General features: G+C 74.7%; 61 protein-coding genes (1 of these 61 running past the window's edge). 20 read left to right on the top strand and 41 right to left on the bottom strand.

All coding sequences use genetic code 11. The features are described from left to right. From BLW04_RS01980 to BLW04_RS02040, 13 genes are all read right to left on the bottom strand, one after another. Window positions 1–750, bottom strand: partial view of a cytochrome c biogenesis protein ResB gene (locus tag BLW04_RS01980; RefSeq protein ID WP_091536597.1) — the 5' end (the start) only. The gene continues 906 nt to the left of window position 1, outside the view; only the first 750 of its 1,656 coding nucleotides appear in the window; its start codon is at window positions 748–750; its stop codon lies off the left edge, out of view. Between the two features lie 13 nt (window positions 751–763). Further along, window positions 764–1,609 carry a cytochrome c biogenesis CcdA family protein gene (locus BLW04_RS01985; RefSeq protein WP_091536600.1) on the bottom strand — a complete coding sequence of 282 codons (846 nt, stop codon included), beginning with the start codon at window positions 1,607–1,609 and terminating at the stop codon, window positions 764–766. Between the two features lies 1 nt (window position 1,610). Continuing rightward, window positions 1,611–2,195 (bottom strand): TlpA family protein disulfide reductase, encoded by a 585-nt coding sequence (locus BLW04_RS01990; RefSeq protein ID WP_254780945.1) that lies wholly within the window; start codon window positions 2,193–2,195, stop codon window positions 1,611–1,613. Then, a complete protein-coding gene (locus BLW04_RS01995) occupies window positions 2,188–2,817 on the bottom strand; it encodes a histidine phosphatase family protein (protein WP_254780946.1) in 630 nt (209 codons plus the stop codon). Before BLW04_RS01995 ends, BLW04_RS01990 begins: the two co-directional genes overlap by 8 nt. Before the next feature lie 50 nt (window positions 2,818–2,867). After that, a complete protein-coding gene (hemL, locus tag BLW04_RS02000) occupies window positions 2,868–4,238 on the bottom strand; it encodes a glutamate-1-semialdehyde 2,1-aminomutase (RefSeq protein WP_091536605.1) in 1,371 nt (456 codons plus the stop codon). Between the two features lie 7 nt (window positions 4,239–4,245). After that, window positions 4,246–4,746 carry a hypothetical protein gene (locus BLW04_RS02005; protein WP_091536608.1) on the bottom strand — a complete coding sequence of 167 codons (501 nt, stop codon included), beginning with the start codon at window positions 4,744–4,746 and terminating at the stop codon, window positions 4,246–4,248. A 7-nt stretch (window positions 4,747–4,753) separates the two neighbouring features. Continuing rightward, window positions 4,754–5,746, bottom strand: coding sequence for a porphobilinogen synthase (hemB, locus tag BLW04_RS02010; protein WP_091536611.1), 993 nt, complete (start codon window positions 5,744–5,746; stop codon window positions 4,754–4,756). After that, the gene (locus BLW04_RS02015) at window positions 5,743–7,299 is read right to left on the bottom strand and encodes a uroporphyrinogen-III synthase (RefSeq protein ID WP_091536614.1); all 1,557 of its coding nucleotides are present in this window, start codon (window positions 7,297–7,299) and stop codon (window positions 5,743–5,745) included. Before BLW04_RS02015 ends, hemB begins: the two co-directional genes overlap by 4 nt. Next, window positions 7,296–8,357, bottom strand: coding sequence for a hydroxymethylbilane synthase (hemC, locus tag BLW04_RS02020; RefSeq protein WP_217630786.1), 1,062 nt, complete (start codon window positions 8,355–8,357; stop codon window positions 7,296–7,298). The genes BLW04_RS02015 and hemC overlap by 4 nt, the downstream gene beginning before the upstream one ends. After that, entirely contained in the window at window positions 8,354–9,754 is a 1,401-nt protein-coding gene (locus BLW04_RS02025; RefSeq protein ID WP_091536616.1) for a glutamyl-tRNA reductase, read from the bottom strand. Before BLW04_RS02025 ends, hemC begins: the two co-directional genes overlap by 4 nt. Window positions 9,755–9,785: 31 nt before the next feature. Then, complete coding sequence (locus BLW04_RS02030) at window positions 9,786–10,478, bottom strand: redox-sensing transcriptional repressor Rex (protein ID WP_091536867.1); 693 nt, start codon at window positions 10,476–10,478, stop codon at window positions 9,786–9,788. A 201-nt stretch (window positions 10,479–10,679) separates the two neighbouring features. Further along, the gene (locus BLW04_RS02035) at window positions 10,680–10,925 is read right to left on the bottom strand and encodes a glutaredoxin family protein (protein ID WP_091536619.1); all 246 of its coding nucleotides are present in this window, start codon (window positions 10,923–10,925) and stop codon (window positions 10,680–10,682) included. Next, window positions 10,918–12,534: an AMP-binding protein gene (locus BLW04_RS02040; protein ID WP_175483852.1), complete on the bottom strand. Its 1,617-nt coding sequence runs from the start codon at window positions 12,532–12,534 to the stop codon at window positions 10,918–10,920. Before BLW04_RS02040 ends, BLW04_RS02035 begins: the two co-directional genes overlap by 8 nt. A 148-nt stretch (window positions 12,535–12,682) precedes the next feature. Here BLW04_RS02040 and BLW04_RS02045 point away from each other — a divergent pair, with 148 nt between their 5' ends. From BLW04_RS02045 to BLW04_RS02055, 3 genes are all read left to right on the top strand, one after another. Continuing rightward, window positions 12,683–13,453 carry a sigma-70 family RNA polymerase sigma factor gene (locus BLW04_RS02045; RefSeq protein WP_091536624.1) on the top strand — a complete coding sequence of 257 codons (771 nt, stop codon included), beginning with the start codon at window positions 12,683–12,685 and terminating at the stop codon, window positions 13,451–13,453. 167 nt (window positions 13,454–13,620) lie between these two features. Continuing rightward, complete coding sequence (locus BLW04_RS02050) at window positions 13,621–14,868, top strand: hypothetical protein (protein ID WP_091536627.1); 1,248 nt, start codon at window positions 13,621–13,623, stop codon at window positions 14,866–14,868. Window positions 14,869–14,979: 111 nt separating this feature from the next. Then, window positions 14,980–15,858, top strand: a complete 879-nt coding sequence (locus tag BLW04_RS02055; protein ID WP_254780947.1) for an HAD family hydrolase — start codon at window positions 14,980–14,982, stop codon at window positions 15,856–15,858. A 64-nt stretch (window positions 15,859–15,922) separates the two neighbouring features. Here the strand turns inward: BLW04_RS02055 and BLW04_RS02060 are convergent, their stop codons facing one another. From BLW04_RS02060 to proC, 5 genes are all read right to left on the bottom strand, one after another. After that, window positions 15,923–16,828 (bottom strand): lysophospholipid acyltransferase family protein, encoded by a 906-nt coding sequence (locus BLW04_RS02060; RefSeq protein ID WP_091536632.1) that lies wholly within the window; start codon window positions 16,826–16,828, stop codon window positions 15,923–15,925. 42 nt (window positions 16,829–16,870) lie between these two features. Continuing rightward, window positions 16,871–17,986, bottom strand: a complete 1,116-nt coding sequence (locus BLW04_RS02065; protein ID WP_091536635.1) for an NAD-dependent epimerase/dehydratase family protein — start codon at window positions 17,984–17,986, stop codon at window positions 16,871–16,873. Window positions 17,987–17,996: 10 nt separating this feature from the next. Next, a complete protein-coding gene (locus BLW04_RS02070) occupies window positions 17,997–18,095 on the bottom strand; it encodes a 30S ribosomal protein bS22 (RefSeq protein WP_012854759.1) in 99 nt (32 codons plus the stop codon). Between the two features lie 269 nt (window positions 18,096–18,364). Beyond that, entirely contained in the window at window positions 18,365–18,607 is a 243-nt protein-coding gene (locus tag BLW04_RS02075) for a helix-turn-helix domain-containing protein (protein WP_371327763.1), read from the bottom strand. A 484-nt stretch (window positions 18,608–19,091) separates the two neighbouring features. After that, window positions 19,092–19,928 (bottom strand): pyrroline-5-carboxylate reductase, encoded by an 837-nt coding sequence (proC, locus tag BLW04_RS02080; RefSeq protein ID WP_091536638.1) that lies wholly within the window; start codon window positions 19,926–19,928, stop codon window positions 19,092–19,094. Window positions 19,929–19,985: 57 nt separating this feature from the next. On the opposite strand from proC, the gene BLW04_RS27980 reads away from it, so the two are divergent. Both BLW04_RS27980 and BLW04_RS27985 read left to right on the top strand, forming a co-directional pair. Continuing rightward, on the top strand, window positions 19,986–20,174 hold the full coding sequence (locus BLW04_RS27980; protein WP_254780949.1) for a type 1 glutamine amidotransferase family protein: 189 nt from the start codon (window positions 19,986–19,988) through the stop codon (window positions 20,172–20,174). 41 nt (window positions 20,175–20,215) lie between these two features. Beyond that, on the top strand, window positions 20,216–20,518 hold the full coding sequence (locus BLW04_RS27985) for a DJ-1/PfpI family protein (RefSeq protein WP_254780964.1): 303 nt from the start codon (window positions 20,216–20,218) through the stop codon (window positions 20,516–20,518). Between the two features lie 25 nt (window positions 20,519–20,543). On the opposite strand, the gene BLW04_RS02090 is transcribed toward BLW04_RS27985, so the two are convergent. Continuing rightward, window positions 20,544–21,620 (bottom strand): hypothetical protein, encoded by a 1,077-nt coding sequence (locus BLW04_RS02090; RefSeq protein ID WP_091536641.1) that lies wholly within the window; start codon window positions 21,618–21,620, stop codon window positions 20,544–20,546. Further along, the gene (locus BLW04_RS02095) at window positions 21,617–22,561 is read right to left on the bottom strand and encodes a Ppx/GppA phosphatase family protein (RefSeq protein ID WP_091536643.1); all 945 of its coding nucleotides are present in this window, start codon (window positions 22,559–22,561) and stop codon (window positions 21,617–21,619) included. The genes BLW04_RS02090 and BLW04_RS02095 overlap by 4 nt, the downstream gene beginning before the upstream one ends. A 39-nt stretch (window positions 22,562–22,600) precedes the next feature. Between BLW04_RS02095 and BLW04_RS02100 the strand changes: the two genes are divergently transcribed. Further along, the gene (locus BLW04_RS02100) at window positions 22,601–23,437 is read left to right on the top strand and encodes a DUF3109 family protein (RefSeq protein WP_091536645.1); all 837 of its coding nucleotides are present in this window, start codon (window positions 22,601–22,603) and stop codon (window positions 23,435–23,437) included. On the opposite strand, the gene BLW04_RS02105 is transcribed toward BLW04_RS02100, so the two are convergent. Then, the gene (locus BLW04_RS02105) at window positions 23,333–23,791 is read right to left on the bottom strand and encodes a helix-turn-helix domain-containing protein (RefSeq protein WP_254780950.1); all 459 of its coding nucleotides are present in this window, start codon (window positions 23,789–23,791) and stop codon (window positions 23,333–23,335) included. The genes BLW04_RS02100 and BLW04_RS02105 overlap by 105 nt on opposite strands. Before the next feature lie 147 nt (window positions 23,792–23,938). Here BLW04_RS02105 and BLW04_RS02110 point away from each other — a divergent pair, with 147 nt between their 5' ends. Continuing rightward, a complete protein-coding gene (locus tag BLW04_RS02110; RefSeq protein ID WP_091536647.1) occupies window positions 23,939–24,166 on the top strand; it encodes a DUF3072 domain-containing protein in 228 nt (75 codons plus the stop codon). A 136-nt stretch (window positions 24,167–24,302) separates the two neighbouring features. Here the strand turns inward: BLW04_RS02110 and BLW04_RS02115 are convergent, their stop codons facing one another. Together BLW04_RS02115 and BLW04_RS02120 are read right to left on the bottom strand one after the other, a co-directional pair. After that, window positions 24,303–24,983 (bottom strand): response regulator transcription factor, encoded by a 681-nt coding sequence (locus tag BLW04_RS02115; RefSeq protein ID WP_091536650.1) that lies wholly within the window; start codon window positions 24,981–24,983, stop codon window positions 24,303–24,305. Further along, window positions 24,980–26,314, bottom strand: coding sequence for a sensor histidine kinase (locus tag BLW04_RS02120; RefSeq protein WP_091536652.1), 1,335 nt, complete (start codon window positions 26,312–26,314; stop codon window positions 24,980–24,982). The genes BLW04_RS02115 and BLW04_RS02120 overlap by 4 nt, the downstream gene beginning before the upstream one ends. A gap of 222 nt (window positions 26,315–26,536) precedes the next feature. Between BLW04_RS02120 and phoU the strand changes: the two genes are divergently transcribed. Next, window positions 26,537–27,181: a phosphate signaling complex protein PhoU gene (gene phoU / locus BLW04_RS02125; protein WP_091536655.1), complete on the top strand. Its 645-nt coding sequence runs from the start codon at window positions 26,537–26,539 to the stop codon at window positions 27,179–27,181. A gap of 181 nt (window positions 27,182–27,362) precedes the next feature. Here phoU and BLW04_RS02130 read toward each other — a convergent pair whose 3' ends face one another. Both BLW04_RS02130 and BLW04_RS02135 read right to left on the bottom strand, forming a co-directional pair. After that, window positions 27,363–28,124 carry a phosphoglyceromutase gene (locus tag BLW04_RS02130; protein ID WP_091536658.1) on the bottom strand — a complete coding sequence of 254 codons (762 nt, stop codon included), beginning with the start codon at window positions 28,122–28,124 and terminating at the stop codon, window positions 27,363–27,365. Window positions 28,125–28,146: 22 nt separating this feature from the next. Further along, window positions 28,147–28,446 carry a hypothetical protein gene (locus BLW04_RS02135; RefSeq protein ID WP_091536661.1) on the bottom strand — a complete coding sequence of 100 codons (300 nt, stop codon included), beginning with the start codon at window positions 28,444–28,446 and terminating at the stop codon, window positions 28,147–28,149. 37 nt (window positions 28,447–28,483) lie between these two features. Here BLW04_RS02135 and BLW04_RS02140 point away from each other — a divergent pair, with 37 nt between their 5' ends. Further along, entirely contained in the window at window positions 28,484–29,233 is a 750-nt protein-coding gene (locus BLW04_RS02140) for a hypothetical protein (protein WP_091536663.1), read from the top strand. A 5-nt stretch (window positions 29,234–29,238) separates the two neighbouring features. Here the strand turns inward: BLW04_RS02140 and BLW04_RS02145 are convergent, their stop codons facing one another. The 3 genes from BLW04_RS02145 to mshA form a co-directional block, all read right to left on the bottom strand. Next, window positions 29,239–30,513 (bottom strand): aminotransferase class I/II-fold pyridoxal phosphate-dependent enzyme, encoded by a 1,275-nt coding sequence (locus tag BLW04_RS02145; RefSeq protein WP_175483853.1) that lies wholly within the window; start codon window positions 30,511–30,513, stop codon window positions 29,239–29,241. A 286-nt stretch (window positions 30,514–30,799) separates the two neighbouring features. Further along, entirely contained in the window at window positions 30,800–31,339 is a 540-nt protein-coding gene (locus tag BLW04_RS02150; protein WP_091536668.1) for a type III secretion system chaperone family protein, read from the bottom strand. Between the two features lie 52 nt (window positions 31,340–31,391). After that, complete coding sequence (gene mshA, locus BLW04_RS02155; protein WP_254780951.1) at window positions 31,392–32,765, bottom strand: D-inositol-3-phosphate glycosyltransferase; 1,374 nt, start codon at window positions 32,763–32,765, stop codon at window positions 31,392–31,394. 87 nt (window positions 32,766–32,852) lie between these two features. On the opposite strand from mshA, the gene BLW04_RS02160 reads away from it, so the two are divergent. From BLW04_RS02160 to BLW04_RS26480, 5 genes are all read left to right on the top strand, one after another. Continuing rightward, on the top strand, window positions 32,853–33,635 hold the full coding sequence (locus BLW04_RS02160; protein WP_091536670.1) for an SDR family oxidoreductase: 783 nt from the start codon (window positions 32,853–32,855) through the stop codon (window positions 33,633–33,635). Window positions 33,636–33,744: 109 nt separating this feature from the next. Further along, on the top strand, window positions 33,745–35,079 hold the full coding sequence (locus tag BLW04_RS02165; RefSeq protein ID WP_175483854.1) for an alpha/beta hydrolase: 1,335 nt from the start codon (window positions 33,745–33,747) through the stop codon (window positions 35,077–35,079). Further along, complete coding sequence (locus BLW04_RS02170) at window positions 35,076–37,721, top strand: bifunctional lysylphosphatidylglycerol flippase/synthetase MprF (protein ID WP_091536675.1); 2,646 nt, start codon at window positions 35,076–35,078, stop codon at window positions 37,719–37,721. Before BLW04_RS02165 ends, BLW04_RS02170 begins: the two co-directional genes overlap by 4 nt. Continuing rightward, window positions 37,718–38,401: an SGNH/GDSL hydrolase family protein gene (locus tag BLW04_RS02175; RefSeq protein WP_091536678.1), complete on the top strand. Its 684-nt coding sequence runs from the start codon at window positions 37,718–37,720 to the stop codon at window positions 38,399–38,401. Before BLW04_RS02170 ends, BLW04_RS02175 begins: the two co-directional genes overlap by 4 nt. Window positions 38,402–38,454: 53 nt before the next feature. After that, window positions 38,455–38,658, top strand: coding sequence for a hypothetical protein (locus BLW04_RS26480; protein ID WP_175483855.1), 204 nt, complete (start codon window positions 38,455–38,457; stop codon window positions 38,656–38,658). 299 nt (window positions 38,659–38,957) lie between these two features. Here BLW04_RS26480 and BLW04_RS02185 read toward each other — a convergent pair whose 3' ends face one another. Next, window positions 38,958–39,977 carry a UDP-N-acetylmuramate dehydrogenase gene (locus BLW04_RS02185; protein WP_091536681.1) on the bottom strand — a complete coding sequence of 340 codons (1,020 nt, stop codon included), beginning with the start codon at window positions 39,975–39,977 and terminating at the stop codon, window positions 38,958–38,960. 40 nt (window positions 39,978–40,017) lie between these two features. Here BLW04_RS02185 and BLW04_RS02190 point away from each other — a divergent pair, with 40 nt between their 5' ends. The 3 genes from BLW04_RS02190 to BLW04_RS02200 are packed head-to-tail and all read left to right on the top strand — an operon-like array spanning window position 40,018 to window position 42,064. Continuing rightward, the gene (locus BLW04_RS02190) at window positions 40,018–40,875 is read left to right on the top strand and encodes a class I SAM-dependent methyltransferase (protein ID WP_091536683.1); all 858 of its coding nucleotides are present in this window, start codon (window positions 40,018–40,020) and stop codon (window positions 40,873–40,875) included. A 57-nt stretch (window positions 40,876–40,932) separates the two neighbouring features. Continuing rightward, window positions 40,933–41,820 carry a spermidine synthase gene (locus BLW04_RS02195; protein ID WP_254780952.1) on the top strand — a complete coding sequence of 296 codons (888 nt, stop codon included), beginning with the start codon at window positions 40,933–40,935 and terminating at the stop codon, window positions 41,818–41,820. Between the two features lie 40 nt (window positions 41,821–41,860). Next, the gene (locus BLW04_RS02200) at window positions 41,861–42,064 is read left to right on the top strand and encodes a PspC domain-containing protein (protein WP_091536686.1); all 204 of its coding nucleotides are present in this window, start codon (window positions 41,861–41,863) and stop codon (window positions 42,062–42,064) included. A gap of 5 nt (window positions 42,065–42,069) precedes the next feature. Here BLW04_RS02200 and BLW04_RS02205 read toward each other — a convergent pair whose 3' ends face one another. The 9 genes from BLW04_RS02205 to BLW04_RS02245 form a co-directional block, all read right to left on the bottom strand. Next, a complete protein-coding gene (locus tag BLW04_RS02205; RefSeq protein WP_217630787.1) occupies window positions 42,070–42,555 on the bottom strand; it encodes a PaaI family thioesterase in 486 nt (161 codons plus the stop codon). Then, complete coding sequence (locus BLW04_RS02210; RefSeq protein ID WP_091536688.1) at window positions 42,552–42,839, bottom strand: DUF2516 family protein; 288 nt, start codon at window positions 42,837–42,839, stop codon at window positions 42,552–42,554. Before BLW04_RS02210 ends, BLW04_RS02205 begins: the two co-directional genes overlap by 4 nt. Before the next feature lie 101 nt (window positions 42,840–42,940). Then, the gene (locus BLW04_RS02215) at window positions 42,941–43,801 is read right to left on the bottom strand and encodes a hypothetical protein (RefSeq protein ID WP_091536691.1); all 861 of its coding nucleotides are present in this window, start codon (window positions 43,799–43,801) and stop codon (window positions 42,941–42,943) included. Beyond that, window positions 43,798–44,319, bottom strand: coding sequence for a helix-turn-helix domain-containing protein (locus tag BLW04_RS02220; RefSeq protein WP_091536692.1), 522 nt, complete (start codon window positions 44,317–44,319; stop codon window positions 43,798–43,800). Before BLW04_RS02220 ends, BLW04_RS02215 begins: the two co-directional genes overlap by 4 nt. Before the next feature lie 85 nt (window positions 44,320–44,404). After that, window positions 44,405–45,397 carry an asparaginase gene (locus tag BLW04_RS02225; RefSeq protein WP_217630788.1) on the bottom strand — a complete coding sequence of 331 codons (993 nt, stop codon included), beginning with the start codon at window positions 45,395–45,397 and terminating at the stop codon, window positions 44,405–44,407. 11 nt (window positions 45,398–45,408) lie between these two features. Further along, a complete protein-coding gene (locus BLW04_RS02230; protein WP_091536697.1) occupies window positions 45,409–45,972 on the bottom strand; it encodes an RsiG family protein in 564 nt (187 codons plus the stop codon). A 73-nt stretch (window positions 45,973–46,045) separates the two neighbouring features. Then, the gene (locus tag BLW04_RS02235) at window positions 46,046–46,891 is read right to left on the bottom strand and encodes a beta-keto acid cleavage family enzyme (RefSeq protein WP_091536700.1); all 846 of its coding nucleotides are present in this window, start codon (window positions 46,889–46,891) and stop codon (window positions 46,046–46,048) included. After that, on the bottom strand, window positions 46,888–48,117 hold the full coding sequence (locus tag BLW04_RS02240; protein ID WP_254780953.1) for a CAF17-like 4Fe-4S cluster assembly/insertion protein YgfZ: 1,230 nt from the start codon (window positions 48,115–48,117) through the stop codon (window positions 46,888–46,890). Before BLW04_RS02240 ends, BLW04_RS02235 begins: the two co-directional genes overlap by 4 nt. Next, on the bottom strand, window positions 48,114–48,572 hold the full coding sequence (locus BLW04_RS02245) for a Fur family transcriptional regulator (protein WP_091536702.1): 459 nt from the start codon (window positions 48,570–48,572) through the stop codon (window positions 48,114–48,116). The genes BLW04_RS02240 and BLW04_RS02245 overlap by 4 nt, the downstream gene beginning before the upstream one ends. 152 nt (window positions 48,573–48,724) lie before the next feature. Here BLW04_RS02245 and nhaA point away from each other — a divergent pair, with 152 nt between their 5' ends. Both nhaA and BLW04_RS02255 read left to right on the top strand, forming a co-directional pair. Further along, a complete protein-coding gene (gene nhaA, locus BLW04_RS02250; protein WP_091536705.1) occupies window positions 48,725–50,032 on the top strand; it encodes a Na+/H+ antiporter NhaA in 1,308 nt (435 codons plus the stop codon). Window positions 50,033–50,562: 530 nt separating this feature from the next. Next, window positions 50,563–51,114: a hypothetical protein gene (locus BLW04_RS02255; RefSeq protein ID WP_254780954.1), complete on the top strand. Its 552-nt coding sequence runs from the start codon at window positions 50,563–50,565 to the stop codon at window positions 51,112–51,114. A gap of 91 nt (window positions 51,115–51,205) precedes the next feature. Here the strand turns inward: BLW04_RS02255 and BLW04_RS02260 are convergent, their stop codons facing one another. Genes BLW04_RS02260 through BLW04_RS29105 form a run of 3 tightly spaced genes read right to left on the bottom strand, consistent with a single transcriptional unit; the run spans window position 51,206 to window position 53,662 of the window. After that, window positions 51,206–52,915 (bottom strand): DUF885 domain-containing protein, encoded by a 1,710-nt coding sequence (locus BLW04_RS02260; protein ID WP_254780955.1) that lies wholly within the window; start codon window positions 52,913–52,915, stop codon window positions 51,206–51,208. A gap of 5 nt (window positions 52,916–52,920) precedes the next feature. Continuing rightward, window positions 52,921–53,484 carry a heme-binding beta-barrel domain-containing protein gene (locus BLW04_RS02265; protein ID WP_091536710.1) on the bottom strand — a complete coding sequence of 188 codons (564 nt, stop codon included), beginning with the start codon at window positions 53,482–53,484 and terminating at the stop codon, window positions 52,921–52,923. A gap of 52 nt (window positions 53,485–53,536) precedes the next feature. Then, window positions 53,537–53,662: a hypothetical protein gene (locus BLW04_RS29105; protein ID WP_256375453.1), complete on the bottom strand. Its 126-nt coding sequence runs from the start codon at window positions 53,660–53,662 to the stop codon at window positions 53,537–53,539. A gap of 177 nt (window positions 53,663–53,839) precedes the next feature. On the opposite strand from BLW04_RS29105, the gene BLW04_RS02270 reads away from it, so the two are divergent. After that, window positions 53,840–54,125 (top strand): transposase (locus BLW04_RS02270; protein ID WP_139306700.1); only part of this gene is annotated, 286 nt, incomplete at its 3' end.

Raw genomic sequence — 54,125 nt, forward strand, 5'->3', positions numbered from 1 at the left:
CACGCACAGCGGGGTGAGGTCGGACTGGCTCACCAGCGGACCGGCGGAGTAGGTGTCGTACTGCTGGAAGGAGTTGCAGAAGCCGCCGCCCTCGGTGACCAGGATGCTGCCCTCGTAGCCCCAGAGCTTGCCGCCGGCCAGGCCGAGCAGCAGCGCCAGCAGCGACAGGTGGAACAGCAGGTTCCCGGTCTCGCGGAGGTAGCCCTTCTCCGCCGACAGCTCCGGTCCGGCCCGGCCCTCCCGACGGACCACCCGGAAGCGCTTGACCCGGAGCTCCTCCTCCACCACGTCCAGCGCGGCGACCGGCGGCAGGCTCGCTGTGAGCTCGGTGGACTCGGGCAGCTGCTGCAGGTGCCGCGGGGCCGCTGGCGGCGAGGACAGCAGGTTGCGGGCGTGCTCGGCGGCGCGGGGCAGCACGCAGCCGATCAGGGAGATGAACAGCAGCAGGTAGATGGCCGCGAACCACGGCGAGCTGAAGACGCCGAACAGGTAGAGCTTGTCGAGGACCGGCGCCAGCGTCGGGTGGTCGGCGAAGTACCGGGTGACGTTGGACTGCGACAGCGAGCGCTGCGGCAGCAGCGATCCCGGGATCGCGGCCACGGCCAGCAGGAACAGCAGGATCAGCGCGGTGCGCATCGCGGTCAGCTGGCGCCACCAGCGCAGCAGCCGGCCGCCGACCCGACGCACCAACGACGGCCGGGACGGCGGGATGGTCGGCGCGGCCGGCCTCGGCGGGGCCGTCGTGGTCACAGCTCTCGCCCCGTCACAGCGCGGACTCCCCGAACCCGGTGGCGGCCAGCCAGCTGCGCAGCCACTGCATCATCTCGGTCCACGCGCCGGTGAGCAGCAGCAGACCGACCAGCACGAGCACCACGCCGCCGAACCGGGTGACCGTGCGGGCGTGCCGGCGCAGGAAGGACGTCGCACCCATCGCCCAGCGGGCCCCCATGGCCACCAGCACGAACGGAACGCCGAGGCCCAGGCAGTAGGCGACCGACAGCAGCGCACCGCGCGCCGCCGTCCCCTCGTTGACCGCCAGGGAGAAGACGGCGGCGAGCGTCGGGCCCAGGCACGGGGTCCAGCCCAGCCCGAACACGATGCCGAGCAGGGGCGCGCCGGCCAGACCCGCGGCCGGCCGGGCGCTCATCCGCTTGGTGCGCTGCAGCAGCGGGAGCCAGCCGAGGAAACCCAGCCCGACGACCACGGTGACCGTGCCGAAGACCCGGGTCAGCACGTCGTCGTACTGCAGGAGCAGCCGGCCCAGCCCGCCGAAGGCCGTGCCGGCGGCCACGAACACCGCGGTGAAACCGAGCACGAACAGCACCGCGCCGAGCACCATCCGCCCACGCGGGGAGCGCTCGTCGGTGATCTCCCGGACGGCGGTGGCGGTCGCGCCGGCACCGCCGACGGTGCCGGTACCGGTGCCGACGGGAACGTTGGCCGTCGTCCCGGCGCCCGTGCCGACCAGGCCGGTGACGTAGGAGAGATAGCCGGGCACCAGCGGCAGGACGCACGGCGAGGCGAAGCTGATCAGCCCCACCAGCGCGGCCACGGCGGCGGCCACGAGCAGCGGCCCGTCGGCGACCAGCCCGGCGAAGGTCTCCCCCACCTCAGTCCTCCCCCAGCGCCAGGTCAAGCACCGCGCGCAGGTCGTCCTGCTGCACCTCACCGGTGTACACCGCGGCGACCCGGCCCTCGCGGTCGAGCACGATCGTCGAGGGGATGGCGGTGGCCGGGTAGTCGCGGAAGGCCAGCGCGACCTCGCCCTTCGGGTCGAACAGCGAGGGGAACGTGACGCCCTTGCTCTCCACGAAGGCGGTCGCGAGCTGCTGCACGTCCTTGACGTTGAGCCCCAGGAACTGCACCCCGTCGTCCTGCACGTCGGCGTAGACCTCCTGGAACTGCGGCGTCTCCACCCGGCAGGGCGCGCACCACGAACCCCAGAAGTTCAGGACGGCGACGTCCCCGGCCAGCGAGGAGGAGTCGAAGTCCCCGCCGTCCAGCAGCGTGCCGGAGAACGCGGGTGCGGCGGCCCGCTCGCCGGCCGGGATGACCTTCCCGGCCGGGGTACCCGCGACGAACCGGAACTCCCCGCCGTTGGCGACGTCGACCGCCCCGGCGCCCGTGGTGCATCCCGCGAGCGCGCCGAGGGCAGCCAACACGAGCAGCGCCCTGCGCACCCCGGGACTACGCACCGGGCACCGCGTCCGGGTCGGTGGCCCCGGCGGGCTCGGCGTAGTCGATCCGGGTGAGCCGGTCGCCGATGTAGGTCAGCGAGGTGACGCTGGCCAGCCCGCACTCCCGCTTGCGGGGGTCGTGCAGGTAGCTGCGGCCCTCCAGGTGCAGGCGGAGGGTCCAGGTCGGCAGCTGGTGGCTGACACACACCGCGGCGTGCCCGCGGGCAGCGTCCCGGGCACTGGCGACCGCGCCGACCATCCGCGCGGCGATCTCGCGGTACGGCTCGCCCCACGACGGCAGCCACGGGTTGCGCAACCGCCACCAGTTGGCCGGTCGCCGCAGCGCGCCGTCACCGACACCGAAGGTCTTGCCCTCGAAGTCGTTGCCGGCCTCGATCAGCCGCTCGTCGGTGGCGATCGGCAGGTCGAGTGCCGCGGAGATCGGGGCGGCGGTCTGCTGGGCGCGCTCCAGCGGGCTGGCCACCAGGTAGGTGACGTCGCGGCCGCGGAACCACCCGGCGGTCGTCCGGGCCATGTCCTCCCCGCCGGGGGACAGCCGGTAACCGGGCAGCCGGCCGTAGAGGACGCCGGTCGGGTTGTGCACCTCGCCGTGCCGCATCACGTGGACGACGGTGGTCACCTGCCGGGCACATTGGCCACTTCGGCCGTCGGTCGGCTGGTCGTTCGAGGTCACGGGGACAGCTCCTGCGCGTCGTTGGCCGCTGCATCGCGGGCAGGCGACAGGGTCGGGTCGGCGGCCGCGGCGGCCCGGGCGGCGGCCGGCAGCGCAGCGAGCACGTGCTCGACCGCGGCGTCGTCCAGCGCGGCGCTGACGAACCAGGCCTCGTAGGCCGAGGGGGGCAGGTACACGCCGGAGGCGAGCATGGAGTGGAAGAAGGCGGTGTGCCGGGCGATGTCCTGGCTGCGGGCGTCGTCGTAGTCGCGCACCTGGCGCTCGTCGGGCACGAAGAAGACCGAGAACATCGAGCCGGCCTGCTGCATCCGGTGCTTCACCCCGGCCGCGAACAGCGCCGCACTGGCCGCACCGCGTAGCACGGCGGCCACCTCGTCGCAACGGGCGTAGACCTCCTCGGTGCACAGCCGCAGCGTGGTCAGCCCGGCGGCGACCGCGACCGGGTTCCCGGACAGCGTGCCGGCCTGGTAGACCGGCCCGGCCGGCGCGAGCTGCTCCATGACGTCGGCGCGGCCACCGAACGCCGCGGCCGGCAGCCCGCCGCCCATCACCTTGCCGAAGGTGAACAGGTCGGCCTCGACCGGCTCGAGCCCGTACCAACCGGAGCGGGACACCCGGAAGCCGGTCATCACCTCGTCGACGACCAGCAGCGCGCCGTGCGCGGCGGTGATCCGGCGCAGGTGGGCGTTGAACCCGTCCAGCGGCGGGACGACGCCCATGTTGCCGGGCGCGGCCTCGGTGATCACGCAGGCGATCCGGTCGCCCTTCTCGGCGAACACCGCCTCGACCGCGGCCACGTCGTTGTAGGGCAGGACGACGGTGTCCGCGGCGGCGCCGGTGGTGACGCCCGGGGTGTCGGGCAGGGCCAGTGTGGCGACGCCGGAGCCGGCCGAAACCAGTAGCGCGTCGACGTGGCCGTGGTAACACCCGGCGAACTTGACGACCAGCGGCCGGCCGGTGGCGCCCCGGGCCAGCCGGATCGCCGACAACACCGCCTCGGTGCCGGAGTTGACCAGCCGCACCCGCTCGACCGGTGCGACCCGCGAAGCGATCTCCTCGGCGAGCTCGACCTCGCCGCGGGTCGGGGTGCCGAAGCTGAAGCCGCGCCGCGCCGCGGCGGTGACGGCAGCGACGACCTCGGGCTGCGCGTGGCCCAGGATCATCGGGCCCCAGGAGGCGACCAGGTCGACGTAGCGACGGCCGTCGACGTCGGTCAGCCAGGCGCCGCTGCCCTCGGCCATGAAGCGCGGGGTGCCGCCGACGGCGCGGAAGGCCCGCACCGGGGAGTTGACCCCACCGGGGGTGATCCGGCCGGCCCTGTCGAACAGCTGCGCGGAGGCCGGGGCCTGGTAGGGGTACGGCGTCATCACGGAGTCAGTCTCCCTGCTCCACCTGTGGGGTGGCGGGGTGGGCGGCCAGGATCGCCTCGGTCAGCGCCCGCGGAACCCGGGTGGGGACGAGCAGGGTCTGCCCGTCGGTGCGCTTGAGCGGCAGCCCGGTGCGGCCCTTGGGCACCGACCAGCCCCCGCCGAGCACCGCGGCCCCGGCGTCCACGCCGGCGGTGCCGGCAACGACCCCGCGCAGGTGGGCGGCGTCCACCTCGGCCAGCGGCACCCGGTCGCGGCCGACGGTCAGCGCGGCGTCCTCGCCGCGGCCGTCGACCCGCACGGTCCAGATCCGGCGGGCGGACAGGCAGCCCGCGCCGACCCCGCCCAGCACCAGCGCGCCGAACAGCATCCAGAGCAACGCGGGGACGTCGGGACCGGGCAGCACGGCGTCGAGCACGAGCAGCACCGCCAGCGCCGCGGCGACCAGCCAGATCGACCGCCACGAGCCGCCCGGCTCGAGGTACGTCCCGTCGCCGGCCGCCGTCATGGGCGGGTCAGCGCAGCCAGCGGGCGGCCTCGACCGCCCAATACGTCAGCACCGACCCGGCACCCGCGCGGCGGATGGCGGTGAGCGTCTCCAGGATGGCCCGCTCGCGGTCGATCCAGCCGTTCGCCGCAGCAGCCTCGACCATCGCGTACTCACCGCTGACCTGGTACGCGCTGACCGGGACGTCGACGGCCTCGGCCACCCGGCTGACGATGTCCAGGTAGGGCAGCGCCGGCTTGACCATAACGGCGTCCGCGCCCTCCGCGAGGTCCTGCGCGACCTCGCGCAGTGCCTCATCGGCGTTGGGCGGGTCCATCTGGTACGTCGACCGGTCGCCGAACTGGGGCGCACCCTCGGCGGCCTCCCGGAAGGGGCCGTAGAAGCCGGAAGCGTACTTGGCCGCGTAGGCCAGGATCGGCGTCTCGGTGAACGCGGCGCTGTCCAGACCGGCCCGGATCGCGGCCACCTGGCCGTCCATCATCCCGCTGGGGGCGATCACGTGCGCCCCGGCCCGGGCCTGGGCGATCGCCACCGCGGCGTAGCGGTCCAGTGTCGGGTCGTTGTCGATGACGCCGGCCGGGGTGACCACCCCGCAGTGCCCGTGGTCGGTGTACTCGCACAGGCACAGGTCGGCCATCAGGACCAGCTCGTCGCCGAGGTCGGCGCGTAGCTGCTGCAGGGCGACGTTGACGACCCCGTCAGCGGCGTCTGCCTGAGAGCCGGCGGCGTCCTTCTCCGCCGGGATCCCGAACAGCATCAGCCCGCTGATGCCGGCCTCGGCGGCCTCGTGCGCGGCCTTGCGCAGCGAGTCCAGCGAGTGCTGCACGACGCCGGGCATGGAGTTGATCGGCACCGGATCGGGAATGTCCTGCTTGACGAAGACCGGCAGCACGAGGTCGGCCGGGGTCAGCCGGGTCTGCGCGGTCCAGCGGCGCATCGCCGGCGTCGAGCGCAGCCGCCGTCCGCGGGCGAACCCGGGGTTGGCACCCCCGCTGGTCACTTCTCGCCCTCCCCCTCGGCCTCGGCCCGGCGGGCCTCGGCGAAGGCGGCGAGCGCATCGACCAGCGGCCCGACGGCGGCGGTCTCCGGCTGGACGTCGACCCGCAAGCCGAACTCGGTGGCGCTGGCGGCGGTGGCCGGGCCGATCACCGAGACCACCGTGCGGGCATGCGGCTTGCCGGCGATGCCGACCAGGTTGCGCACCGTGGAGGAGGAGGTGAAGCAGACCGCGTCGAAGCCACCGCCCTTGATCGCCTCGCGGACCGCGGCGGCCGGCGGCGCAGCGCGCACGGTTCGGTAGGCGGTGACGTCGTCGATCTCCCAGCCGCGGTCCTTCAGGCCCGCGGCGAGGGTCTCGGTGGCGATGTCGGCACGGGGCAGCAGCACCCGGTCGATCGGGTCGAACACGTCGTCGTAGGGCGGGAAGTCAGCGAGCAGACCCTCGCTCGACTGCTCCCCGCTGGGCACGAGCTCGGGCACGATGCCCCACGAGCGGACGGCGTCGGCGGTCTGCTCGCCCACGCAGGCGACCTTGACCCCGGCGAAGGCGCGGGCGTCCAGGCCGAGCTCGGCGAACTTCTCCCGGACCGCCTTCACCGCGTTGGTCGAGGTGAACACGATCCAGCCGTACCGGCCGGTGACCAGGCCCTTGACGGCGCGGTCCATCTGGGCCGGGCTGCGCGGCGGCTCGACGGCGATGGTCGGCACCTCGACCGGGACGGCGCCGTAGGCGCGCAGCCGGTCGCTCATCTCGCCGGCCTGCTCCCGGGTGCGCGGCACCAGGACGCGCCAGCCGAACAGCGGGCGACTCTCCCACCACGACAGCTTGGCGCGCTTGTCGACCACGGCGCCGACGGTGGCCACGACGTTGCCGGACAACGCGTCCAGCCCGGCGGTCTTCTCGGCCACCGCGGACAGCTTCGCGACGACGCTCTTCTGCGCGGTGCCCGAGCCCTCGACGGTGACGACAACCTGGGTGTTGCCCGACAGGCCGCCCTCGACGAGCCCGGCGGCCACAGTGGGCAGCTGCTCGGCGGTGGCCTGCAGCACCAACGGGCTGCCGGTGCCGCTCGCGGCCGCGGCGAGCGCCCCGAGGTCGGGAGTCGCCTCCCCACCGGCCTGCGAGCGCAGGTCGGCCTGCACCGAGGCCGCCCCGATGGCCACGCCGGCGTACGCCGGCACGGCGGTGCCGACCGCGACGCCGGGCACGACGTCGAAGGGCACGCTGGTCCGGGTGACGGCCAGCGCCTCCTTCACCACTGCGTCGGTGGTGAAGGGGTCACCGGCGACCAGCCGGACGACGGTGCTGCCGTTCTTCGCCGCGGCCACGGCGTTCTTGGCCACCTCGGCCGGCTCGCCGCTCACCGTGGTGAGCTCGAGCTCCGGGTGCCGGTCCCGGAGCGCCTCGACGAGCGCGCCGGAGACGTCGGGGTCGGCCAGCACCAGGTCGGCGGCCGCCAGTGCGGCGCTCGCCCGGGCGGTGAGCAGCTCCGGGTCGCCGGGGCCGGCGCCGACGAAGACCACTCGGCCGGTCTGCTTGCGTGAGCGCGTCATCGCGTGCTCCTGTTCCTGCCCCCGGAGGGGGTCGCTGCGGGTGTGTCGGGACGGTGGGGGTGGTGGTGGGGGGCGCTCACCGGCTGGCCGCCTTCAGACCGGCTGGCCGCCATCAGAGAGGCGGCGCCGCGGTCGAGCAGTTCGTCGGCCAGGGCGCGCCCCAGCTCGACGGCGTCCGACGCGGCTCCGGACGCCGAACCGCGAACGCCGTCGCTGCCGTCGAGCGCGGTGACCGAGGCGCGGAGGTAGAGCTCAGCGGTGCCGTCCTCGGCCTCGGCGAGCTCGGCGTAGGCGGCCACCGGGGCGCTGCAGCCAGCCTCGAGGGCGGTCAGCACCGCACGCTCGGCGGCGACGCAGGCACGCGCGGCCGGGTCGTCGAGGGAGGCGAGCAGGTCGCGGACCCGGGTGTCGTCGGTCCGGCATTCCACGGCCAGGGCACCCTGCGCGGGGGCCGGCAGCACCTGGATCGGATCGAGCACCTCGGTCACCGCCGACAGCCGGCCAAGCCGGGAGAGACCGGCCCGGGCCAAGACCACGGCGTCCAGGTCACCGGGGCCGTCCCCGCGCCCGGCGACGCGTCCCATCCGGGTGTCGACGTTGCCGCGGATCGGCACCACGCACAGGCCCAGGCCGAGGGCCCGCAGCTGGGCCATCCGGCGCGGGGCGCCGGTGCCAATCTGGGCGCCGGGCGGGAGCTCGCCGAGGGTGAGTCCGTCGCGGGCGATCAGGACGTCGCGGGGGTCTTCGCGCGGCGGCACCGCGCCGATCGTCAGGCCGGGGGCGGGCATGGTGGGCAGGTCCTTGAAGCTGTGCACCGCCAGGTCGACGTCCCCGGCGAGCAGGGCGTCGCGCAGCGCGGTCACAAAGACGCCGGTACCGCCGAGCTGGCTGATCGCGGCCTGAGAGCGGTCGCCGTACGTGCTGACGTGGACGAGCTCGACCGGGACGCCACTGGCGGCGGTGAGCGCGTCGGCGACGTGCTGGGACTGGGTGAGCGCGAGCTGGCTGGCCCGGGTGCCCAGCCGCAGCGTCTGCCGTCGGACCTCGGTCTGCGTCACGAGACCTCCTCGCCGGCGCTGCGCAGGTCCAGCGCGGACAGCCGGGTGCCGGCCGGCAGCTCCGGGTCCACGGTGACCGCGTCGGACAACGTGGCGGTGTCGCCGGCGAGCCCCTCGCCGATGCCCAGGCCGAAGAGGGCCCGCAGCGCGTCGGCGTAGTCGGTGCCGCCCGGGACGCTGGCCAGCTCCTTCACCCGCACCGTCGGCTCGTGCAGCAGCTTGTCGACCACCCGGCGCACCGTGCGGGCGATCTCGCTGCGCGCGCGGGCGTCGAGGTCGGGCAGCCGGGTGGACAGCCGCAGCAGCTCGGCGTCGACGACCTCGGCGGCCTGGCTGCGCAGCGCGGAGACGGTGGGCGCCACCGCGGCGGCCTGCCGCTCGGCGCGCAGCAGCGAGGTCTCCAGCTCGACCAGGGCATACGCGGCGGCGACGTCGTCGGCGGCGACGGAACCGGCGACCGGACGCCGGGGGTGCGCGGCCCCCTCGCCCTGCAGCATCGCCAGGTCGACCACGTGCACGCCGGGCAGGCCGGCGACCGCGGCCTCGACGTCGCGGGGCAGTGCCAGGTCCACGATGGCCAGCGGCCGGCCCTCGCGGCCGGCCATCGCCGCGGTGACGACCTCAGTGCCGATGACGGTGCCAGTCGCGCCGGTGCAGGTGACGAGCACGTCGGCGGCGGCCAGCTCGGCCGGCAGCTGCTCCAGGTCGGCCTGGTGGCCGCCGATGGACTCCGCGAGCCGGGAAGCGCTGGCCGGCGTCCGGCTGCTGACGGTGACCTCGGCGCCACGGCGGGCCAGCGTGGTGGCGGCGAGTGCGCCCATGGACCCGGCGCCGACCACGAGCACCGGGCGCCCGGCCAGCTCGCCGAGCAGGTCGGTCACCCGGTCGAGGGCGACCGAGACGAGCGACGCGCCGGCCTTGTCGATGCCGGTCTCGGCGTGCACCCGCTTGCCCACGCGCAGCGCGCGCTGGGCGATCGGGTGCAGCTCGCGTCCGACGGTGCCCTCCGCCTGAGCGAGGGCGTAGGCCGACCGGAGCTGGCCGAGGACCTGGGTCTCCCCCACGACCATCGAGTCCAGGCCGGCGGCGACGGTGCACAGGTGGCCGATCGCCTGATCCTCGTAGTGGACCGTGACGTAGGGCGAGAGCTCCTCGACGGTCGCGCCGGCGTGCCGGGCGAGCACCCGGCTGACGTCGGTGACCCCGCCGTGGAAGCGGTCGACCTCGGCGAAGATTTCCACCCGGTTGCAGGTGGCCAGCACGATGACCTCGCTGACGTGGTCGCTGTCGAGCAGTTCGTGCAGCGCCTTGACGGTGTCGTCGCCGCTCATGCTGACCTGCTCGAGAAGGGCGACCGGCGCGGTCTGGTGGCTGATGCCGACGGCGAGCAGGCTCATCGACCTACCTCCGGTGCAGGAGCGGAGCGCCTCATCGCTGCGCTCCCAGTGCCGCGGGGACCGGCACGGTCACCGGCGGGCGGCCACCGTCACGCTGTTGGTCCAGGAAGGCCAGCACCTGCAGCTCCACGGACAGGTCCACCTTCCGGACGTCGACGCCCCCGGGGACCGTCAACGCCACCGGAGCGAAGTTCAAGATGCTCCTCACCCCGGCGGCGACCAGCCGGTCACAGACCGACTGGGCGACCTCGGCCGGTGTCGTGATGACCCCGATGGCCGCCTCGGTGTCGGCGACGACGCTCTCCAGGTCCGCGATCGGGCGGACCGTGCAGCCGCCGACCCGGTCGCCGACCCGCTCCGGGTCGGCGTCCAGCAGGCCGACGAACTGGAAGCCCCGGCTGGCGAAGCCGGCGTAGTCGGCCAGCGCCGCTCCGAGCCGGCCGATGCCGACCAGCACGCAGGGCCGGGACCGCTCCCCGCCCAGCGCCGCGGTCAGCCGCTCCCGCAGGCCGGACACCGAGTACCCGACGCCCCGCACACCGCAGGGGCCCAGGTAGGACAGATCCTTGCGCAGGCCTGCGGGGTTGACCCCGGCGGCAGCGGCCAGCTCGCCGGAGGACACGTGGCCGCAGCCGTCGCCGGCGAGGCCGGCCAGCACCCGGAGGTACACGGCCAGCCGGGCAACGGTGGCCTCCGGGATGATCCGGGGCCGCGACTCAGTCACCAGCAGACTCCACAGCGATCCGAACACGGCCCGGCGGGTCGCCGGGGCGTTCGGGAGACTTCGACGGCGCGGGCGCGGCTGGCCCGGCAATGCCACGGTAACCGCTTGTGAACGCAGGTACAAAGTCGCCGACCGCGCCCACGCAGGTCGAGCGGTCACGCTGTGTCCGACGACACCCTGAGGATGCCCTTCCGCCGGTGTTCAGGCGGTGCCGAGGTCCCTGCGCAGCCGGTCGACGTCGACGGTGAAGTAGCTGTGCTCGCGACCGTCGAGCAGGACCACCGGCACCCGGTCGCCGTACTCGGTGCGCAGCTCGTCCTCGGCGTCCACGTCGACCAGCTGCGGGGTGAGGCCCGCCTCGGCGCCCAGCCGGGTCACCGTCTCGGCGGCCACCTCGCACAGGTGACAGCCGGCCCGGGTGAGCAGTTGCAGCCGCGCCTCAGACATCGGAGGTCTTCCCGCCGTCCTGCTGCTCGGCGGCGGCCGCCGCGGCCGCGGCCCGCTCCAGCCCCAGTTCGCGCAGCCGGGCGCGGCTGACCTTGCCAGCCAGCGAGTGCGGCAGCTCGGTGACGAAGTGCACGCCGGTGGGCACCTTGAACCGGGCGAGCGACGCGGCGGCGTGCTCGCGCAGCTCGGCGTCGGTGACGGTGGCTTCCGGCGTCCGGACGACGACGGCGTGCACCGCCTCACCGGTGCGGGCGTCGGGCACCCCGATGACCGCGCTCTCGGCCACGCCGGGATGGGTGTCGAGCACCCGCTCCACCTCTCCGGGGTAGACGTTGAAGCCGCTGACCAGCACCAGGTCGCGGCGCCGGTCGACCAGCCGGAGGTCACCGTCGGCGTCGCGGTAGGCGATGTCCCCGGTCAGCAGCCAGCCGTCGGCGTCCGGCCCGTCGGCGCCGTCGGGCCAGTACCCGGCGAACAGGTTGGGGCCGCGGGCGCACAGCTCGCCGGCGGAGTCGGGGTCGTCGTCGCCGAACGGGTCGCCGAAGACGTCGTTGCGGACCCGGCTGCCCGGGTCGGGCCCGGCGGCCGGCCCGCCCGCGGTGTCCCGCAGGACCAGCTCCACACCCGGCAGCGGACCCCCGATGCACTCCGGCTTGGCGCGGCCGGTGGCCAGCGTGCTGGCCAGGACCGGCGAGGCCTCGGTGAGCCCGTAGCCCTCCCAGACCGTCACGGCGGCCCGGTCCCGCATGCCGGCGAAGACCTCACCAGGCAGCGGCGCCGCGCCACAGGACGCCATGTGCACGGCGGCGAACGCGCGGCGCAGGGCGGCGTCGCTGCCCGCGGCGGTGGCCGAGGCCAGCCAGGCGGCGTACATCGGTGGCGCCCCCGGGACGGCGGTGACCTCCTCCTCGGCCATCAGCCGCAGGGCCGCCACCGGGTCGAACTCCTCCACCAGCAGGGCGCACGCACCGGTGGCCGCGACCAGGCCCAGCCCGGCGTTGAAGCCGTAGACGTGGAACAGCGGCAGGACGAGCAGCACCCGGTCACCGGCGCGCACCGGAGGCGGCTCCATCGTCAGACACTGCCGCTGGTTGGCCAGCAGCGCGGCATGGGTCAGCATCGCGCCGCGCGGCCGGCCCGTCGTCCCGCTCGTGTACGCCAGCAGGGCCAGGACCTGCGGGTCGTCCGGAGCTGCCGGCGGCGGGCCGTCGCCCGCGGGCGGACCGGCGCAGACCGGCACGCCGGCGATCGGGACGCGCCCCGGAGCGGCCACCAGCAGCCGGGCGCCGGAATCGGTGAGCAGGTGGCTGACCTCGGGGTCGGTGTAGGCGGTGTTGACCGGGACGACGACCAGCCCAGCGCGCATCGCCCCGACCGTGGCCACCACCCAGTCGACGCCGTTGCGGAGCTGCACGGCCACCCGGTCGCCGGCCGACAGCCCCTCCGCCGCGTAGCCGGCGGCCGCGCGGTCGACCAGCGCGTCGAGCTCGGCCCAGTTGAGCCGCCGCTCGCCGTGTACCAGCGCGGGGGCCGCTCCGGCCCGTTCCGCGGCGCGACGGACGAGGCCGTCGAAGGTCCGGGCGTTCCCCTCGGGCGCGCCAGCGGTCACCGGTACCTCCAGGAGTGCGCGGCCGACGGGGCCACGCGTGGACGCAGCGGCACGATGTTGTCACCATGGGCTCCGGCCCGCAGCGTGCGTCGTTCGCGCGGTGGTCCGAGCCGGGGGCTCGGGGGGCGGACAAGGAGGTCGATACCGCATGACCCGTCCGCGGCCCGTGGCGTCCCGGGCTGCCTCGGACACGTCGGAGCGGGGGACGATCCGGCCGGTACCCACCCCCCGGGTGGGTCCGCAGGCGCCCGCCGGTCGGCGGCCCAGCCCGCGGCCGCGGCCGGCCCCCGAGGCCGGGCCCGCGCCGGCGCCCGACCCGTCCCCGGCGGTCGTCGAGCCGCAGCCGGCTGAGGTCGCCGCCGACGACGCCGAGCAGGTCGCGGTCTGGGAGCTGGTCCGCCGCGCCCAGACCGGTGACGCGGAGGGCTTCGGTCAGCTCTACGACCGCTACGTCGACGTGGTGTTCCGGTTCCTCTACCACCGGGTCGGTGACTCGGCGACGGCCGAGGACTTCACCAGCGAGACCTTCGTCCGCGCGCTGCGCCGGATCGACTCGCTGACCTTCCAGGGCCGCGACGTCGGCGCCTGGCTGATCACGATCGCCCGCAACATCGTGCTCGACCACGTGAAGAGCAGCCGGTACCGGCTGGAGGTCACTACGGCCGACATGCGGGACGCCGACCGGGCCACCGACGGCCCCGAGGACGCCGTCCTGCAGGGCCTCACCAACGCCGAACTCCTCGCCGGGGTCGCCCAGCTGTCCGACGAGCAGCGCGAGTGCGTGGTGCTGCGGTTCCTGCAGGACCTGTCGGTGGCCGAGACAGCCGCCGCGATGGGCAAGAAGGACGGCGCGGTCAAGGCGCTGCAGCACCGGGCCGTGCGGCGGCTGGCCACCCTGCTGCCGGAGGGGCTGCTGTGACCGCCGGGCCGGCTGGTGTCCCCGCGCCGGTAATTACCGGCCGGTACCCCGTAACGACGGGAACGCCGCGTCGTTGACCCACCGAACGGCGCACTCCGCAACTCGCGGCGGCACCGGTGGACCGGGCAGGAGCCCGGCCGGAGGACGGCGAGGACCGGGGGAGCACGGTGAGGCTGCGGCACCACAGAGCGACCGGCCGCTCCGGCTGCGCGGTCGAGGACGCGCTGCTCGACCGGCTGTGCGCCCTGTCCACCGAACTGGCCGCCCGGCCCGACGAGGTGTACCGGGCCGCCGCCCGTAGCCGTCTGGTCGCCATGGCCGCGGTCCGCACGCCGGAGACTGGGGCTGTCCGTCGTCCACAGAGCTCGCCCGGCGTGCTCCGCCGACTGCTCGCGCCCAGCTCCGAAGTCGCCCACCGGCGGAGTCGGCTCACGGCCGGCCTGACCGGTGCCGCGCTCACCGTCACCGCGCTCGGGGGAATGCTCGCCGTCGCCCAGGACGCCCGCCCCGGCGACCTGCTCTACGGCCTCAAGGTCGGCAGTGAGCACACCCGGCTGGCGCTGGCCAGCGACTCCACCCGTGGGCTCACGCTGCTCAACTTCGCCACCATCCGGCTGGAGGAGCTCACCGAGCTCGCCCGGGCCGACGCCTCGGCGCTGCCCGCGGCCGGCGTCCCCTCCTCCGGTGGGCAGACGCTGCTCGCGGCCGGTCCGGACGTCGCGGTGGTCGTCGACACCCTCGGCACCATGGACGACCAGACCACCAAGGGCACCTGGTGGTTCACCACCCAGGCGGTGCGGTCCCCCGATCCCGCGGCCCTCAGCACGCTGATCGGCTGGGCGCGCGGGCAGTCGACCGGGCTGGCCGATCTCGGCACCTCGATCCCGGCCAGTGCCGAGCAGGCGTTCACCGCGTCCGCCGACCTGATCGCCGCCGTCGCCACGCGCGGTGTCGCGCTGGAGGAGGCGGTGACCTGCGCGAGCGGGCCGGCCGTCGACGGCACCGACGACCTGGGACCGGTGCCCGCGCCCTGCCCGCCGCCGGCCGTGCCGTCCGGCACCACGGCGCCGACCGCCCCCGGCACGGGCAGCACCGGCAGCACGGCCGCCATCCCGACGACCGACGTCGTCCCACCGGGTGCGGCCGGGCTGCCCAGCCTTCCCGCGCCCTCCTCGGGAGACAGCCTGCCGGTGTCCGGCGGCGGAGCCGCGACCACCCCGGCGCTCCCCGGCAGCGGCGGCAGCCTGCCGGCACCGCCCAGCATCGGCGTCCCCGGCTCGGGCGGCCTGCCACTGCCGCCGCTGCCCACCGGCACGGCCACGTCGACGACCCCGCCGCTCATCCAGATCCCGCTGCCGGTGGTGCCCCCGCGGTCCACGCCGGTGTGCATCGGGGCGATCTGCATCGGGGCCTAGGACGGCGGCACTAGGGTCGGGCCGGGGGCCCCGGCTGCCCCCGGTCCCGTCGCCGTAGCCCCTGGGGTGCACAGAATGGTGAGAGTGCGCTTCCGCGGCAGGTCGGCGCGGATGCCGTCCGACCTGGTCGACGAGGAGACGCGCGCCCAGGTCGCCGGCGAGGCGTCGGCCGCCGCCGCGGAGACCGACGTGGCCGCCGCCCCGGCGCCGGACCGCACCGCGGCGGCGTTCTTCGATGTCGACAACACGATGATGATGGGCGCCTCGCTGTTCTGGTTCGCCCGCGGACTGGCCGCCCGCGAGTACTTCACCGGTCGTGACGTCGCCTCGTTCGTCTGGCAGCAGGCCAAGTTCCGGGTCGCGGGCACCGAGAGCAGCATCGACATGCACACCGTGCGCGACAACGCGCTCGCCTTCGTCGCCGGCCGCCCGGTCGAGGAGATCGAGCAGGCCAGTGAGGAGATCTACGACGAGTTGATGGCCGACCGCATCTGGTCAGGCACCCGACTGCTCGCCCAGCAACACCTCGACGCCGGTCAGCGGGTCTGGCTGGTCACCGCCACCCCGGTCGAGCTGGCCTCGATCATCGCCCACCGGCTCGGCCTGACCGGCGCCCTCGGCACGGTCGCCGAGGTGGTCGACGGGCGATTCACCGGCCGGCTGGTCGGCGAGCTCATGCACGGCGAGGCCAAGGCGCGGGCGGTGCGTGCCCTCGCCGAGCGGGAGTGCCTGGAACTCTCCCGGTGCACCGCCTACAGCGACTCCACCAACGACCTGCCCATGCTCACCGAGGTCGGCACCGCGGTGGCCGTGAACCCCGACTCCGAGTTGCGGTCGGTGGCGCGCTCCCGGGGATGGCAGGTCAAGGACTTCCGAACCGGCCGCAAGGTGGCCAGGATCGGCGTCCCCACCATGGGCGTGGCGGCGCTGTCCGGCGGCGTCGTCGGCGGCCTGGTCGCGTTGCGGCGTCGCAACCGCTGGCCGTTCTGAGCTGGACGGCCTCGCTGCAGGGGCCCGCGCCGAGCGTGCGAGGCGTGGGGGGCAGCGAGGTCCTTCAACTGAAGACTGAGCGGCGCTCGAGCAGCAGTCGATACAGCGAGTGCTGGATGGTCTCGCGGACCTGGTCGGTGAGGTTGAACACCACCATCGGGTCGTCGGCAGCGGCGGGGCCGTAGGACGCCGTCTCGATCGGCTCGCCGAAGGCGATGAACCACTTCGAGGGCAAGGGGACCGCGCCGAGCAGGCCCAGCAGCGGGAATGTCGGGGTGATCGGGAAGTACGGCAGTCCGAGCAGCCGGGCAACGGTCTTGGCGTTGCCGATCATCGGGTAGATCTCCTCCGCCCCGACGATCGCGCAGGGCACGATCGGCGACCCGGTGCGCAGTGCCGCCGTGACGAACCCGCCCCGTCCGAAGCGCTGCAGCGTGTACCGCTCGCTGAACGGCTTGCCCACGCCTTTGAAGCCCTCGGGGAAGACCCCGACCAGCTCTCCGGCCCCCAGCAGGCGCTCGGCGTCCTCGTTGCAGGCCAGCGTGGTGCCCATCTTGCGGGCCATCGACCCCAGCACCGGCAGCTGGAACACCAGGTCGGCGCCCAACAGTCGCAGCCGCCGGGACGCCGGGTGCTCGTCGTGCAGCGCCACCGTCGCCATCAGCGCGTCGACCGGGATCGTGCCGGAGTGGTTGGCCACCACCAGGGCGCCGCCGGTGTCGGGCACGTTGTCCAGGCCTTGGGTCTCCACCCGGAACCACCGGGAGAACAACGGCCGCAGCGCCGGCAGCAGCACGTGGTCGGTGAGGTCGGCATCGAAGCCGAACTCGTCGGTGTCGTAGTCGCCGGTCAGTCGGCCGCGCAGGAACTCCAGCGCCCCGGCCAGCTGCTCGTCCCAGTCCGCCGAGGAGGGCGGCCCCGGTGACTCGTCGTCCTCGGGTCGTAGTGGGATCACCCGCGCCTCAGGCACCGGGCACCTCCTTTCCCCGGGCACCGGTCACCCGTCGATCGGTCACAGGTCGCGCACCGCACGCAGTCCTGGCACCACCGGCGCGGGGTCGCGCCGGTGCAGCAGGGACCGGCCGGCCGCCATTCCGCCGGCGAACCGGGCGACCACGGACTGCGCGCCGCCGGTGACGCTGCCGATCAGCTCGGCGGCGACCACCGGGGCCAGGGTCCGGCCGTAGTCGGCCAGCGCAGCGGAGGTGGTGTAGCGGGGCGAGTAGCCGAACTCCTCGCGCAGCACCCGGGTGTCCAAGACCCGCCCCGAGTGCAGCAGGTGCATCTGCTCCGGAGACCAGTCGACCAGACCGGTACGCCGGGTGAGGCGCGACAGCGAGCCGACCGCCGGACCCGGGACCGGGGCGGCGATGCGGCCGAGCCGGCGGATGGCCTGGGACATCAGCACGGTGCCGGGGGCGCCGACGTTGACCGTGCCGGTGAAGTTCCCGGTCGTGGCGCGCGCCAGGACGGCGAGCGCGTCGTCCTCGTGCAGCAGCTGCAGCCTGGCGTCCCGGCCCAGTTCCGTGGGCACCACGGGCAGTCGGAAGAAGCTGGTCAGGAGGGAGTCGATCCGCGGGCCGATGAAGTGGGCGAACCGCAGGACGGCGACGTCGACGTCGGGACGGCGGCGCGCGAAGGAACGCACGTACCCCTCGATGTCCAGGCTGTCCTTGCCGAGACCGCCGCTGGGCATCCGCCGAGCCTGCATGGACTCGGTGAACACGGCCGGGTCGCGGGGGCTGGCGCCATAGACCGCGCTGGTGGACTTCAGCACGAAGCGGCGCACCGACGTCGCCCGTTGGCAGGCAGCCAGCAGTTGCATGCTCCCGATGACGTTGAGTTCCTTCATCGGGACCCGGCCGCCGGCACCGCCGGGGGTGGCGCTGATGTTCATGTGCACCACGGTGTCGACCGCCGCAGAATCGATGACCTTGGCAATCAGCGGGTTGCGGATGTCGGCCCGGACGAACTCGGTGCGGCCGAGGCGACGGAGCACCTCCGGGCCCGGGGGGACGGTGTCCACCCCGATGACCCGCTCGATCGTCGGGTCGGCCGCGAGCTCGGCCGCCAGCGCACCGCCCAGCCACCGGCTGACACCGGTGACGAGCACAACCGCGGGCGGCACGAGCGTCAGCTCACTTCTTGTTGCGTCGCTGGACGCGGGTCTTCTTGAGGAGCTTGCGGTGCTTCTTCTTCGCCATCCGCTTGCGGCGCTTCTTGATGACCGAACCCATGTCGAACTCCCGACGTCGTGGTCGCGTGGCGGCCGGGGCGGGGAACCGGGATCGGTCCCGCCGGGCACCACGCGGGGTGAACAGCTCGTGCGCGGGCCGCCCCCGGCGAAGGGGGCGGCATCGCTCGGCGCCCGAGCGTACCCGGCGTCCGGGACCAGCCTGGACTCAGGCGATGCCGGTGGCGTGACTTACGCGATGACGACGGCGCGACTGCGCGCGCCGGTCCGCTCCTCGCTCGGCGGCCCAGGGCGATGCTCCCGACGCTGTCGTCACGCGATGTCGGTGTACGCGTCGCGCAGGTACTCGTGCACCGCACGCTCCGGCACGCGGAAGGAACGGCCGACCCGGACGGCGGAGAGCTCGCCCCCGTGGACCAGGCGGTAGACCGTCATCTTGGAGACCCGCATGAGGGCGGCGACCTCGGCAACGGTGAGGAACTGGACGGCCGCGCGGGGCGCCGGGACGGCGGTGCGCTGACCGACCGGGACGGCAGCCGGGTGGGCGGCCGGGATGGGCCGGCCGAGCGAGGCGGCGGACATCGGCCGGCCGACAGGCCGCGGCACCGGGACACCCGGGCGAGAGGTTTGCACGATTGCGCGCTGGGGCATGGACACGTCGATCATCTCCGGTTTCAGCACGAGTCGGGCCACCGGCTTCCCCACCGGCGGACGGGACACGCACGTGCTGTTGCTGAGAACCCTAGGGGGACCGGAGTGACAGAAGCGATGGGTGAAACGGACAGGCGGACCGGTCCGTCCTGGGCACAAGTGGACAGAAACACAGCGTGACACTCCTGTGACCGCGTGTTGTCCACAAGCTCATCAGTCGACATGGCGGTTCTCCACAGGCTTCTGTGGAGAACTACCTGCATGTGATTCGCATGGTGCGCGGTGGGTCACACGGCCACCACACGCCGCATTCGCCGTCCGCGCGGCCTGACGTAGCGCCGTCCGGGGGTCACGCAACGCACTGGACGAGACGGCCCGCCGACGGCGTTCAGTCCGCCCGGCCGAGCTCCACCGAACGGTCGTGCGCCGCCTCGATGGCCGCGATCAGCGCCGCCCGCACACCGTGCCGCTCGAGCTCCCGGATGGCCGCGATCGTCGTTCCGCCGGGGCTGGTGACAGCCTCTCGCAACTGCACCGGGTGCTCCCCCGAGTCCCGCAGCATCACCGCCGCGCCGAGCGCGGTCTGCACGATGAGGTCGGCCGCCACCGTGCGCGGCAGGCCGAGGAGGATGCCGGCGTCGATCATCGCCTCGACGAGGAAGAAGAAGTAGGCCGGCCCGCTGCCCGACAGCGCTGTGACGGCGTCCTGCTGGCTCTCCGGGACCCGCCGCACCTGACCGACCGGCGCGAGCAACGCCTCGGCCTCGTCCAGGTGCGCCTCGGTGGCGTGCGCCCCGGCCGAGAGCACGCTCATCCCCTCGTCGACCAGGGCCGGGGTGTTGGGCATGACCCGCACCACCGGCGTGCCCGCGGGCAGCGCCGCCTCGATCCGCGCGGTGGGCACGCCGGCGGCGACGGAGACCACCAGGTGTTGTGAGGTGACGTGCGGGGACAGCAGCCCCAGCAGGGTATCGATGTCCTGGGGCTTGACGGCCAGCAGCAGCACCCGCGCCCGCTGGGCCGCCGTGGCGAGGTCCACCGCGTCCACGCCGTAGCGCTCGGCGAGCTCCGCGGCCCGGGCCGGACTCCGCTCGACCACCGCGATGGCCCCGGCGCCGGGGCCGGTCCCGCCGTCCCGCGCCTGGCGCACGAGCCCGGCGAGCAGCGCCTCGCCGATCTTGCCGCCGCCGACGATGGCCAGTCCCGAGCGTCCGCCTGTGGTCACGGCGGCGACCGTAGTGCCGGGCGTGTGCCCCGTGGGGGCCTGGGGTAGCCGCCGGCCGTGACGGATGAACTCAGCGGGAAGCGGGTGGCCGTGCTGGCCACCGACGGAGTCGAGCAGGTCGAGCCGGACCGGCCCTGGCAGGCACTGGTCGACGCCGGCGCCGAACCCCGGCTCGTCAACCTCGGGGCCGGCACCATCACCGCCTGCGACCACATCGAGGCCGGTGACACGAGACCGTCGACCTGACCCTCGCCGACGCCGACCCCGCGTCCTTCGACGCGCTGCTGCTGCCCGGCGGCGTCATCAACGGCGACTTCGTCGGCGCGGACGAAGTCGCCGTGGCGTCCGTACGGGCCCTTGTCGACGCGGGCAAGCCGATCGGGGCGATCTGCCACGCCCCGTGGGTGCTCATCGAGGCCGGCGCGGTGCGGGGCCGGCGGATGACGTCGCGGCCCTCGCTGCAGATCGACCTGCGCAACGCCGGCGCCGACTGGGTGGACGAGGAGGTCGTCGTCGACGGCACCCTCACCACCAGCCGCAGGCCCGACGACCTCGATGCCTTCAGCACGACGATCGTCGCCCGCGGCTGACCGGCCCGGACCGGCTGCCGCCGGGTCAGCCGGCGGCGAGCAACGCCGCAGCAGGCGCGATGACCAGCAGGGTCGCGGCGAACAGCAGGACGGCGAGCAGGGGGACGCCCAGGGCCGACTGGCCGCGGCGGTGCCGCCAGGCCGACACCCCGGCGACCAGCGCGGTCACGGTGAGCGGGGCCGCGACGACGGCCACGTAGGGCAGCAGCTCCCACAGCACGGTGAAGGCGAAGTAGATTCCGATGCCCGCACCCACGGCCAGCACCAGCTCCCCGGCGAACCGGGCCCACGCCAGGATGCCAGCCGGGCCGCTCGGCGCCGGGGCGCCGTCCCCCCCGACGTCGAGGTCATCGGCGCCGCCGGACGCCCCCCGGCTGCGGGAACCCTGCAGCGCGGGGATCGCCGCCGTGCTCGGCCCCGAGGGCCCGGGCATGGCGCCCGGGACCAGCCCAGGTGGCAGCGAGGCATCCGTGCTGCGCCGGCCGTGCACCGGCACATCGGGGGACACCGGCGTGCGGGGAGCCGGTGCCACGGGAGTCGCGGCGGCCGCGGTGGACGCGATTCCGGGGCTGCGCGGCGGAGGGGTCCGCGCGGGGACCTCGCGTCCGGGGGTGTTCCGCGGCGGGGTGGTACGCCCGGACAGGTCCCCGGCCGGCGCTGGGGGGCCGGCGCCGGCCGGCATGCTCGCCTCGCGGGACACGGCGGCCTCCGGCGCCGGCTTCAGCCGGCTCGGGGGCTGGTCCTCCGGCGCGGGACGGGCGGGCCAGCCGGCCCGGCGATCGCCGTCGCGCCGGCGGTCCGGTCGCGTGCCGAACTCCGACTCCAGGCCGTGCTCGCGCAGGATCTCGGCATACGGGGCAGCCGACTGCGACGGCGTCGAGCGGGGCGGGGTGGTGCGCGGGGAGGGATCACCAGGCGGCCGCAACTTGCTGCGGGGCTGGTCCTCCGGTGCCGGGCGGGCGGGCCAGTCGGCCTTCGGCTCGTTGTCCCGCCGCCGGCGACCAGGGCGCGTGCCGAGCTCGGTCTCCAGACCGTGCTCCTGGAGAATTTCGGCGAGCGAGCGAACGCTGTGTTCCCCGGTGTCCCCCGACTGCGCCATCACGCCCCTTCCAGCCAGTCGAGGCGGCGGAGGATGACTCCCTCGCGCAGCGCCCATGGGCAGATCCGCACGAACGGTACGTCCACCGCTCGCATCGCGGCCTGTGCCACGACGGCGCCGGCCGGGACCTGGTGCGCCCGCTGCGGCGACACGCCCTGCAGCTCGGCCAGCGCCGAGGACTCGATCCGGAACACGAAGCCGAGCACCTGGGACAACCCCGTGCGGCTGAGCTCGCGCGGGGCGCGCAGGCCGGCGGCCGACGGCGCCGCACCGGCGAGCCGGGCGAGGGTGCGGAAGGTCTTGGAGGTGGCGGCCACCAGGTCCGGCGCCCCGGCGGCCCGCAACTTCGCACCAGCCGGCTCCAGCAGCTCGCGGGCGTGCTCGTCCAGCCGTTCCAGCGCCGCGAGGTCCGGGCGCCCACCGGTCTCGGCGTCGGGGAGGTACCGGCGGGTCATGCGCCCGGCGCCCAGTGGCACCGAGAGCGCGACGTCCGGCTCCTCGTCGATCCCAGTGGCCAGCTCCAGCGAGCCGCCACCGATGTCGAGGACCAGCAACCGCCCGGCGCTCCAGCCGAACCACCGCCGTACGGCCAGGAAGGTCAGTCGGGCCTCGTCCTCTCCGCTGAGCACCTGCAGGTCCACGCCGGTCTGCTCGCGGATCCGGCGCAGCACCGCTGCGCCATTCACCGCCTCCCGGATCGCGGAGGTGACGAAGGCGAGCAGGTCGTCGCACCGCTGCTCGGCGGCCTGCTGCTTGGCCCGCTGGACGGCGGTGAGCAGCGCCCTCTCCCCCGCCTTGGACAGCTTGCCGTCCTCGTCGACGTGCTCGGCCAGGCGCAGCACCGAGCGGTCGTCGTGCATGGGGGTGGGGTGCGCCCCACGGTGTGCGTCCACCACGAGCAGGTGGACGGTGTTCGATCCGACGTCCAGCACACCGAGCCGCATGCCGCAGAGTCTGCCGGGTCCGGCGCCTACGCTGCGCCGGTGGCACCTGAGCACCCGTCCGCGCCGCCGGCGGAGGTCCCGCTCGACTTCGCCCGCGAGTGGGTCGAGTTCCTCGACCCGGCCGATCCCGGGCATCTCGTGCGGGCTGACCTGACTTGGCTCACCTCGGCCTGGACCTGCATCTACGGCCGCGGGTGCGCCGGCGTCGTCGAGGGCAGGGCCGCCGACGGGTGCTGCAACCACGGCGCCTTCTTCACCGACGCCGACGACCTGATCCGGGTCGGGACCGCCGTGGCGGAGCTGACCGACGCCGACTGGCAGCTCGGACCGCAGTGGCGGGCCGACTGGACCGAGGCCGGCACCCCTCCCGAGCCCGACCCGGGCGACGGCGAGCCGGGAGAGGAGGTCCTGCGCACCCGGGTGGTGGACGGGGCGTGCCTCTTCCTCAACCGTCCCGGCCACCCGGCCGGCATCGGCTGCGCGCTGCACGCGATGGCACTGCGGACCCACCGGCACCCGCTGGAGACCAAACCCGACGTGTGCTGGCAACTGCCGCTGCGGCGGGAACAGGAGTGGGTGGACCGCCCCGACGACACCCGGGTGCTGGTGTCGACGATCGGGGAGTTCGACCGGCGCGGCTGGGGTCCCGGTGGGCACGACCTGCACTGGTGGTGCACCGGGTCCCCGAACGCGCACGTCGCGGCCGAGCCCCTGGTGGCCACCTACGCCGCGGAGCTGGTCGCCCTGCTGGGCGCGCCCGCCTACGCCGAGCTACGCCGGCTGGCCGAGGCCGGCCTCGACGCCGGCCTCGTCGCCCCGCATCCCGCCAGCCCCCGGCCAGTGCCGGTGGAGTTGCACCGACGTCGTCCCGACTGAGGACGACTGCTGTCCCCCGGCCGCCCGGAAGGTCTGCCGGTAGGCCCGCGGGGACACGCCGCGACGGCGGGCGAACTGCTCGCGCAGGCCGGCCGCCGTCCCGAAGCCGACCAGCCAGGCGACCTCCTCCACGGGCGCGTCACTGTCCTCGAGCAACGCCTCCGCGGCGGCCAGCCGCTGGCCCAGCAGCCAGGCGTGCGGCGTCGTCCCGGTGGTCGCCCGGAACCGGCGGGCGAAGCTGCGCGGACTCATCAGCGTCCGGCGGGCGAGCAGGTCGACGGTGATCTCCTCCGCCAGGTGCCCACGCGCCCAGTCCAGCACGACGCCGAGCAGGTCGTCCTCGCAGCGGGCCACCGGTGCGTCGATGAACTGCGCCTGACCGCCGTCCCGGTGCGTGCGGCGCGGTGCACGTCTACCGCACCGGACGGCGGTTCGAGGAGGCCCGGACGCGGGTCGCGGCTGGAGCTGCGCGAGTGGGCGTACCGGCGTAGCTTCGAACACATGAGCGAATCCAACACACCGGTCAACAGCGGACAGGCGGGCGACCCCACGGCGGAGAAGGACCCCTCCGACTGGGTCACCGGGGGCGAGCCGGCCACCGGCGCCCAGCACAGCTACCTGGAGACGCTGGCCCGCCAGGCCGGCGAGGAGGTCCCCGACGACCTCAACAAGGCCGACGCCTCCCGGAAGATCGACGAGCTCCAGGAGGAGACCGGCCGCGGTCAGTGAGTCGCCGGTACGGACGCCGCAGGCGGTCGTCTCGGGCGGCGGGCCCGCAGGGTCCACGCCCGAGGTGACGGGAAGCGGCCCAGCGCCCGGTGAGCTGCTTCCTGGCCGCGGTTGGAGGCCGAAGGCCGACAGTGGGTCAGGCCTCGAGCTTGTAGCCCAGGCCGCGCACCGTGACCAGGTGGCGCGGATTGGCGGGGTCGGGCTCGATCTTGGCGCGCAACCGCTTGACGTGGACGTCGAGGGTCTTGGTGTCCCCCACGTAGTCCGCGCCCCACACCCGGTCGATCAGTTGCCCGCGGGTGAGCACCCGGCCGGCGTTGCGCAGCAACAGCTCTAGCAGGTCGAACTCCTTGAGCGGCAGCGACACCGGCTGGCCGTCGACGGCGACCACGTGCCGGTCGACGTCCAGCCGGACCGGACCGGCGGCCAGCGTCGAGTCGGCACCCGGTTCGCCCTCGGCGCCCCGGCGCAGCACGGCCCGCATCCGGGCGACGAGCTCCCGGGCGGAGTACGGCTTGGTCACGTAGTCGTCCGCGCCCAGCTCCAGGCCCACGACCTTGTCGATCTCGGTGTCCTTGGCGGTCAGCATGATGATCGGCACGGAGCTCTTGGCCCGCAATGTCCGGCACACCTCGGTGCCCGACAGGCCGGGCAGCATCAGGTCGAGCAGCACGATGTCGGCCCCGCCCCGGTCGAATTCGGCCAGCGCTCCCGGCCCGTCGGCGGCGACCACGGTCTCGTAGCCCTCCCGGCGCAGCATGTACGACAGGGCATCGGAGAAGGACTCCTCGTCCTCCACCACGAGCACTCGGGTCATGACCGTCCTCTCCTCGCGACCCCGGGAGGGCCGTCGTCTGCCGCGGCCCCTGCGGGGCCGTGGTCGGGTACGGCCGCCGCGTCGGGAAGGGCGCGGGGGATGCCGCGCAGCGCGGCCAGCGGCGGCACCGGGGGCCGGTCGTCGCCGCCCTCCTCGACCGGCCGGTCGCCGCCGGCGGCCAGCGGGATCCGCAGGGTGAACGTCGAGCCCAGGCCCTCCTCGCTCCACACCGACACCGAGCCGCCGTGGTTACTGGCCACGTGCTTGACGATGGCCAGGCCCAGGCCGGTCCCACCAGTGGCACTGGCCCGGGACTGGTCAACCCGGTAGAAGCGCTCGAAGACCCGGGCCCGGTCCGGGCACGGGATCCCGATGCCGGAGTCGGTCACGGCGATCTCGGCGAACCCTGAGCGGGCCCGGGCGCCGACGGCGATCGTCGTACCGGGGGGGCTGTAGGCCACCGCGTTGGCGAGCAGGTTGGTCAGCGCCGTCGCCAGCTGCGCCTCGACCCCGCGCACCACCAGGCTGGGCTGGGCACCGACGGCCAGGTGGATGTCCTTGGCCGCGGCCGCCGCCCGGGTTCGGTCGACCGCCTCGGCGACCACCCGGCCGATGCTCACCGGGGTCAGGTCGGGCAGCGGTTCGGCGCCCTGCAGCCTGGAGAGGTCGATCAGCTCGCGCACCAGCCGGGACAGCCGGTCGGCTTCGTGGCTCATCCGTGCGGCAAAGCGCTGCACCGTCTCGGGGTCGTCGGCGGCCCCGGCGACCGCCTCGGCGAGCAGCGCCAGCGCACCGACCGGGGTCTTGAGCTCGTGTCCGACGTTGGCCACGAAGTCGCGGCGCACGGCCTCCACCCGGCGGGTCTCGGTGACGTCCTGCAGCACGAGGGCGACCGGGCCGGGGGTCAGCGGAGGGCCGCTGGCCAGCCGCACCCCGTGCACGCCCACCATCCGCGGCCCGCCACCGACCAGGTCGCCGGGCAGCGCGACATCGGCGCGGCGGCTGCCGCCGGCCTGCACCGTGCGGGCGACCTCCAGCAGCCCCGGCACGAGCAGCCGCTCGCCGCGCAGGATGCCCAGCGCACGGGCGGAGGGGTTGGCCACCAGCACCGACTCGTCCGGGCCGAGCAGGACGACCGCGGGGTCCATCAGGTCCAGCAGCCGCCGGCTGAGAGCCGCCTCGCCGTCGTCGCGCTCGTCGCGCGGGGTCCCGGCACCGGTGGCTCCACCCGGGCGCCCCCGGGCGCGCCAGAGGAGCCCGGTCACCAGCGCCGCCGACGCGAGCAGCAGGCCGAGCACCAGGCCCACCAGTCCGGCGAGCACGGGGTCCACGCCGTCGATGTTAGAACGCCGCGGATGCCTGACCAGCCGTTGCGGGCGGCCTCACCCGACCGAGGAGGAACTGTTCACCGGGGCGTGCCGGTCCGTTCACTCGCCGGCCCCCTGGGGCCACGGCCGGCTGTCTAGCGTCGGCCTCACCGGCTGCCCGGCGGGCGGCTCGGCACCCTGGGTGACCTGCGGCGACGACGGCGCCGCAACGGAGAGGGACACACCATGCGCGAGAGTTACCGTGGAGAACTGGACGACATCACGTCCTGCCTCGTCGAGATGGCCAACTCGGTGGGCTCGGCGATGAGCACCGCGACCACCGCCCTGCTGGACGCCGACGTCGCTCTCGCCGACCTGGTGATCGCCGGCGACGAGCACATCGACGGTGTGCGGGAGAGCATCGAGCAGCGCTGCTTCACCCTGCTGGCCCGCCAGCAGCCGGTCGCGACGGACCTGCGCATGATCACCACCGCGATGCGGATCGTGGGTGACCTGGAGCGGATGGGCGACCTGGCCGCGCACATTGCCAAGGTCGCCCGCATGCGCTTCCCCGACTCGGCGGTGCCCCAGGAGGTCCGGCCGATCTTCCTCGACGCCGGCAACGTGGCGGAGAGCCTGGTGACCAAGGCCGGCACGATCATCGCCAAGCGCGACGTCGCGGCCGCCGTCGAGCTGGAGGCCGACGACGACCTGATGGACCGGCTGCACGCCCAACTGTTCCGCGAGCTGCTCAGCGAGGACTGGCGGCACGGCATCGAGTCGGCCATCGACATCACGCTGCTGGGCCGGTACTACGAGCGGTTCGCCGACCACGCGGTGAGCGTGGCACGGCGGGTGGTCTACCTGGTCACCGGCGAACGGCCCGCTTAGGACCGTCGCCCTTCGGGCTCCAACCCCAGCCAGGTGCCCTGCCGACGTCCGCTGAGCCGTTTCGTGGTCCGACGGCGGGGAGCCTCCGGCCCCCGCGCCGTCGAATCAGCGCCTTGCGGCGCAGCGCGTCGCCCAGTACGAAAGATGCCTCACCCGATGGCCCACCGGATGAGGCCTCTCCTCACTTCTTGCCCTTGCCCTGGTTCTTGACCGCCTCGATGGCGGCAGCCGCCGCGTCGGGATCGAGGTACTCGCCGCCGGTCTTGACCGGCCGCAGGTCGGCGTCCAGGTCGTAGCGCAGCGGGACGCCGGTCGGGATGTTCAGGCCGACGACTTCCTCCGCCCCCATGCCGTCCAGGTGCTTCACCAGGGCCCGCAGGCTGTTGCCGTGCGCGGTCACCAGCACGGTGGCGCCGCTGCGCAGGTCCGGCACGATCGCGTCGTACCAGTAGGGCAGCATCCGGACGACGACGTCGGCCAGGCACTCGGTGAGCGGGCGGGCCTCCGGCGGCAGGAACGCGTAGCGCGGGTCGGCGTCCTGGCTGTAGTCGCTGCCCGGCTCGATCGGCGGCGGCGGCGTCGTGTAGCTGCGGCGCCAGGTCATGAACTGTTCCTCGCCGTACTCGGCGAGGGTGGCGGCCTTGTCCATGCCCTGCAGTGCGCCGTAGTGCCGCTCGTTGAGCCGCCACGACCGCCGCACCGGGATCCAGTGCCGGTCGGCCGCCGACAACGCCAGCTCGGCGGTGGTGATCGCCCGGCGCAGCAGCGAGGTGTGCAGCACGTCGGGCAGCAGCCCGTGCTCGGTCAGGAGCTGCCCGCCGCGGGTGGCCTCGGCCCGCCCCTTCTGCGACAGCTCGACGTCCACCCAGCCGGTGAACAGGTTGGCCTTGTTCCACTCGCTCTCGCCGTGGCGGAGCAGCACGAGGGTCCCGGTGTCGGTCACGGGTGCATCCTGCCCGAGTGGTTCACCGCGTGAGCAGTGGCCAGACCAGCCACAGCTCGTAGAGCACCGGCGGCGCCAGCCCGGCCAGCAACCACGGACTCCGGACCGGCCGGGCGGCGCCCCAGCGGACGGCGGCCACCACGCCCACGCAGCACAGCACGGCGAGGCCCCCCCAGGCGACGACGGCGCCCGTCCGGATCAAGTACAGCTGGGCGAACACCAGCTCCACGGCGCACAGCAGCAGCGGGTAGGCCAGCGCCGAGGCCGCGACGACCCCCATCAGGGCCCGGACCCGGCGCTGCGGTGCGGCAGGATCCGGCATCGGGGCACACGCTAGCGCCGCAGGGCAGGATCGGCCCATGAGCGCCGCCACCCACTGGGCCGACGACCTGGCTGCCTGGGCCATCGACCCACAGCTGCTCGCCGCCGCGCCCGAGTCGCCCTACGGGTTCCCGGCCGGCCTGTTCGGCGCCGACCGCGGAGCCGCGACCACCCACCGCGCCGTCGCCGAGCTGCAGCCGGTCAGCGTGCTGGACGTCGGCTGTGGCGGCGGCGCGGCCAGCATCCCGGTGGGCGCCCCGGAGCTGCTCGGGGTGGACGAGTCGGCGGAGCTGCTGGCCCGGTTCGCAGCCGCCGCCCCGGGCGCCCGCACCTGGCGCGGGCGCTGGCCGGACGTGGCCGACCAGGTTCCGGCCGCCGACGTCGTGGTCGCCGCCAACGTCGTCTACAACGTCCCGGACATCGCCGCGTTCGTAACCGGGCTGACCGGGCACGCGCGCCGCCGAGTGGTCGTGGAGCTCACCGACACCCACCCGTGGACGTCGATGGCCGGGATGTGGCGTCACTTCCACGGCCAGGAGCGCCCCACCGGGCCCACCGCGGACCTGTTCGGGGCGGTGCTCGCCGAGCTGGGGCTCGAGGCGCAGTTCCGGACGTGGCCGCGCACCGATCCCTGGCGGGACGCCTCCGCCGCCGACGTGCTCGCGTTCACCCGTCGCCGGTTGTGCCTGCCGGCCTCCCGGGACGCCGAGGTGGCCGCCGCTCTCGTCCGGCTCCCCGACGACCGGCCGAGCACCGGGACGACGTGGTGGTGGCCGGGAACGGCGTGAGGGGCTCAGGCGACGCTCTCGGCCCGGGGTCTCCGCCCGGGTGAACCGCACGGCCGCCGCGAGCACCTCGCCGGCCCGCCGGAGCTGTTCTTCCGTGTGGGTCGCCATGACGGACAGCCGCAGCACACCGGAGCCCCGCGGCACCGCCGGGTGGCCGACGGCGTTGGTGTAGACCCCGGCCCGATGGGCGGCACTCCACGCGGCCAGGGTGGCGTCGTCGTTCCCCGTCGGCACGGCCAGCGCGGCGCCGCTGCCGGGCACGGAGGCGGTCTCGGCCCGGCCTCGGTGAGCACCCGGCGCAGCAGGTCCCCGTTCGCGCGCAGGCGGCCCATCCGCTCCGGCTCGCGCCGCAGCACGCGCAGTGCCGCCGGCGCGGCGGCCACCGCGGCGGGGTCGTTGGCCGCGCTGAAGACGTAGCGCAGCGCGCTGGCCCGGACGCCGTCGGTCACAGCCCCGGGGGTCTGCACCGCACCGCCCACGCTGGCCAGGGACTTGCTGACGGCGATCGTCGTCGCGTCGACCCGGCCGTCCACGCCGGCCGCCTCGGCCGCACCCCGGCCGGTCGCGCCGACCCCGAAGCCGTGCGCCTCGTCGACGACCAGCCGTGCCGACCAGCGGTCACGCAACTCGGCGAGCTCGGCCAGCGGGGCGGTCTCCCCGGTCATCGAGTACACCCCGTCGATGACGACGACCAGACCCGCCGCGGGGTCCAGCCGTTCCAGCCGGGAGACCAGCGACTCGAGGGAGTTGTGCCGGAAGCGCACCACCGTGGCGCGACTGGCCGCGGCGGCGGCGTGGACGCTGGCGTGTGCGTGGGTGTCGACCAGCAGCACGTCCCCGGGGGCGCCGGTCGTGGACAGCACCGCCAGATTGGCGTTGATCCCGGAGGAGGTGAGCACCGCGGCCTCGGTACGGGCGTGGTCGCCGAGCTCCTCCTCCAGCGTGAGGTGCAGGCGGGTGGTGCCGTTGAGCACCCGGCTTCCGGAGGAGCTCGTGTCGTAGCGGCGCAGCGCGGCGACCGCGGCCCCGATGATCTGGGGGTCGCCGGCCAGGCCCGGGTAGTTGTTGCGTCCCAAGTCGACCCGGGTCCGGCCGTCCGCGAACAGTGTCTCCGGCAGCGGGGCACCGGCCGCGGGCACCGCATGGCTCGCCACGCCCGCCCGGTCGTGCTGCCGGAACGCCTCGGCCCGGCTGTTGGCCATCAGCGATCCGAAAGGGCCCCGGCGGCCGGTCGGGTGCGGCAGGGACGGGACCGGGTAGATCGTGCGGCCGTCGGGCACGGCGACTCCCGCCTGCGGGCGCGACGCTCGCGGCCACTCCCCGTCAGCTTGTCCACCCTCACGCTGCGTGGTCCACGCGTCGGCGGCACGTCGCCCGAGGGTCATCCGGGCAGGTACGGCGCGGCTCACGAGTGACGCCCCGGACGTCACCCGGGCAGCGACGGGACGGCTCTACCGCGGGCTACGGAGTGGTGGCCGGCGTCCGCCACCGGGCATCCAGGCCAGGACGACGACCGCCGCCCGCGCGGCCCAGCCGCGGGGGTTCAGCCGACCGCGTGGGAGCCGCTCACTGCGATGACGGTTCCTCCGTCGTCCGGCCTGCCTGGCCATCCGGGTCGGCGAACGCGGCGAAGGCCTCCAGGTTGCGCAGCGATTCACCGCGCTTGACCCGCCAGGCCCACTCCCGCCGGATGGAGGTGCCGAAACCGATCTCGAGCATGGTGTTGAAGTGCTCGTCGGCGTAGCTGAGCACCGACCCCAGCAGCTTGTCGATCTCCTCTGGGGTGACGGCGCCGTGCCCGAGCCGGCCGGTGAGGTAGACGTCGCCGACGCCGTCGATGGAGTAACTGACCCCGTACATCCGCGAGTTGTGCTGCAGCAGCCACGCCCACAACTGCTCGCGGTTCTCGTCGGGCTGCCGGCAGACGAACGCCTCGATCCGGAAGCCGTGCTCGCCGACGATGAGCCCGACGACCGTCTTGAGCTTCTTGACCCCGGGCAGCGTGACCACGAAGCGGCCGGGGGCGGTCTGCTCGTACTCGAGTTCGGCGTTCCGCAGCGCTCCCTCGACGACCGCGGCCAGCTCGGCGACGCTGCGCTCGCTCATCGACCCACCTCCGGTGCCGGAACGGAACGGCGATGCCGTGCTGTCAGACGCCTCATCGCGCAGCGCTGCCGCCGGACAGCAGCCGGACGGCGTCCCGGGCGCTGCGCTCCCGGCTGCCGACCGGGGGCTGCTGCGCCATCTCGACCATCGCCGCGGCGTAGGCGTCGACGAGGGAGTCGACCGTGCGGTCCCAGCCGAACCGGCTGGCGTGCCGCCGGGCGCCGGCGGCGAGCAGTTCGCGGCCGGCGAGCACCCCTCGGATCGCCGCGGCGTAGTCGGCAGGGTCCCGGCCGGCGACGAGCCGGCCGGAGACGCCGTCGTCCACGGCGGTGTGCAGGCCGCCGACGGCAGCGGCCACGACCGGCGTGCCGCAGGCCTGCGCCTCCAGCGCGACCAGACCGAAGGACTCGTTGTGACTGGGGACGACGGCCACGTCGGCGGCGCGGTAGTGCTCGGCGAGCTGCTCGGGTGGCTGCGGTGGCAGGAACCGCACCACGTCGCGGACGCCGAGGGAGACCGCGAGCTCCTGCAGTCGCTGGGGCTCGGCCAGCCCGGAGCCGCTGGGGGCCCCGACCACGAGGACCTGGAGCTTCGCGCGCAGCGGCGGGTCGTCGGCGAGCATCCGGGCGGCGGCGTGCAGCAGCAGGTCGGGGCCCTTGAGCGGCTGGATGCGCCCGACGAACAGCAGGACGACGGCGTCGGCGGGCACCCCGATCCGCTGCCGGGCTCGCTGCCGGTCGCCGGGGCTGAAGCGCTGCAGGTCGACCCCCGGCGGGATGACGAGCGTGCGCCGCGGGTCGGCGTCGTACCAGCGGACCAACTGGGCGGCCTCGTCGGCGGTGTTGGCCACCAGCCGGTCGGCCTCGGCGACGACCTGTTCCTCGCCGATCACCCGGGCCCGCGGCTCGGGGGCGTCGCCCTCGGCGAGCGCGGCGTTCTTGACCTTGGCCAGGGTGTGCGCGGAGTGGACCAGCGGCACGCCCCAGCGGTCGCGGGCCAGCCAGCCGACCTGGCCGGATAGCCAGTAGTGGGAGTGGACGACGTCGAAGTGGCCGGGCTCGTGCTGGGCCTCCTCGCGCAGCACGGCGGCGGTGAACGCGCACAGCTGGGCGGGCAGGTCGTCCTTGCCCAGGCCCTCGAACGGGCCGGCGCTGACGTGCCGGACGGTCACGCCCGGGCTCATCTCGACCACCGGGGGGAGGTCGCTGGAGGTGGCTCGGGTGAAGACGTCGACGGCGATGCCGCGCGCGGCCAGGCGGCGGGAGACCTCGACGATGTAGACGTTCATGCCGCCGGCGTCACCGGCGCCGGGCTGGTCCAGCGGGCTGGTGTGCACCGAGAGCGTGGCCACGCGGTGGGGCAGCAGGGACGGCAGTGGAGCCGTCTCGGTGCGCCAGGCAGGACGGGGGTGCCGGCGAACGAGCACGTGCCTCCTCCCGCGCGGGCATGTGGTTGGCACCTGCAACGGGCACCCTATCGACGTCCCAGTCTGCCTCAGCGCCAGGATGGTCACATGTCCAGCCCCACCGCCCCGCCGTCCGCCGCCGTCCCGTTCCACGGCGGAGGTCGGGTCGCCGTCGTCACCGGCGCCTCCAGCGGGATCGGCGCGGCGACCGCTAGGCGGCTGGCGGCGGACGGCTTCGAGGTGGTCCTCGGCGCGCGGCGACTGGACCGGCTGACCGCGCTCGCCGAGGAGATCGGCGGGCATGCGGTGCCGCTGGACGTGACCGACCCCGCCTCGGTGTCGGCGTTCGCCGAGGGCCTGGACCGGGTCGACGTGCTGGTCAACAACGCCGGCGGTGCGTTCGACGCAGCCCCGGTGGCCGAGGCCGACCTCGACTCCTGGCGGCGCGCCTTCGACGTCAACGTGCTGGGCTCGGTGGCGATGACCAAGGCGCTGCTCCCCGCGTTGATCGCTTCCGGCGCCGGCGACCTGGTGTTCGTCGGATCGACCGCCGGGCTGGTGAGCTACAAGGGCGGGGCGTCCTACACTGCGGCCAAGCACGGGGTGCACACGCTGGCCGGGACGCTGCGGCTGGAGCTGGTGTACTCCCCGGTGCGGGTCGTGGAGATCGCTCCCGGCATGGTCAAGACCGAGGAGTTCACGCTCAACCGCACGGGCTCGCAGGAGAAGACGGACGCGGTCTACCGGGGCGTGCGCGAGCCGCTGGTGGCCGAGGACGTCGCCGACTGCATCGCCTGGGCCGTCACCCGCCCGCATCACGTCAATGTCGACCTGCTCGTCGTGCGCCCGCGGGCGCAGGCGGCCCAGCACAAAGTGGCCCGCGAGGAGTGACGCTCCCCGGCGAAGCGGACAGCGGGGGTTCCGGAGATCGTCAGCGAGTTCCCAGCTGCTGCCTGCACAGTCGTCGCCGTACCGGCTGGGCGACGGCGAGGAGCACGACGTGGGTGACCTGTGGCGTCACGTCACCGGGCTGTCGCTCGTGCAGGGGCCGATCCCGCCGCTCCTGACCGGGGGCGCCGTCCTCGGCCTGCTCGTGCTGGGCACCGCGCGCCGCTCGCGCGCGTGGTTCCTGCGGTCGGTGCCGCTGGCGGTCGTGGCGGCGCTGGTCCTGCTGGCGGCCGCCGAGGTGGCCTTGGCGGTGGCCCACCCGTTCCCCGACCGGCTGCCGCGGAGGATCTCGGCGTGGGTCGCCGCCGCCCTGTTCGCCCTGGCGCTGGCCGCGGCCGGCTGGCGGCGGCAGCGCTGGCCACGCCGCGTCGCCGCCGCGCTCGCGCTGCTCGTCGTCGTCGCGGCGGCCGCCGACCAGGTCGACCGCGTCTACGCGCCGTTCCCCACGATCGCCGCCGCCCTGCAGTTGCCCCCGCACGACGAGGTCCAGGCCCAAAGCATCCTGCCGGGCCACGCGCTGGCGGGCGCGGCGGCCGCCGTCCCCCTTGCCGACGGTCGCCCGCTGGAGGCGCGCTGGCGGCCTCCGGCCGGCATGCCCGGGAACGGGGCCGTCACCGAGGTGGCGATCCCCGCGTCCCGTTCCGGATTCACCGCCCGTCCTGCCTGGATCTACGTGCCGCCGGCGTACCTGACGGCGCAACGGCCGCTGCTCCCGGTCCTGGTGTTGATCAGCGGGCAGCCGGGCAGCCCTCGCGACTGGATCGACGCCGGCGGGGTGGCCGAGACCATGGACGCCTTCGCCGCCGCCCACTCGGGCCTCGCCCCGGTCGTGGTGATGCCCGACGCCCTGGGCGCGGAGACTGCGAACCCCCTGTGCATGGACTCCCGGCTGGGCAAGGCCGACACCTACCTGTCCGTCGACGTCCCGGCCTGGATCGAGGGCGCGCTCCAGATCGACCCGGACCGTGCCCACTGGGCCGTCGGTGGCTTCTCCTACGGCGGGACGTGCGCGCTGCAGCTGGCCGTCGCCCATTCCGACCTGTTCCCGACCATGCTGGACATCGCGGGTCAGCAGGCCCCCACGCTCGGGGACCCGGTGGGCACCGTTGCCTCGACCTTCGGTGGTGACCAGGTCGCCTTCGCCGCCGTCGACCCGTTGGAGGAGCTGGCCACCCGTCGCCTCCCGGGCAGCAGGGCGCTGATGCTCGTCGGCGCCCACGACAGCCAGTTCGGGCGCCAGGCGGCCACGGTGCGGTCGGCCCTGGTCTCCGCGGGCGTCGACGTGAGCTACGCCGAGCTCCCCGGCGACCACTCGTGGACGCTGGCCAACGCCGCGCTGCGCCAGGCCGTCCCGGCGCTCGCTCAGCGCATCGGATTGACCGGATGACCGGCCCTGCCACGGCGGCGTCGTCCGGGCGCTGCGCCGCCACCGTCGTCCGCCTCGCCGCGGCGGCCCGCCGGTGCCCGGTCACCGCCGGGCTCCTGGTGGCGATGCTGACCACGGGCCCGCTGGTCACGGCCCTGGCCGGCAGCACCGCGCCCGCTGCCCTGTCGACGGGTGTCGGCGCACTGTCCGCGGGTCGGTGGTACACCGTGCTGACCAGTGGCCTCGTGGTGCCCGGACGTCTCGCGGCGGGTCTGGCAGCGGTCGCCGTCCTGGCGCTGCTGGTCCCGGTGGAGCGCCGCTGGGGGTCGCGCCGGTTGGCGCTGTGCCTGGTGGCCGCACAGGTGGTCGCCACCGCGGCCGGGCTGGGCCCGGTCGCGTTGCTGGGCACCACCGGCCACCGGTGGGCCCACCTGCTCGCCGGCGCGTCCGCCGCCGGTCCGCTGCCTGCGGCACTCACCGTCGCCGGACTGGCCTCGGCCGGCTGGTCACCGCTGTGGCGGCGCCGGGTCCGGCTGGGTCTGGGCGTCGTGCTCACCCTGCTGCTGCTGTACTCCGGGCAGCTCGGCGACGTGCTGCGATGGACCGGGTTCGGGATCGGGGTGGCGACCGGTGCGGTGCTCGCCGCCCGTCGGCGGCCGGTACCCGCCCGGGCGGCCGTTCTCGAACACGGCGTGGTCAGCCGCCGCGAGAGCCGCGCGCTGATCGCGCTGCTGGTCGCCGCGACCGCGGTGGGGCCGCTGGTCGCCGCACTGTCCCGGACCCCGGACGGGCCGTGGTCGGTCGTCTCCCACCTCTTCGTCTCCGGCCGGCCACCCGCGGAGGTGCTCCGCGCGGTGTGCGGCCCCGGTGGCGACGCCGCCGACTGCCAGGCCCTGCAGGACCGGCTCCGGCTGACCGGCTTCGGCCCGGCGCTGGCGTCCGTGCTGCCGGTGCTGCTGCAGCTGGTGCTGGCGGAAGGCCTGCGTCGCGGACGACGTGCGGCGTGGGTCGGCGCCGTGGTACTGACCGGGACACTGACCGCCGTGGGCGCCGTCGTGGTGGCCCTCGTCCTGCACGTTCCCGGCGAGCAGCTGCCGTTGCTCGCCGTTCGCCCGGGCAGCCTGCCGACGATGTCGCTGTGGGCCCCGGTGGTCGCCCCCGGGCTGGTCCTCGGGTTGCTGCTGGTGACCCGGAGCCGCTTCGAGGTCCGGGCCGCACCCGGTGCGGGCCGCCAATGGGCCGCGCTGGCCGTCGGCGGCATCACCGTCGTCGTGGCGGCGTACCTCGCCGCGGGCCTGGTACTGACCAGCGGCCACCCGGCCGGCCCGGGGGCGGGCCGGCTGCTGCTGGACCTGCCGGCCCGGCTGGTGCCGCCGGGCTACCTCGGTGAGGTGGTGCCCCGGGGCGCTCGCCTGCACGGCGTCGCACGCCTGCTCGCCGACTGGACGGGGGTGGCGTGCTGGGCGGTGCTCATGGTCACGGCCTGGCGGGTCGTCCGGCCGGCGGCACCCGCCGGCGACCTCGTCCGGGCCCGGGACCTGGTGCGGCGGTACGGCGACGGCGCGCTGTCGTTCATGACGACCTGGACCGGCAACCGGTACTGGTTCACCGCCGGGAGGCGGTCGATGGTGGCCTACCGGGTCGTCGGCGGGGTGGCGCTGACCACGGGAGACCCGGTCGGGCCGGCGGAGGAGACCGCGACGACCGTCCGGCAGTTCACCGCCTGGTGCTCCGGCCGGGGCTGGGCCCCGTGCTGGTACAGCGTGACCGACGCCGTCGCCGAGGCGTTGCCGGGGATGCGCCGGGTGCAGGTGGCCACCGAGACGTGGCTGCCCCTGGGGCAGCTCGCGTTCGTGGGCAGGAAGTGGCAGGACGTCCGCACCGCCCTCAACCGCGCCGCCCGCGAGGGCACTACCACGCAGTGGGTGCACTGGCACAGCGCACCGCTGGCGCTGCGCGAGCAGTTGACCCTGGCGTCCGAGGCCTGGCTGGCGGGCAAGGGGCTGCCGGAGATGGGGTTCACCCTCGGTGGCCTTGACGAGCTCACCGACCCGGCCGTCCGCTGCCTGGTCGCCCTGGACGCCGACGGCGCGGTGCTGGGCCTGACCAGTTGGCTGCCGGCCCGTCGGCAGGACACCCCGGTCGGCTGGACGCTGGACCTGATGCGACGAACACCGGGCTGCCCGCCCGGGATCGTCGAGCTGCTCATCGCCACTGCGGCGCTGACCTTCCAGGAGGAGGGCGCGCTGTTCGTCAGCCTGTCCGGAGCGCCGCTGGCGCTGCCCGGCGGTCCCATCGCGGACGTCGACGCGCTGGCCCGGCTGCTACAGGCCGCGAGCCGGGCGATGGAGCCCGTCTACGGCTTCCGATCGCTGATGGCCTTCAAGGCGAAGTTCTCCCCGCAGTTGCGCCCGCTGTGGCTGCTCTACACCGCCCCGACCGACCTGCCGCGGATCGCCGCGGCCGTCTCGCACGCCTACCTCCCGCACGTCTCGGTCCGGCAGGCGGTCCGGCTGGCCCGGGCGCTGGCCCGGCCGCACGCCCGGCCGCACGCCCGGCCGCGCACGGGGTTGCACACCGGGCCGGCGCCGGGCGCACCCGGGGCCGGTCCGACGACGGTGGGCCGGGATACGCCGCTGCGCACCTCCGCGAGCACGCGATGACCCGGCGGCTCATCACCGCGTTCGGCGCCCTGGTCAGCCTGGGCGTCACCGGGTGCGCCGCCTCCGCTGCGGGGCAGACGTCGGCGGTCGCCCCCTCCCCGGCGCCCGGAGTGGTGCGGGTGGCGGTCGTGGGCGACTCGATCACCGAGGCGGACAGTCTCGACTTCGACGACGGCGACATCGGCCCCGGCTCCTGGGCCCGGCGGGCCGAGGGTGGAGCGGTCCAAGTGGTGGGCGGATGGGCGCACGGCGGGGCGACGACCGCGGACATGGTCGCCGGTGTGCGGGCCCTCGACGCCGACGTCCTGGTGCTGATGGCCGGCAGCAACGACCTCGACGCCGACGTCGCCGTCACCCGGATCGCGGACGGCCTCGTCACGATCGCCACCGAGGCGGAGGTGCCGCGCGTGCTGCTGTCGACCGTCCCACCGGAGGACGGGTACGAGCAGCAGACGCAGGACCTCAACCGCCGGCTGCGGGTCCTCGCCCGGGACCACGGCTGGGAGCTCGTCGACGCGATGGCCGGGGTCCGCGGCGCCGACGGTGGCTGGCTGCCCGGCATGAGCGAGGACGGCGTGCACCCCGACGAGGCGGGGGCGGACGTGATCGGCGCGGCCCTGCGGACGGCGATCCTGCGGACCGCCGGCACCACATCGGCGCTCCCCGCTGGGGCCACCTGAACGTCGACCGACCGGATCTTGATCCGGCCGCAACGAATCGCCAGAGTGGGCTGATGACCCCGCCGGAGGACGTCGAGGTCCGTACCGCCGCCGCGGCCGACCACCCGACGGGAGCTGCGATGAGCTGGGGCCGGCTCGCCGCCGCCTGGGCCGCAGCCTTCGCGGTGCGTACGTCTACTGGGCCCTCGGTGGTGCCGCCGGGCTCGCCACCTCGGCTGGCGAACAGCTGGCGGCCGACCGTCCGGGCTGGTTCGTGACCCTCGGACTGTGGGGGGGTCGCCGCCCTGCTGATCATCGCCGCACGCCTGGGCGTCGCACTGCGCCGGTCGGTGGTCGCCGGCCGCGTCCTCGTTTTTCTCGGCGCCGCCGTCGGGCTGCTCCTCCTACTGCGCGGGCTGGGCATCGAACTGCTCCTGCTCGCCGGGGGCCCACGACGGCAACGCGGCGATGACGGCCGGACAACGGCACTGGTCCCTGGTGCTCCGGAACCCTTGGTTCGTCGCCGGTGGGGTGGCCTTCCTCCTGGCCGCTCGCGCGGCCGGCCGCACGGGCCAGCTCAGACCGAGACGGCCGTCGGCTCCGGGACCAGCGTGACCCCGAACCTCTCCTGCACGCCGGCGATGACCTTCTCCGCGAAGGCCATCAACTCGGTCGCGGTCGCGCCCGGCTCGGTGGTGAGCGCGAGGCTGTGCTTGGACGACGTCCCGACCCGGCCCTCACGGGTGCCCCGACCGTAGCCGGCGTTCTGCACCAGCCAGGCGGCGCTGAGCTTGACCCGGCCCTTGCCGGCCGGCCAGCTCGGGCAGCCTTCGACCGCGGCGGTGTGCGGCACGACGGGGTTGGTGAAGAACGACCCGGCGCTGCGGGAGTCGCGGTCGGCCGGGTCCCAGACCATGCCCTTGCCGCGACGCAGCTGCAGCACGGCCGCGCGGACGTCGTCCAGCGGCGCGGTGTCGCCGATGTCCACGCCCAGCGTGGTGGCCAGCTCCGCGTAGGTGACCGGCCGCGACCGGCGACCCGGGAACAATCCGAAGGTCACCGTGAGCACGACCAGCTCACCGGGGCGCTGCTTGAGCCGGCTGTTCCGGTAGGAGAACCCGCAGTCGGCGGGGCGGAGGACCCGCTGCCGGCCGGCGGCCCGGTCCCACACCCGGACGGCGGTGATCGTCTGGGCGACCTCCTGGCCGTAGGCGCCGACGTTCTGCACCGGGGTCGCGCCGGTCGACCCGGGAATCCCGGACAGCGTCTCGACGCCGGCCAGCCCGTCGGCCACCGTCGCCGCGACCAACTCCTCCCACGACTCCCCGGCCTGCACCTCGACCTCGACGGTGCGGGCCGCGCAGCGGTACGACAGCCCGCGGGTGCGCACCAGCACGACGTCGCCGGCCCACCCCTCGTCGGGCGCGACGACGTTGGATCCGCCGCCGAGCACCAGCAGCGGCCGGCCGGCGGCGTCGGCGTCGCGGACGGCGGTGACCAGCTCCTCGGCGGTGGTGACCTCGACAAGTCGGTCAGCCGGGCCGCCGACCCGCAAGGTGGTCAGCTCGGCCAGGGAGGCGTTCCGGCGTACCAGCACACACCCACGCTAACCGTCGACCGGACTACCCTGCGGAACGGTGAGCGAGTCGGGCCGGGACCACACCGCACGGGCGACCTTCGCCCCGGTGCGCCGCGCTCCGCGGCTCGCCGCCGGCCGCGCCCGGGCCCTCGGCCTCCCCACGCGGGGAACGACGAACGCCAACCGGCTCCGCCGTGTCGACCGCTGGCTGCTGGCCACCCAGGTCCCCCGGCTCCGCGACGCCGCTCGGCCGCTGGTCGTCGACCTCGGGTACGGCGCCTCCGCGGTCACCACGCTGGAACTGACCGACCGGCTCGCCCCCGTCGTCCCCCGGCTGGAGGTGGTCGGGCTGGAGATCGACCCGTCCCGGGTCGCCGCCGTCGCCGGGGACAACGACCCGCCCCGGGTCGACTTCCGCCTCGGCGGCTTCGAGTTGGCCGGGCTACGGCCGGTGCTGGTGCGCGCGTTCAACGTGCTCCGCCAGTACGACGAGGAGTCCGCCGCCCGCGCCTGGGAGACGATGTGCGGAGCCCTGGCGCCGGGGGGGCTGCTGATCGAGGGCACCTGCGACGAGTGGGGACGACGGGCGAGCTGGGTGGCCCTGGACGAGGACGGGCCGCTGGCCCTCACCCTCGCCGCCCGGGCCAGCGACCTGGAGCGTCCCTCCGACCTGGCCGAGCGGCTCCCGAAGGCGCTGATCCACCACAACGTGCCGGGGCAGCCGGTGTACGAGTTCCTCGCCGCGTTCGACCGGACCTGGGCCGCCGCCGCCGGGTTGTCGACGTTCGGCCCGAAGCAGCGCTGGACCGCCGCCGTGCAGGCGTTGGCCGACGACGGCTGGCCGCTGGTCGGGTCGACCCGGCGGGCCAGGCACGGCGAGGTCACCGTGCGCTGGCCGGCCGTCGCGCCGGCCTGAGCCCGCGCCGCACCCGCCCCGCCGTGTCAGCTGGATGCCGGCGGGCACGATGGGTGAGTGAATCGGCGACGGAGGTCCCCCGCCCGGGCCGACCACACCGCTGCTGCACTGGCGGTCCCGGGCCGAACCAGGGTCGGTGGCGGCACTGCCGAGCTGCTCGCCGACGCCGACCGGCCGGACTCGTGGCAGCTGCTGCTCGACGGGGTGCCCCAGTCCCACGTCGACCTGGCCGACCCCCCGTACCTGGAGTTCGAGTACGTCCGCCGGATCGGGCACGTGCTGGACCTGGTCGGGGAGACAGGGGCATCGCTGGACGTCGTCCACCTCGGCGGCGGCGCGCTGACCCTGCCCCGCTACGTCGCCGTCACCCGGCCGGGCTCCCGACAGCGGGTCGTGGAGGTCGACCAGGCGCTGACCGACCTGGTCCGCAGTTCCCTGCCGCTCCCCCGGTCCGCCCGGGTGCGCGTCCGGGCGGACGACGCCCGTGCGGGGCTGGCCACCCTGCCCGACGCCAGCGCGGACGTCGTCGTGGTGGACGTCTTCGCCGGCGCCCGCACCCCCGCCCACCTGACCACGCTGGAGTTCGCTGCCGACATCGCCCGGGTGCTCACGCCCGGCGGCGTGACCGTCTGGAACGTCTCCGACGGACCACCGCTGCGCTTCGTCCGCGCGGAGGCCGCCACCCTGGCCGCCGTCTTCGGGCACGTCGCACTGCTCGCCGAGCCCGGGACGCTGCGCGGCCGGCGGTTCGGCAACACCGTGGCCGTGGCGTCGGACACCGAGCTGCCGGTCGCCGCGCTGATCCGCCGGTGCGCCGGGGACCCGATGCCCTCGCGGGTGGTGGCCGGCGACGACCTCATCGCCTTCCTCGGGCAGGCGCAGCCGGTGACCGACGCGGCGTCGGAACCTTCACCGCAGCCGCCGGCAGGCATCTTCGGCCTCTGAGCGGGCACCGTCGGCTCGGCACCGACCGTAGGGTCGGGGCATGACCTCCCCCGCATACCGCCGTCTGACCCGCGACACCCGGCACAAGGTCATCGCCGGGGTCTGCTCCGGTCTGGCCCGCCGTTTCGGCCTGTCCCGTACCGGCCTGCGGGCGGCCTTCGTGGTCTCCTGCGTGCTCCCCGGCCCGCAGTTCATCGCCTACCTCGTGCTGTGGGTGCTGATGCCGTCCGACGACGCGTACTGAGCCGGTCAGGCCGCCGGGACGTCCGGGCTGGCCGGCGGCGGGGGCACGGCCATCATCGTGGCCTGCATGGCCGCGACCAGTCGGGACGTTCCCGCACCGTCCAGGGCGTGCACCTCACCGCGGGTGACCACGATGGTTCGCCCGGCGCGCAGCACGGTGGCCGTCGCCCGGAAGCACTCGCCCGCCGCCGGCGCCAGGAAGTTGGCGGCGAAGTCGACCGTGAGCACCTCGCGGTCGGCCGCCATCCGGGTCAGCGCGGCGTAGCCGCAGGCGGTGTCGACCAGGGTGGTCACCGCGCCGGCGTGGGTGTAGCCGAACTGCTGACCGAAACGGGGGTCGCGGGGCATCTCCAGGACGACCCTGCCGGGGCCGACCTCGACCATGGTTGCGCCGAGTGTGCGGGGCATCGTCTGGCGGGCGAAGCTCGCCCGCACGCGCGCCTCGACTGCTGGGTCCAGCAGTTCCGCGTCCGCGAGGCCCGGACCGTTCACCAGCTGCTGTTACCCCGGCGGAGCCCGCGGATCGCCGGGCGCACGTCGACCAGGTAGACGATCGCGGCGATCACGGCGGGGAGGCCGAGGAAGCTCAGCGGCCCCACGAAGTACAGGAGCAGTGTGGCGATGGCGGTGATCGCCAGCCAGCCCGGCTTCGTCAGCTTGCCGGCGGCCACGAACGCCGCTGCCGGCCGGACGAGCGCGTCGACGAAGGCCCACACGGCCAGCGCCAGGACGCCCAGCCGGACGACCTCCATCACCAGACCGTCAAAAGTGCCCATGCCCGGAAGGCTACCCGCGGACGGGCCCGGCACGACGACAGCGAACGGCCCGGCCACCCGAATCGGGTGGCCGGGCCGTCGGCCGGTGCAGGAACAGGTAGTCAGTCGGTGACCGTGGTGCTCTCGGCCGGGACGGCGGTCGGGTTCGGCACCGGGGTGCTGGTCGACGCCGCGGGCGTCACCGTGGCCGACTGCTCGACGGTGGTCGTGCGGGCCGGACCATTGTCGGCGGTCACCTCGACGGCCGGCTTCTTCGGGGCCCTCACGGCCGGCCGGGTGGTCGAGCGCACCCTCCGCTTGGCGGTGTCGGCGGCGACCTCGGTGTCCTGCTCGGCCTCCTGCACGGCCTTGTCGGCGCGCGCCTTGGTCTTCTGCGCCACGGAGGTCACCCGGTCCGACGCCTCGCCGACGGTCTCGGCGGTCTCGGCCAGGGTCTCCTCGACGGTGTCGGCGACCACGTCGACGGCCTGCTCGGTGCGGCCGGCGACCCGACGGACGACGGGCTGGCTGCGCAGCTCCTCGACGACCTTCTCGCCGCGGCCGGCCAGCTCGGTCAGCGTGCTGACGGCCTGCGCGCGGGCGGCGCCGACCAGGGAGGTCACCGTGCCCAGGACCGTCTCCGGCCGCACAGTGGCGGCGACGGTGCTGACGGCGCTGCGGGCGGAGTGCGCGGCGTCGCCGGCCTGCTCGGCGGCGGAGGCGGCGCGAGCGCGGGTCTCGGCAGCGGCCTGCGCGGCGCGCCCCCGGGCCAGCTCGGCACGGGCCCGCGCCTCCTTGACGGCCAGGTCGGCCTGGACCTGCGCGTCACCGGGCAGCGCCTCGGCGCGGGAGCGGACGGTGCCGACGGCCGCGAGGGCGCGGTCGACGGCGACGTCACCGGCGCCGATGGCGGCCAGCAAGCCGGTCCGGCCGGACTCGACGACGGTCTCGGTGTAGTGCTTCAGGGTGTCGGTGCGGCTCATGCCAGCTCCTCCTGTGTGGTGGTGGACGGTGTGGCGGTGAACGGTGCGGTGCGTGTGGGCACGGTGGCCATCGGGGCGCTGACGGCGGCGTCCCGGGCGTAGGTCTCGTAGAGCTCCAGCAGGACGGCCTTGTGCCGCTCGGACAGCGCCTCGTCGGCGCGGATCGCGGCGACCGTGCCGGCCGTGCCGGAGCGGCGGTCGAGGATCCCGGCCTGCTCGTAGAGCGTCTCGGCCGAGATCTTCAGCCCGCGGGCGATCGACGAGAGGATCTCCGCCGAGGGCTTCCGCAGGCCCCGCTCGACCTGCGACAGGTAGGGGTTGCTCACCCCGGCGGCGCGGGCCAGCTCCCGCAGGGAGACCTGGGCGGCGCCGCGCTGGGCGCGGATGAAGTCACCGACCTGTGAGGTGACGGTGTCCGAGACCGTGCCCGCCTCGGCGGCGGCGCTGGCCGCGGCGGTGGCAACGGTGTCCCGGACCGAGCTCACCTGTCCGCGGACGAACTCTGTGGGCTTCTGCACGTCCCCACCGTAACCAGGGGTGCTAGCTCTTGCAAGCGCGGTGCTAGCACAGTGACGCAGGTCTCGGTCCGGCGGGTGACACCCGTCAGTCCGCGAGGACGGCGCTGGCCCGGATCTCGCCGACCACGCCCGCACCGCCGGACACCGGGGTGGTCACCCAGCGCGCCAGCACCTCGGCCGAAACCCCCAGCCGCAGCAGCCCCGCGGTGAGCGCCGGCAGTCGGCCGCGGTCACCGCCGTCGTCCATCTTCAGCGCCACCGCGCCGGCGCCGGGCAGCGCCGCCACGTGCACACCGTCCGCACCGCCCTTGACCAGCAGCCCGTCGACGGCCTGCATCAGGTCGGTGTCCTCGCGGCCCGTGCCGGCCACCAGCCACGGATGGGCCCGCATGGCGTCGGCGACCCGCCGTCCGGGGGTGCCGGGGGCGGCCTGCACCAGGGACAGCAGACCCCGGGCCAGCCCGGTGAGCGAGAGGGCGTGCTGCGGCGCGCCACACCCGTCGATGACGACGGCCGACACCGGCTCGCCGGCTGCCTCGCCCAGCCGCGCCTCGATGAGCTGCTGGAGCGGGTGCGCGCGGTCCAGGTACCCCCCGGTCGGCCAGCCGGCCGCCACGCACGCGGACAGCATCGCCGCGTGCTTGCCGGAACAGTTCATCGCCGCCCGCTCGGGAGCCCGGCCGGACACCAGCCAGTGCGCGCGGGTGTCCTCGTACATCGGCAGCGCCGGCGGGCAGCCGAGGTCGTCGGGGCCCAGGCCTGCGGCGTCCAGCAGGCTGAGCGCCAGCTCGACGTGGCCGTCCTCACCGTTGTGCGACGCTGCGCCGATCGCCAGCTCCCGGTCGTCGCGCGGCTGCCAGCCGGCGGCCAGCAGCGCGGTGGCCTGCACCGGCTTGTTCGACGAGCGGGGCAGCACCGGGCGCCCGACGTCGCCGGCCGAGAACAGCGGTTCGCCGTCGGCGCCGAGCACGACGAGCGCGCCTCGGTGCACCGACTCCAGGAAGCCCGAGCGCCAGGCCTCGACGAGGACCGGCGCGTCCGGCCAGGGGGCGGAGGAAGCCTGCGAGGGAGCGGACACCGTGGTCGTGCTCAGTGCCGGGACTCGTCGGCGAGCAGCTGGGCCACGTCGGCCAGGCCCTCGCGGTAACGGCGGCCGAGCTCACCGGCGAGGGCGTCCATCACCTGCTGGACGCCGCGGCGGCGCTGGGACAGGCCCCGCTCGCCGTCGCCGAGCGCGCGGGCGGCCCGCTCGAGCTGGTCGTCGGGCAGCGCCTGCACGTCGGACAGGTCGTCAGCCGGGGTGAGCGAGGTGACCCAGTGCTCGAGCCGCTCAGGCGCGGAGGGCTGCACCGTCTGGTGGCGCCCCAGCCCGTGCGCCGGGCCCCGCCCCTTCTCCGACAGGATCTCCGGCAGCAGGTCGACCAGCGACCGCCCGTCGTGTTCGGCGCGGCGCTGCAGCTCGCGTCGGACGATGTCCAGCCGGCCCTGTAGGAGACGCCGGGTGTAGGAGAGGTTGACCTCCGCCTGCTCGGCCTGCTGGCGCAGCGCGCGCACGTCGGGCATCGAGAGGTTCTCGACGCCGTCCAGGAAGGCCGGGTCCAGCAACTCGTCGACGGCGGTGCCGCCGGCGGGCGCAGGGGTCGGGACGCTCACTTGCCCTCCTCGCTGACGCTCGTCGGCCGCGTTCCCAGCGGTGCTGTGCTCCTGCGTTCGCTCGCGAGCTCGCTCACGGGACAGCCTCCACGGGGTTCGGGGTCAGGCCCAGCATGCGCCGGGCCTCGTCGGTCGACAGTGGTGGGCGCTGGGCGATCCGCGCCAGGCCGGCGGCACGGGCCACCAGTTGGGCGTTGTCGCGCACCGGTTCGCCGGGCGCGTAGGTGAGCGTGTCCTCCATGCCCACCCGCAGGTGGCCGCCGGCCGAGAGCGCCGCGAGCATCACCGGCAGCGAGGTGCGGCCCACCCCGGTGGCGGCGAAGGTCGCGCCGGGCGGCAGCGCGGGCAGGCAGGCGGCCAGCGCGGCCGTCGTCCCGGGCATGCCGCCGGGGACGCCCATCACCAGGTCGACGTGCACGTGCCCGCCGGCCGGAGGGCCGTGCCGGTCCAGCAGCCGGGTCAGGGTGGCCAGGTGGCCCAGGTCGAAGGCCTCGTACTCGGGGATGATGCTGCGCTGCTGCATCTGCGTGTGCAGCTCGACGATGAGGTCCCAGGGGTTGCTGAACACGTCCCGGCCGAAGTTCACCGTGCCCAGTGACAGCGAGGCGGCATCCGGCTCGGCGTCGAGCACCGCTAGCCGGGCGTCCGCGGGGTCGGTCACCGCGCCGCCGGTGGACAGCTGCACCACCAGGTCCGAGCTCTCCCGGACGGCGGCGACCACCTCGCGCACCCGCGGCAGGTCCAGCGTCGGACGGGTGTCGGCGTCCCGCACGTGCAGGTGGAGGACGGCGGCGCCCACCGCCTGGCCGTCCCGGGCGGTGGCGGCGACCTCCTCGACCGTCACCGGTAGTGCGGGGACGTCGGCCTTCGCCGACTCGGCCCCGGTGGGTGCCAGGGTGATGAGCGTGCCGCGGGTCACCCGCGGATCGTCCCAGACCGGACCGCGCGCACGCGCTCCCGGGCCGCCACCTGCGCGTCGTCCAGCTGTCCGGCGGCCTCGTCCTCGTCGATGACGGCCACCGCCTCACCGACCCGCAGCTCGACTGGTTCCGACCCACCCTGCCCACCCAGAACCGACTGCTTGACCAGCGCCAGCGCGATGACGCCCAACTCGTGGTGCCGCACCGCGGTGCCGATCCGGCCGACCTCCCGGGTGCCCGATGACAGCGGCGTCCCGGGGGCGGGGAGCACCTCGCTCATGCCGTCCAGGTGTAGTAGCACCATGCGGCGCGGCGGGCGGCCCAGGTTGTGCACCCGGGCGACGGTCTCCTGCCCGCGGTAGCAGCCCTTCTCCAGGTGGACGGCGGTCTGCAGCCAGGAGACCTCGTTGGGGATGGTGCGGTGGTCGGTGTCCACGCCGGCCCGGGGGCGGCGGGCCTCGACCCGCAGCGCCTCGTAGGCGTCGAACCCGGCCAGCGAGGCACCGGCGGACAGCAGCGCGTCGGCGCGGGCGGCCAGCTCGGCCCGCGGGACCAACAGGTCGACCACGGCGGCGCTGCCGTCGCCCAGCGCGGGCATCCGGCGGACCCAGCCGCCGCCGTTCAGCGCGGCCACCGCACCAGTGCCCTCGGGCACCGGCAACCCGGCGGCGGTGAGCACGTCGTCCCCGCGCGGGCCGACCAGGGAGAGCAGCGCCCACTGGTCGGTCACCAGCGCGGGGTCGACCCGCAGCATGAAGCGCATCCGGTCCAGGAAGGTGACCAGCGCGGCCCCGGTGCCCGGCTCCACGTCACCCCAGGTGGTGTCGGCCAGCTCGGTGAGGACGACGTGGTGCTCGACGTGCCCGTTCGGCGAGAGAACCAGCGCCTCGGTGCCGCGGGCGTCGCCCAGCCGCTCGAGGTGCTGGCTGGTCAGGCTGTGCAGCCAGCTCAGCCGGTCGGCGCCCGGCACGACCAGGACGTCGCGGTCACTGCGGTCGACCAGGCCGGCGCCCTCGGCCAGCCGGCGCTGCTCGGGCAGCGGGTCGCCGTAGTGAGCGGCCACCGGCCCGGTGCCGCCGCCGGTCAGGGACGGCGCGACCGCCCCGGGGCGGGACAACAGCGGGGAGCTGGGCGCGGAGCCCATGGGTGGGCCGGCGGTCGCGTCGCTGGGCGGCGGTGCGGCGGGGAGGAGGCCGGGGTGCTGTGTGGGCGGGGGGGTGGTCATGAGTGCTCCGTCCGGATCTTCTCGGCGCAGGCACGGCAGGTGCCCGACAGCGCCACGTGGCCCACGTCGACGGTGAAACCCAGGTCGGTGGCCAGACGTTCCGCCGCCGCCTCCATGAGGCTGGGGTCCACCGAGGTGATCTCGCCGCAGACCTGGCACACCACGTGCAGGTGGGCGTGCTCGGCGGCGTGGTAGACCGGCGCGCCCTTGCCCAGGTGGGTGTGCCACACCAGGCCGAGGCGCTCCAGCAGTTCGAGGGTGCGGTAGACCGTCGAGGTGTCCGGCGCGGCCCCGACGGGGCCGGCCTCGGCGCGCAGCCGGGCGCCGATCTCCTCCGGGGTGCCGTGCTCCAGCACAGCCACCGCGGCCAGCACGCGTTCGCGCTGGCTGGTCAGCCGCAGGCCCTCGGCGCGCAGCCGGCCGGCGAGGCCGGGAGCGCCACGCTTCCCAGACACGTGGTCAGCCTAGGCCTCCGGGCAGCCGCCGGCCCGGCGCCGGCCCGTCGCCCATCCGGCGGCCGGGGCAGGTCGCCGGTACGCTGGCCCATGGTGCGCCGGGAAGTCTGGTCGGCAACTCCTGACCCGACGCCGCACCCCGGAGCCGCCTCGTGACCACCCCTCCCCGCCTGTTCGGCCGCGGCTCCTACCCCGAGGTGACGCGCATCAGCGCGGTGCTCCGCAAGGAAACCGTCGGCGGCGCCCTGTTGCTGGCCGCCACTGTCCTGGCGCTGGCCTGGGCCAACTCTCCGTGGGCCGGCACCTACGACTCGTTGCGCGATGCCCGGGTCGGGCCCGGATCGCTGCACCTGGACCTCACCTTGGGCACCTGGGCGGCGGACGGTCTGCTCGCGCTCTTCTTCTTCGTCGCCGGCCTGGAGCTCAAGCGCGAGTTCGTCGCCGGCGACCTACGGGACCCGCGGCGGGCCGCACTCCCGGTCGCGGCGGCGGTGGGCGGCATGGCCGTGCCCGCGCTGCTGTACGCGCTGGTCAACCTCGGCGCCGGCGACGGCGCGCTGGCCGGCTGGGCGGTCCCCACCGCCACCGACATCGCATTCGCCCTCGCCGTCCTCGCGGTGATCAGCACGCATCTCCCGAGCGCGCTGCGGACCTTCCTGCTGACCCTCGCCGTCGTCGACGACCTGCTGGCCATCACGATCATCGCGCTCTTCTACACCACGGCACTGTCGATCGTCCCGCTCCTGCTGGCCCTCCTGCCGCTGTCCCTCTTCGGGTTCCTGGTGCAGCGGCGCATCCGGTGGTGGTGGTTGCTGCTCCCGCTCGCGGCGGCCACCTGGGTGCTGGTCCACGAGTCCGGTGTGCACGCGACCGTGGCCGGCGTGCTGCTGGCCTTCACCGTGCCGGTGATGCGCAGCGATGCGGCCGGCGGTCCTGATGCCGGCCGGGGTCTGGCCGAGCACTTCGAGCACCGCTTCCGGCCGATCTCCGCGGGATTCGCCGTTCCGGTCTTCGCCTTCTTCGCCGCCGGCGTCACCATCGGAGGCCTGTCGGGCCTGGGCGCCGCCCTGCGCGACACCGTGGCCCTCGGCATCGTCGTCGGCCTCGTCGTCGGCAAGGCGCTCGGCATCACCGCCTCGACCTGGCTGGTCCAGCGGTTCACCCGCGCCCAGATGGACGAGGACCTCGGCTGGCCCGACGTCGTCGGGGTCTCCCTGCTGGGCGGCATCGGCTTCACCGTGTCGCTGCTCATCGGCGAGCTGGCATTCGGCCCCGGATCGTTGCGGGACGAACACGGAAAGGTCGGGGTCCTCGTGGGCACGGTGGCCGCCGCCCTGCTGGCCGCCGTGCTGTTGCGGCTGCGCGACCGCCGGTACCGCCGGATCGCCGCCGAGGAAGAGCGGGACGTCGACGCCGACGGGGTCCCTGACGTCTACCAGCAGCCGTCCGCCGAGAGCTGAGAAAACGGCGTTGCCGACCGCTCGGAGCCGTCGTACCGTCGAGACACACGAGAGAGGAGGTGGTCCGAAATTGCATACGTCCAGGACACGTGAGGTGGCTGTCCGCTAGCCGCCGTCCAGATGGGCCGCCCGTTCAGACTCTGCTCGATCTCGACAGGGCCTGAGCGACGGCATCCCGCGCGTCCGTCGTACGGCGGCGGGCGAGAAACGGACAGTCACCCGACCCCCGGGCCGCCGACCAATGTCCAGTCGGCCCGCGAGTCGCTCGACCCCATACGCTGGGGCCGAGCGCCGCGGAACAGCCCGGGGGTTGTCCGTCCTCTCGCACGTGTTCGCGGCAGTCCGAGGGGAGACGCCGTGCAGTTCGCCGGCCGCGCCGTGGCGCTGGACACCTCCGCCGGCGCCTGGCTCACCGAGGCCTTCGCCCGCCGCCCCTCGACACGGTCGCCTCCCTCGTCCCGGCCCGCTTCGAGGCCGTTGCGCGGGTCTTCCACCCCGCCGTCCGCTACGTCGGCGATGACGACGTGGAGGTGCCCTGGGCCTCCGTCGCCGATGCCAACAGCACCGTCGCGCACCCGCTGATGCAGTGGGGGTCGGTCACCGGCTCGATGGAGTACTTCGAGAACGACGACCAGGAACCGCTCTGGCACGGCGCCCCAGCGCGTGGCCACCTCCCGGTGCCCGTCGCCGCTCGGCTGATCGAGGTGCTGGCTCCGCACACCACGACCCCGGACGTCTGCTGGTTCGGGGTGCGGCAGGGCGGCGCGGTGATCGCCGACCATCCCACCCTGACCCTGGGCGACCGGGAGTTCTGGCTGATCAACGGCTCGATCGAGCTGGCCACCGTGAACTTCGCCGCCGAGCCGTTCGAGCAGAGTGCGAACCTCTGGTGGCCGGCCGACCGCGCCTGGCTGGTGGCGACCGACATCGACCTGGTGTCCAGCTACGTCGGCGGCACCGCCGCCTGCATCGCCGAGCTGCTCGCCCGCCCGGACCTGGAGGCGTTCCCGGCCGAGCCGAAGCAACGCGTCACCTGGGACGCCGACCAGGTCAACCCGCCCCCAGCTGACGCCCCCGACTGACCGGCCAAAATGGCCATTCTGGCCGGTCCCACCCACCCGGGAGCGACCACCTCGGGGGCCAAAATAGCCATTTTGGCCCCCGAGGAGCCGGTCAGAGCTGGGCGAGCTCCGCGGCGAGGTCGTCCAGGCCCAGGCTCCCCTGCGACAGCGCCGCCATGTGCCAGGCCTTGAGGTCGAAGCCGGCCCCACGGGCCTGCTGGGCCGCGGCCCGCCCGGCCAGCCACGCCCGCTCCCCCAGCTTGTAGCTGATCGCCTGCCCCGGCATACCCAGGTAGCGCACCAGCTCGCTGTCCAGGAAGGCGCTGTCCCGACCGCAGTACTCGCCGAAGAACGCGCGGGCCAGCTCCGGGGTCCACGGCTGGCCGCGGTGCTCGGCGAGCGCGCCGTCGGCGTCGTCGGGAATCGGCAGCTCCAGGTGCATGCCGATGTCGACCACCACCCGGACCGCCCGCATCTGCTGGGCGTCCAGGTAGCCCAGCCGCGTGCCCGGGTCGGTGAGGAAGCCGAGCTCGTCCATCAGCCGCTCGGCGTACAACGCCCAGCCCTCGACGTTCGCGCCGACCGACCCCAGCGACGTCTGGTAGGTCGACAGCTCCCCGGAGACGTACGCCCACTGGGCCAGCTGCAGATGGTGGCCCGGAACGCCCTCGTGGTACCAGGTCGAGACCAGGTCCCACAGCGGGAAGCGCTCCTTGCCGAGGGTCGGCAGCCAGGTGCGGCCGGGCCGGGAGAAGTCCTGCGCGGGGCGGGTGTAGTAGGGGGCGGCGGCGCTGCCGGGCGGGGCGATCATCGCCTCGACCCGGCGGATCGGCTCGGCGAGGTCGAAGTGCACGCCGTCCAGTGCATCCATCGCCTCGTCCATCATCTGCTGCAGCCGGACGCGCACAGGCTCCACGCCGTCCACGGCCTCGCCGTGCTCGTTGAGCCAGCGCATGGCCTCCATCGGCGTGGCGCCGGGGAGCACCTGCCCGGCGGCGGTCCGCTGCTCCTCGCGGATGCGCAGGTGCTCGGCCCAGCCGAAGGCGTAAGCGTCCTCCAGGCCGGTTTCAGCGCCCAGGTCGGTGCCGTTCCAGGCCTGCGCGAAGCGCGCGTACCGCTCCCGCCCGACGGCGTCGGGCGTGCCTTCGGCCTGCGGTGCGTAGGTGTCGCGCAGGAAGTCGCGGACCTCGGCCACCGCACCGTCGGCGGCGGCTGCCGCGGCGTCCAGCTCGGCCCGCAGCTCATCGGGGCCTGCGGCGACCACGCCGGCGAAGTACGGCCCGGCCAGCCACTCGTCGAGCTGGCCGACGACGGTGTGTACCTGACGCGGCGCGGCGAAGAGGCCCTGCGCCGCGCCCGCGGTGAGCGTGGCGACGTAGCCGCGGTAGGCCTCGGGCACCCGCGCCAGCCGGCGGGCGAGCACCGACCAGTCCTCGGTGGTCTGAGTGGGCATCATCGAGAACACCTGGCGCACCGAGTGCACCGGGGAGAACAGGTTGGACAGTTCCCGGAACCCCTCGCCGGCCTCGTGCTGGTCGAGGCTCGCGGTCAGCCGCTCGCGCAGCAGCCGGGCGCAGCGCAGCTCGACGAGGTCCTCGGACAGCGCCGGGTCAGCTGCCAGCACCCGGTCGAGCTCGGCCAGCGTCGACCGCTGCAGCGCGGCTTCAGCCTCGAGTCCGGCCGGGCTGAGGTCGGGCAGCCCGTCGCTGGCCGGCGTCTGGCCGAGGGAGGTGGCGACGATCGGGTTGAGCTCGCAGACGGCGTCGACGTAGGCGTCGGCCACCTGCCGCGGGCTGGTCGTGGTCGGGGTGGGGGTGCTCACGGAAGTCAGCGGATCCTCTCCAGTCGGGCGGACATGGTGGGCCGCAGCGGTGCGTCGCCCGCGGCCCGGTCGACGGCGTACATCAGCGCGCCCTCGACGATCCCGTAGAGCCGGGCGGCCCGGCTCACGTCGGGGTGGTCCGGGGTCCGGGCCAGGACGTCACTGGTCAGCTCCCAGCTGGTGGTGGTGCGGGCGGTGCCGACGTAGATCTCCACAAGGCCGTCCGGGGAGCACACCAGCAGCTCCACCTCGTCCTCGCCGCGCGGGCGCCAGAACCCGGACTCCCGCTGGTCCGGGCCGGCCACTGTGCCGTCGTCGGACAGCCGCCAGGTGCGGGACTCGTAGATGAGGAAACCGCGCCCGTCGTGGGCGAAGCGGACCCACTGGCCGAAGCGGTGGTCGCCCGCGCCGGCCGCCTGGCCCTCACCGTGCCACTCACCCAGGAGTGGGAGCACCGACAGCAGTTCGTGCGCGACCTCGGGACCGACCCGGACGTCGACGGTGTCCTCGACCGGTAGCTCGGTCGGTCCGGTGGCCGGCCCCTCGGGGAGCCCGGGCGGCGTGCTCATCGACCCACCTCCGGTGCAAAGCCGGGACGGCTACGCCGTGCTGTCGAGCGCCTCATCGGGCGCGCCCCGACCGGTCGGCGATGCGCTCGCGGCGCGTCAGCCGCCACGCCGAGGTGGCACAGCCGGCCGCGGCCAGCACAGTGCAGGTGATCAACACCCAGGCAGAGACCAGACCCATGGCCGCCACCGTATCCGCGGCCTCACACCCCGGCAGCCGGCGCCCCGGCGGTGGCCTCTCCGACCGAGGTGCGGACGACGTCCTCCCACGGGGTCGCGGTCAGCGCGAAGGTCGCGGTCGTCTCCGACTAGAGCGTGTCTGCCAAAGATTGGCGGGTTGGTGGGCGACGCTGGACGAATGTTGCGTACCGACGAGATCCCGGACGAGTTGTGGGAGTTGATCCAGCCGGTGCTGCCTGCCGGCGGTCATCAGGGCCGGCCGTGGAATGACCACCGACTGACGCTCGAGGCGATCATCTGGCGGTACCGCACCGGGTCGCCGTGGCGTGACCTGCCCGATCACTTCGGCGCGTGGCAATCGGTGTGGGAACGCCACCGTCGCTGGTCTGACGACGGCACCTACGTGCGGATGTTCGCCGCGGTGCGCGCCGCAGCCCCTGAGCGCGATGAGCAGCTGCGCAACC

Source organism: Modestobacter sp. DSM 44400 (assembly GCF_900107175.1).
Lineage (GTDB): Bacteria > Actinomycetota > Actinomycetes > Mycobacteriales > Geodermatophilaceae > Modestobacter.

Bases quoted from the DNA above. Each gene is read 5' to 3' on its own strand.
- hemL (WP_091536605.1), bottom strand. From the start codon at position 4,238: ATGACGCCGTACCCCTACCAGGCCCCGGCCTCCGCGCAGCTGTTCGAC.
- BLW04_RS02005 (WP_091536608.1), bottom strand. From the start codon at position 4,746: ATGACGGCGGCCGGCGACGGGACGTACCTCGAGCCGGGCGGCTCGTGG.
- BLW04_RS02015 (WP_091536614.1), bottom strand. From the start codon at position 7,299: ATGACGCGCTCACGCAAGCAGACCGGCCGAGTGGTCTTCGTCGGCGCC.
- BLW04_RS02025 (WP_091536616.1), bottom strand. From the start codon at position 9,754: ATGAGCCTGCTCGCCGTCGGCATCAGCCACCAGACCGCGCCGGTCGCC.
- BLW04_RS02035 (WP_091536619.1), bottom strand. From the start codon at position 10,925: ATGTCTGAGGCGCGGCTGCAACTGCTCACCCGGGCCGGCTGTCACCTG.
- BLW04_RS02045 (WP_091536624.1), top strand. From the start codon at position 12,683: ATGACCCGTCCGCGGCCCGTGGCGTCCCGGGCTGCCTCGGACACGTCG.
- BLW04_RS02055 (WP_254780947.1), top strand. From the start codon at position 14,980: ATGCCGTCCGACCTGGTCGACGAGGAGACGCGCGCCCAGGTCGCCGGC.
- BLW04_RS02070 (WP_012854759.1), bottom strand. From the start codon at position 18,095: ATGGGTTCGGTCATCAAGAAGCGCCGCAAGCGGATGGCGAAGAAGAAG.
- BLW04_RS02095 (WP_091536643.1), bottom strand. From the start codon at position 22,561: ATGCGGCTCGGTGTGCTGGACGTCGGATCGAACACCGTCCACCTGCTC.
- BLW04_RS02110 (WP_091536647.1), top strand. From the start codon at position 23,939: ATGAGCGAATCCAACACACCGGTCAACAGCGGACAGGCGGGCGACCCC.
- BLW04_RS02115 (WP_091536650.1), bottom strand. From the start codon at position 24,983: ATGACCCGAGTGCTCGTGGTGGAGGACGAGGAGTCCTTCTCCGATGCC.
- phoU (WP_091536655.1), top strand. From the start codon at position 26,537: ATGCGCGAGAGTTACCGTGGAGAACTGGACGACATCACGTCCTGCCTC.
- BLW04_RS02135 (WP_091536661.1), bottom strand. From the start codon at position 28,446: ATGCCGGATCCTGCCGCACCGCAGCGCCGGGTCCGGGCCCTGATGGGG.
- BLW04_RS02140 (WP_091536663.1), top strand. From the start codon at position 28,484: ATGAGCGCCGCCACCCACTGGGCCGACGACCTGGCTGCCTGGGCCATC.
- BLW04_RS02150 (WP_091536668.1), bottom strand. From the start codon at position 31,339: ATGAGCGAGCGCAGCGTCGCCGAGCTGGCCGCGGTCGTCGAGGGAGCG.
- BLW04_RS02160 (WP_091536670.1), top strand. From the start codon at position 32,853: ATGTCCAGCCCCACCGCCCCGCCGTCCGCCGCCGTCCCGTTCCACGGC.
- BLW04_RS02170 (WP_091536675.1), top strand. From the start codon at position 35,076: ATGACCGGCCCTGCCACGGCGGCGTCGTCCGGGCGCTGCGCCGCCACC.
- BLW04_RS02175 (WP_091536678.1), top strand. From the start codon at position 37,718: ATGACCCGGCGGCTCATCACCGCGTTCGGCGCCCTGGTCAGCCTGGGC.
- BLW04_RS26480 (WP_175483855.1), top strand. From the start codon at position 38,455: ATGACCCCGCCGGAGGACGTCGAGGTCCGTACCGCCGCCGCGGCCGAC.
- BLW04_RS02200 (WP_091536686.1), top strand. From the start codon at position 41,861: ATGACCTCCCCCGCATACCGCCGTCTGACCCGCGACACCCGGCACAAG.
- BLW04_RS02210 (WP_091536688.1), bottom strand. From the start codon at position 42,839: ATGGGCACTTTTGACGGTCTGGTGATGGAGGTCGTCCGGCTGGGCGTC.
- BLW04_RS02215 (WP_091536691.1), bottom strand. From the start codon at position 43,801: ATGAGCCGCACCGACACCCTGAAGCACTACACCGAGACCGTCGTCGAG.
- BLW04_RS02240 (WP_254780953.1), bottom strand. From the start codon at position 48,117: ATGACCACCCCCCCGCCCACACAGCACCCCGGCCTCCTCCCCGCCGCA.
- BLW04_RS02265 (WP_091536710.1), bottom strand. From the start codon at position 53,484: ATGAGCACGCCGCCCGGGCTCCCCGAGGGGCCGGCCACCGGACCGACC.
- BLW04_RS29105 (WP_256375453.1), bottom strand. From the start codon at position 53,662: ATGGGTCTGGTCTCTGCCTGGGTGTTGATCACCTGCACTGTGCTGGCC.